This is a genomic window from Bacillus sp. L_1B0_5, from assembly GCF_000836715.1.
Classification (GTDB): Bacteria; Bacillota; Bacilli; order Bacillales; family Bacillaceae_G; genus Bacillus_A; species Bacillus_A thuringiensis_S.
The window spans coordinates 57,672-113,179 of sequence record NZ_JXIS01000026.1; the positions used below are offsets into that span (position 1 = coordinate 57,672).

Here is a 55,508-nt window from a genome sequence, read left to right on the forward strand (position 1 = left end):
AAAATATACGAAATAATCTGAAAAGGAGCGTTATGTATGCAGCGTTACGTTGCTCTACTATTAGCACTCATCCCTATTTCATTAGCTGTGTTTGGTATAAAGTTAATGAGAGATACTGTATTCGGGATTCTATTTCCACCAATCTCTATACTGTGGTTACAATTTTTAATCGGCGCTCTCTGCTTCGGGCTCGGGTTTTATATCTTTGGTGGCTTCGTCGTACACCGAGATCGCAAACGAAATAAAGTACAAGCTCGCTTCAGAAGATAGGAAGGCCCCACTATTTATAAATAAAAAAATGAGACCGTTACACGCGGTCTCATTTTTTTATCGGCAATAACGTTCTTGCCGTTTCAGGGTAATCAGTAATAATCGCCGATATATTCATATCAAAATATTTACGCATAAGCGTTTCTTCATTAATTGTATAAGGGCGAACCTCTACACCACTTTCCATCGTTAGTTCAGCAATAGCATCTTGAAGATAACGATAATTCGGATGTACTGCTGTAGCTCCCATTTTTTTCGCGTATGCCCACGGACTATGCAAACCTTCGCGATATAAAATAGCTGTTTGAATATCAGGAGCCATCATATGGCACCGTTTCATACTGTAGTGATTAAACGAAGAAAATATAACGCGATCCTCTAAACTAAATTTCCGTACAAGCGTTATTACTTCTTCCTCTAAACCTCTGTATGGAATTTTATTATTTTTAAGTTCAATATTAAGTAGCAAACTCGTTCGTTCAAGCCATTCTAATACCTCTTCTAAAAGTGGTATTTTGCAAAAACCTACTTTATCACTAAATTTATAACTTGCATCTAACTTACATAAATCCTCATATACATAATTCCGAACCGCACCTTTTCCATTTGTTGTCCGGTCCACTGTTTCATCATGAATGACGACAACTTTTCCATCTTTCGTTAATTGAACATCAAGTTCAATTCCATCCGCTCTAGAAGACTCAGCCGCTTCAAACGAAATCATTGTATTTTCTGGGTACATTCCAGCCGCACCACGATGTGCAAATATAAGAGTCATCCTCACTCCCCCAATCTTATGCTATACTATACGAAAAAGGAGGTACTTCTATGAGACCATTACAAATTTCTCCAGATACTGCAGTCCGCTTATCAAAAGCACTAGGTGTTCCACTTGAACAACTCATGCATATGCCGCAGCACATTTTAATTCAAAAGCTAGTTGAATTAGAAAAACAAAATAAAGACGAAGAATAATACAGTCCTGTTTTGCAGGGCTTTTTATTTCCCTCCATTATACCATGGATACTTTCCCTACTAAAATTCTTCAATAGATGTACTTCGGTGCAATTTAGCCGTTCCTTCATCATTTAATAATGAATCATATCTTTTCTTTTTTGTTACAAGTCATAAAGAAAGTAGACTATTTATTTATAAGTCCCCATTGCATCCTTAAAACACGATAATACAAAACTAGAAAGCCTTTATATTATTTTTTATTGAACGTGCGGAGCATCCCCTGATTCGTATAGTTCTTTCGCCTTTTCCTCCCCGAATGTAGTTAAAATATAATGTTGCTCTTCTAACGCCTCCATTGCTCTAGTTGCTTTACAAACGCTATCTTCTTGAGCATCCGAGAAATAATTGTGATCTTCTACAATTTTACTAAAATCTTTTTTCACCCATCTATCAGCAATTGCTAAAAGCTCATTTTTCTTCGCAAAGCTACTCTTATTTATGATTTCTTTTAACTTTTTAGCATTATTTTGAACCATTGGGATAGAGCCCGATTTTCGTTCTGCCACCACTTTTTGATGAGTCATGTGATGCATCGCTGTAATGACTTCGCTTTCAGTAGAATTTTCAGTAACATACACATCAACAAAGACTCCATCTACCTCTCTACCTACTATCGTTTGGTCTTCTTTTTTGTCTATTTGAGCACTCACCTCTTTATCTGCTGGATTATCGGCAAGTTCTAACATTCCAAATGTAACTGCTACAGCAAGAACTCCCATAGCTGCTACTATTCCTAACCAAGTTAAAATTTTATTTTTCATTCCCCTTCTCCCTATCTATACCTATTTAATTACCTTATAAAAAACTCACTTATATGTAATATTACTAAAAATAGGTTTTATTTTCCATGGTATGAAATAATCTCTTTTTCTCAACAAAATAAAAAGACCAACGAATCATAAAATTCATTGGTCATTGAGTGAAAAGTTTATTGGTTTTAAAATTGATATTAAGTATAGATTTCAAGAATTTGTCGGCTTAGCTAAAGAGTAAACCCTTACTATCTTTACTCTCAGCTAGCTTTATGTTCAAGTCTCAGTTTATCCGCAACCATTGCGATAAACTCAGAGTTCGTAGGTTTTGCTTTTGACATGGATACTGTATAGCCAAATAAGGATGAAATAGAATCAATATTACCACGGCTCCACGCTACTTCAATCGCGTGACGAATTGCGCGCTCCACACGGCTTGCTGTGGTATTATATTTCTTTGCGATATCTGGATACAATACTTTCGTAATCGATCCTAATAATTCGATATCGTTGTATACCATGGAGATTGCTTCTCGTAAATACATATATCCTTTAATATGAGCGGGTACACCAATTTCATGAATGATACTCGTAATACTCGCATCTAAGTTTTTCGGTTTTCCATCTACTGTTGTTGCTGATCGGAATGATGGTAGTGGACGTTTAATCATAGCGTTTGCTTTACCACTCACTTGACGAATATGACTCGTTAAATTCTCCATATCAAATGGTTTTAATATGAAATATGAGGCACCTAAGTCAACTGCTTTTTTCGTCACATCTTCTTGCCCAAATGCTGTCAACATAATTACGCTAGGCTGTCTTAACCTTTCAATATGTCGCATTTTTTCCAATACAGCTAACCCATCTAAATGTGGCATAATAATGTCTAAAACGAGTACATCAGGTTGCTTATCTGTTAATAAGTTTAAACACTCTTGACCATTATAAGCAATACCGATTACTTCCATATCATCTTGAGCGGCTACATAGCTCTCTAACATTGATACTAGTTCTTTATTATCATCCACAAGACATACTTTAATTTTCTCCACAGCTTTTCCTCCCTTACCGAATCGATTCTCCGACATGTGTATCCTTCTAGGCTACATGAATTGTTCGACAATTGTGTGAAAATTCCCTTTTAAAGTTTCTTACTTTCCGATAAAATCACAAAAAAATATGTTTATCGTTCATTTATTCCCTTTCGCAACACATTCCATCATAGAAATACAACGAAACGTTCAACCCTTTTCTTTTATTTTACAACAAAAAACACCTCTTGCGGAGCTTTTACAAAATTTCAACGAATTTTTCAACAGAAAAAACGAGCTAATATGTATTAGCTCGCTTTTTTCTCTTGATCATAAATATTAATTCCAGCTTGATGTAACATCCATTCAATATGAACACCATATCCTGATGTTGGATCATTTACAAATACATGTGTAACAGCACCAATCACTTTTCCATTTTGTACAATTGGACTTCCACTCATTCCTTGTACGATACCGCCCGTTTTCGCTAATAGGCGCTTATCTGTTACTTTTATGACCATACCCTTTGTGGCTGGAAATTTTTGCTGCACTGTACTAACAACTTCAATATCAAACGCTTCTACTTTATCTTGATCAATAACTGTTAATATTTTTGCCGGCCCTTCTTTTACTTGATGAGATAATGCGATAGGCATTGCTTTATCCATTATACCGTTTTTCATATTTGTATTTAATTTTCCAAAAATACCATATGGACTATTAATTGTAATATTGCCAATCACTTCACGATCTGGTGAGAATCTTGCTAATTTCTCCCCTGGATTCCCATGACTACCTCTTTCAATTGATGTAACTGTCGAGCGCATAATTTGTCCATCTTCGACTTGAATCGGCTTTTTTGTATCATTATCAGAAATAACATGACCAAGCGCCCCGTATTTCATAGAATCCGGATGAACAAATGTCATTGTTCCAATTCCAGCTGCCGAATCACGAATATACAAGCCAATTCGATAAGACGACTCACCGTTGTCTTTTTGTGGCGTTAGTTTCGTGCGAATATATTTTCCATCTCTTAACAATACAAGATTAAGCGGTTCACCTGTTTCTCCACTATTATGAATAAACGGTGCTACATCACTCATTCTTTCAATTGTTTTACCATTAATTTCAGTAATCATATCTCCAATTTGTACACCTGCTGTTTCACCAGGAGATATTTTACCTTTTTCAGTTTGAATTAAATGATGGCCTACAACAAGTACACCTTTTGTATTTAATTTCACACCAATTGATTGTCCACCTGGAATCACCTTAAAATCTTTTAACACTTTCACATTTACTTTTTTCACTGGAAAACCAGCAAGCTGAAATACCATATCAGCTTCACCATTTTGATGAGAATTTACCATAAGTCCTTGTTTTTGTTCATTCGAACTCACTGTAAACACATGACGATTTGTGGATGAAGCTTTGAAAACTGGTAATGATGATATTTCTGATTGTTGTCCCTCAAAAACAACAAGTTGTTTCGGTGATGAAATAAACGTTCGAAGCGGTTTAAAACATCCAATTAAAACTAAAGAAACAAGGAGACAAAGACCTATTATTTTTCGAAATTTTTCTAATTTCAACTTGTTCACTCTCCTCGCTCCTACCCCACATTCAGCCTTTTGGCTTCACTTTTTAATCTCTCCTTGCAGTGCTTTATTTATAACCGGAAGAATTAAGAAATCGTCATTTGAGAAAAAAAGCTATCCATTACTGGATAGCCTCTGCTGTCTGTTTAAAATGATGCGCTTGCGTAAGTAATTCTTTCGCATGCTCTGTCGTTAAATCTGTAATTTCCACACCAGAAATCATTCGAGCTATTTCTGTTACTTTATCCTCCATAGTTAAAACAGTAACTGATGTAATTGTCCGATCATTCGCTACTTGTTTTCGAATAAATAAATGCGAATCCGCCATTGAAGCTACTTGAGGTAAGTGCGTAATACAAAGTACTTGCGAGTTTACTGATACTCGATAAATTTTTTCCGCAATAGCCTGTGCGACCCGGCCACTTACACCCGTATCCACTTCATCAAAAATAACAGATGCAACCCCTTGATGCTTAGAAAAAATGCTTTTTAAAGCTAAAATGATACGAGATAACTCTCCGCCAGAAGCAACCTTTGAAAGTGGTTTTAGCGGCTCTCCTGGGTTCGTTGAAATATAAAACTCCACATGATCGTAACCATCCGCCGTAAGTCTTACCGGTGCACCTTCCACAAAGGGCTCTTCTACATTTCCTTCTCTCTTCATAATTCTCACTTCAAATTTCGTTTTTTCCATATATAATTCTTTTAATTCCTGATGAATTGCATTTGTAAGATGTTCTGCAAGCTCATGACGCATATTACTTAACAACGTTGCTTCTTTCAGAATAACACTTTCTAATTCCTTCAACTGTTTCTTCGTCGTTTCAATATGAACGTCTTTATTTTCAATCGTAAAAATTTCCTGTTCAATTTTATCAGCATACGCTAAAATCTCTTCTACAGTATTTCCATATTTTCTCTTCAGCATACGAATTTCATTCAAACGTGTTTCGATTTCATCTAAACGATTTGGATCATATTCCATCATATCGAGCTTTTCTCTCAGTTGATATGCAACCTCTTCTAACAAGTAATAGCTATTTGCAATTGAATCATGATTCTCTTGATACATTTCATCTAAATGTGTAATACTTTCCATTTGTCCCATTGCGCTTCTTACATTATCTAATCCTTGTCCGTCAGCACTTAACGAACGATATGCATCACCTAATGCTTTATAAATCTTTTCAAAATTAGAAATTTGCAATCGTTCCTCAGTTAATTCATTTTCTTCATCCATCTTTAAATCAGCTTTGCGAATTTCTTCATGCTGAAATTGAATTAAATCTAAGCGATGTGCCATTTGTTGTTCATTTTCACTTAACGATTTTAATTGTTTTTTTAATTTTTCATAGTCAGCGTATACATTTTGATATATGTCTAGTTGTTTAACGATTCGATCCCCATCAAAGTGATCAAGCATAAACAGATGTCGTTCTTCATTCATTAAATCTTGCGTTTCATGCTGTCCATGAATATCAACAAGTGTTTTCCCAATTTCTTTTAATATGCTAAGTGTAACAAGCTTCCCATTTACACGACATACACTCTTCCCGTTCGCAGCAATATCACGCTTCAAAATAATCATGCCATCTTCTATTTCTATATCTAACTCTTCTGCCTTTTCAATACATGGATGCTTCTCATCTTCAACATAAAACAGCCCTTCAATCTCAGCCTTTTCTGTTCCATATCGAACAAACTCTGCTGACCCACGGCCACCTACAAGTAAACTAATTGCATCAATAATAATCGATTTTCCGGCCCCTGTTTCACCGCTTAAAACCGTTAAACCTTTTTGAAAAGAAATATTTAATGCTTCAATAATAGCAAAGTTTCTAATCGATAATTCCGATAACAATGCCCCATTCACCTCGTTATAAAATAATCCCTTACTAAAGGATTTTCTCAGTTCTTCATTCAAATAATCATACTATATATTTGTATGTATATACTCTTCTAATCCGCTTCATTGTACCAAACATTTGTTTTACGGGTCAATCCATCTATTTTCTAACTTTATGCATACAAAATATTATATTACAATTAGAAAAATCATATTTTTAACCAATAAAAATATCTTGTTCACTTCCCACTTTACGATGGAAAGCAAACAAGATTTTTTGTTACAACATATTTAAGAAACGATCAGAGACAACACCTGTATCGTCAGGTGTACGGCAAATAATTAAGCAAGTATCATCACCACAGATGGTTCCGATGATCTCATCCCACTCTAAATGATCAATAAGTGCTCCAAGTGAATGAGCGTTACCAGGCAATGTTTTTAGCACAAGCATATGTCCTGCCGTGTCTAATTTTACAAATGAATCCACTAGATTTCGTTTTAATTTTTGTAACGGGTTAAATCGTTGATCGGCTGGCAAGCTATATTTATAGCGCCCATCATGTAATGGCACCTTCACTAAGTGCAGTTCTTTAATATCGCGCGATACTGTTGCTTGCGTTACATTAAATCCCTCATTACGTAAAATATCAACTAATTCATCTTGTGTTTCAATTTCTTTGTTTGCAATAATTTCCCTGATTTTAATATGGCGCTGACCTTTATTCATACATTTGCACCTCACACTATCTCTTACCATAGTTTAAACATTGGTATACTTCACTTATTTATGTTAACTTATAATTCGTTTCTTGTACACAATTGTTTTTACAATCATTATACAATTACAACAAAAAGAGGAACAACATATGTTATTCCCCTTTCCCTTTTTGTTTTAGAACGTCATGCGCTTCTGTAACAACTTGCTCTATAGAAATCGGAGAATGATTTTCGCCATTCTCACGTTCACCATGCCATTTCAGATGAATTAAAAATTCAATATTACCATCCCCACCCGTAATTGGTGAGAATGTTAAACCTTCCACATCATAGCCCTCTTTTAAAGCAAAATCGACAATCATTTCCACAACAGCTTCATGTACTTTTCTATCACGAACGATACCTTTTTTCCCAACTTGCTCTCTTCCAGCTTCAAACTGCGGTTTAATTAATGCTGCTACATCTCCGTTAGGCATAAGCATTGTTTTTAAAACCGGCAGTATAAGCTTTAATGATATAAATGAAACATCAATACTTGCAAATTGAGGTAAACCACGTTCTAAGTCTGCTGGTGTCACGTAACGGAAGTTTGTTCGTTCCATTACAACAACACGCTCATCTTGACGTAATTTCCACGCTAGTTGATTGTATCCTACATCTAATGCATAAGATAATTTCGCTCCATTTTGAAGTGCGCAATCTGTAAAGCCACCAGTTGATGAACCAATATCTATCATAACTTTATCTTGTAAATCAAGATGAAATGTCTCTAATGCCTTTTCAAGTTTATAACCACCACGACTTACATACGGCATAACTTGCCCCTTCACCGTAATCTCAGTATCTTGCGAGATTTTCTCTCCTGGCTTATCAAGTCTCATTTCATTTGCATATACGAGTCCGGCCATAACGGCGCGCTTTGCTTTCTCACGCGTTTCTATAAGTCCTCGCTCTACTAATAGTACATCTACTCTTTCTTTTTTTACGCTCATTTGTTACGCCCTTTTTTGTTTTGATGGAATCATTGTATGAATACGGTCTACAACAGCATCTGTCGTTAAACCAATTTCTTCTAATAATTTTGTTACACTTCCGTGCTCTATGAAGCGGTCTGGAATACCCATTCGTTCAACTAATGCACTATGGTAACCATTTTCAGATGCAAATTCAACTACTCCTGTTCCAAAACCACCGATTAAACAAGCTTCTTCAATCGTTAAAATCGGTATATTCTTTCCTAGAAGATCATGTAAATATGCTTCATCCATTGGTTTAATAAAGCGAGCATTCACTACTTTCACTGAAACTCCAGCTTTTTCAAGACGCTCAGCGGCTTCCATTGCCATTGGTATTGTCGTACCAAACGTTAAAATAGCTGCTTGTGTACCCTCTTTTAACGTCTCCCACGTACCGATTGGAATCGCCTTTAATTCTTCATCCATAGGAACGCCAAGTCCATTACCGCGCGCATAACGCAGTGCGATTGGTCCATCTTCATATTGCATTGCCGTATAAACTAAATGTTGCCCTTCATTTTCATCTTTCGGCATCATAAGCACCATATTTGGCAAGTGACGTAAGAATGAGATGTCAAATACACCTTGATGCGTTTCACCATCTGCTCCTACTAATCCTGAGCGATCTATTCCGATGAAAACATTTAAGTTTTGGCGGCATATATCATGAACAACTTGGTCATATGCTCTTTGTAAAAATGTCGAATAAATTGCTAAGAATGGCTTCATTCCTTGCGTTGCCATACCTGCTGCCATTGTTGTAGCATGCTGCTCTGCAATACCTACATCAATCATACGATCTGGGAATTCTTTTTGGAATTTCTCAAGTTTTGATCCAACAGGCATTGCAGGTGTAATTGCTACGATACGCTCATCCGCTCTCGCTAGCTTAAGTACTGTTTCACTAACAACAGCACTCCATGCTGGTGCAACTTCTTTCGGCTTAACGAAGTCACCTGATTCAATTTTATAAGGTCCTGTTCCATGCCAAGTTCCAATAACGTCACTCTCAGCCGGTTTATAACCTTTTCCTTTTTTCGTAATAACGTGAACAAGTACTGGACCTTTTGTTTTCTTTGCATATTGCAACGTTTCGAATAACTTTTCATAATCATGCCCATCGACTGGACCTAAATATGTAAAGCCTAACTCTTCGAAAAAGACACCAGATACTAGTAAATATTTAAGACTATCTTTTATTTTCTCTGCTGTCGCAGCCACTTTCCCACCAACTGCTGGGATTTTCTTTAATATATACTCTAATTCATCTTTTACCCAGTGATATTTTCCTGCTGTACGTAAACGACCGAGTACATTATGAAGCGCACCAACGTTTGGTGCAATCGACATTTCATTATCATTCAAAATAACAATCATGTCTGTTTTTTCATGTCCAATATGGTTCAATGCCTCTAAAGCCATTCCGCCTGTTAAAGCACCATCCCCAATAATTGGTATAACATATTCTTTCGTTTTCTTTAAATCACGTGCCAGAGCCATTCCCATTGCAGCCGATAACGACGTTGAGCTATGACCAGTTTCCCATACATCGTGCTCACTTTCGCAACGTTTCGGAAAACCACATAGACCTTGATATTGCCTTAATGTACCAAACTCTTTCGCGCGTCCAGTTAAAATTTTATGTACATAGGATTGATGTCCTACATCCCATAAAAATTTATCTTGCGGGCTATCAAATAATTTATGCAGAGCAATTGTGAGTTCTACTACACCTAAATTAGGTGCAATATGTCCACCTGTTTGAGAGAGCTCTTCAATTAAAAACTTACGAATATCCTCACTCAATCCCTCTAGTTCACTGATAGACATATCTTTCAAAAAACTAGGGTTTTGAATTTGCGTTAGATCCACATGGATCACTCACTTTCATTTCATAATCTGTCAACATGTCAAATATTATAAAAAACATTTACACAAAACAAGAAATTCTCTTTTCTATTTTTCGTCTTGTCCCGCTATTAACCAGTCTATTGCGCCTTAATCCTATTATAAACCATATTTCTTTAGGCGATGAAAAAAATAGCCGCTAACACGAAGTGATAACGGCAATGTAATCTACATATATTTTTGCCAATAACAAGAAAAGAAAAACCTTTTCCTACATTTATATCATAAAATGATGAATGACTCAACAAATGAAAACGCTGTTATATTAGTTATTACGTTTTGCAATCAAATCGCAAATAGATAGTAAATATTCATCTTGTAATTGCAAGGAGCTAATCGCACCTTTTGCTTCTGCAATTGTTTCTTCTAAAATATCCTTTGCTCTATCTACAGTAAACAACGTCGTATATGTGCTCTTTTCATTAGAAAGATCGCTACCAATCGGTTTTCCAATCTCTTCTTCGGTTCCTTCGACATCTAAAATATCATCTCGAATTTGGAAAGCTAGACCGATATATTTGGCAAACGTAAGCAACCTTTCTTCTTGCTCTTCTGTCGCATCAGAAAGTATCGCACCCGCAAGTACAGCAAATTCAAGCAGTTTTCCGGTCTTATGTTTATGGATGTACTCCAATTCATCAATCGTAAGGCGTTTCCCTTCAGCTTCCATATCTGCCACTTGTCCGCCAACCATTCCTTCTGGTCCTGCTGCTTTTGCAAGTTCAAGTACAAGTCTTACTTTTTTTTCGGCAGAAATTTCTTTTTGTTCATATGCCATAATAACTTGAAAAGCATACGTCAATAAGCCATCTCCTGCTAAAACTGCCATCGCTTCACCAAATACTTTGTGATTTGTGGGCTTTCCTCTTCTTAAATCATCATCATCCATACAAGGTAAATCGTCATGAACTAACGAATATGTATGAATCATTTCAAGAGCACAAGCTGCACCTACTCCAAGATTTCTTTCTTTCCCGAACGCTTGTAATGTTGCAAACAAAAGTAACGGGCGGAGACGTTTTCCACCCGCTTCCAAAGAATATGCCATCGCTTCACGAAGTACATTTGGACATTGTAATTCATTTGCATAGCTTACAAGTTTCTCTTCTACGAAAGTTTTACTTTCCTTCAAAAAAGTATCAAAAGCAATCGTCACTATGCTTCATCTCCTAAAGCAGTAAACGGTTCAAGCTCTCCATCTTCCCCAAGAATAACTGCCATTTGTTCTTGTACATTCTTCAACTTCTCATCACAAAGCTTAGATAATTCCATACCCTCTTTAAAATAAGAAATTGCTTCTTCTAAAGGTACGTCACCTTGTTCTAGCTTAGAAACAAGATGCTCAAGTTGCGAAATTGCCTCTTCAAAGCTTAATTTATTTTCCATTATTCAATTCACGCTCCTCTATGCCTGATACGCTACAATCTAGTATTCCATCTTGTAATTGAACTGAAACAGCATCTCCAAGGCTTACATCTTTCACACTTTTTAACACTTGCTTCTCTTCATCATATACAAGCCCGTACCCTCTCATCATTACTTTAAGCGGACTTAACGCTTCAAGTTTTTGAGCAGCTCTTACAAAGGCAAATTCTTTCGTTTGGAGTAACGTTTGCATTTCACGTTGTAATTGCTTTTGCAACGTTTCAACAGCTACCTTCGTTTGCATAATTTTTTGAGATGGGTGGTGCTTCTCTAAATAAAATGAAAGTTGCTTTAACTGATTCACCTTTTTATCAATATAGCGCTCTTTCGCTAAAACAAGCTGTTCTAGCGCTCTATCTAATTGCTCTTCCTTTTGCTCATATACTTGTCTTGGATAACGGAACGCATACGATTTTTGCAACACTTGTAGTTTTTCTTCTTTTTTATGTACTAACTCTTTCATTGCTCTTTGCAATCTCAGAGTTCTTTGTAATACCTTTTCTTGTAACTCTATAATGTTAGGTGCTGCTAGCTCAGCTGCTGCAGTCGGTGTTGGCGCGCGTAAATCTGCAACAAAATCTGCGATTGTAAAATCCGTTTCATGGCCTACTGCCGAAATAATAGGAATTTCACTCTTAAAGATTGCTCTTGCAACCATTTCCTCATTGAAAGCCCATAATTCCTCAATAGAACCTCCACCACGACCAACGATTAGTACATCTATCTCTCCCATTTCATTCGCTGTACGAATCGCTTGTACAATCGAGGGAGCCGCTGACTCCCCTTGTACAAGTACCGGAAATACAATAACATTCCCAATTGGATAACGACGTTTAATCGTTGTTATAATATCACGAATCGCTGCTCCTGTTGGCGACGTAATTACACCTATTGTTTTAGCGTAAGGAGGAATTGTTTTTTTATAAACTTGAGAAAAAAGTCCTTCTTCTTCTAAACGAACTTTTAACTGTTCGTACGCTAAATGTAAATTTCCGACTCCGTCAGGCTGCATGTCTTGAATATAAATTTGATAAGAACCACTCGCCTCGTAAACAGAGATTTTCCCTTTCACGAGTACCTTCATCCCATTTTCAGGTTTGAATTTAATATTACGATTATGACCCGCAAACATAACCGCTGCGATTCTTGCATTTTCATCTTTCAATGTAAAATACATGTGGCCACGGCTATGATTTTTAAAGTTGGAAATTTCACCTTTTAACCAAACAGACTGCAAATGCGGATCATATTCTATTTTTGTTTTTATATAGCGTGTTAACGCTGTAACGGTTAAATATTGCTTCTCCATTTCTCTCTCCTCATAGCCGACTCAAATTATTTACAAACGACACCTGTACGTTTGGCAGATTCAACAGTATTATGAAGAAGCATTGTGATTGTCATTGGACCAACACCCTTTGGCACAGGTGTAATGTAACCCGCAACATCTAACACGTTGTCAAAGTCAACATCACCACAAAGTTTTCCTGTTTCTAAACGGTTAACACCAACGTCAATTACAACCGCTCCTTCTTTAATATAATCCGCTGTTATCATTTTAGGTCGTCCAACAGCTACGATTAAAATATCAGCTAACTTCGATAACTCTTTCATATTTTGCGTCTTAGAATGACAATATGTGACAGTTGCATTTTCATTTAAAAACAATTGCCCCACTGGTTTACCGACAATATTACTTCTTCCAATTACTACTACATGTTTTCCAGAAATATCAAGATTTGTTTCTTTTACTAATTCTACAATACCATGCGGTGTACATGGAAGGAATGTATCTTGTCCCGTCATCATACGTCCCACGCTGATTGGGTGAAATCCGTCTACATCCTTTTCTGGTGAAATTCTTTCAATGATAGCTTTTTCTTCAATATGTTTTGGTAAAGGTAATTGCACTAATATGCCATTAATACGGTCATCGCCATTTAAGCGATCGATTTCAGCAAGCAAACGTTCCTCAGTAATTGTTTCAGGAAGTTCAATTAGCTCTGAGTAAATCCCTACTTGTTCACAGCCTTTTTCTTTTCCTTTCACATAAGAACGAGATGCTGGATCTTCTCCAACTAAAATAACTGCTAATCCTGGTACAATACCTTGCTCTTTCAACTTCACAACTTCTTCTGTTAATTGTGCTCGTTTTTTCTCCGCAACTTCATTTCCTTTGATGATTACTGCTACCATTTTAAGATTCCCCCTTAAAGAATTTACAGTGTATCTTTTATATTAGATAAAACGCCGTTAATAAAACGACGAGATTCCTCATCCCCAAATGTTTTAGCAATTTCAATTGCTTCGTTAATTGTTACGTTGTGTGGAATTTCTTCCATGTATTTCATTTCATACACAGCTACACGTAAAATACTGCGATCAACAATGCTAATACGCTCAAGCTTCCACTTTTTTAAGTTTTGACGAATCGCTTCATCGATTGCTTCTTTATTTTCTACAAAACCTACTACAAGTGACTCTAGAAACTCATTTGTTTCTTCGCCTTCATCTAGCGTGTTTTCCACTGCTACTTTCGGTTCTAATTCACCTGTAATATCCATTTGGTATAATGCTTGCATTGCTCTTTCTCTAGCCGTCCTACGTTTCATTGTAACTCTCCTTTATGCTTCAAGTCTTTCCTTATACTTTGTTATATTATTATAATTTATAAGCCGTCAATTCACTTACTCTTACAGTTTTCATTGATTTTCCAACCTTATAATACAATGATAATAACACAATTTATCGTTTCACACACGGGTTACAAGGCTGAAAAATAATAAAAAGATTAACTTCAAGTTCCATATCTTATCACAATGTACGTTTTTTGGAAAAACGACACATTTTCTTGTTTATTTCTTATTTTTTGAAATAGTATAATAATTAGAGGGTTGTAATTTGTGAAGAAATGAAACGATAAAAAAGATGCCTATGTTACTAGGCACCTTTTCATTCTTACACTGGTTCGATTTCTGTTTTTTGTGTTTCGAATGTTACGCCAACGATGTGAACATTCACTTCTTTTGGCTCAAGTCCTGTCATTGTAAAGAGTGCTTGGCGAATATTGTCTTGAATCTTTTGTGCAACAACTGGAATTGCTACACCAAAATACATTACAACATAAAGGTCAACGATAATATCTTCGTTTGCTAATTCAACCTTTACACCTTTACCGTGATTTTTCTTACCTAACTTCTCAACAACATCTGTAGCAAAATTACCGCGCATTGCCGCTACACCTTCTACTTCAGCAGCTGCAATACCTGCAATTACTTCAATTACTTCTGGTGCAATTTCTACTTTACCAAGAGTTGTATCTTGACCCATATCTAACATATGTTCAGCCATGAAAAAAACCTCCTTTAATGTATCACTGCGTCACAAGTTCATGCTCTTCCAAAAATTTCGTATTAAACTCACCTTTTACAAAATCAGGATGATCTAGCAATTGCAAATGGAACGGGATTGTTGTATGTACGCCTTCAATGACAAATTCACTAAGTGCGCGCTTCATTTTTGCAATTGCCTCTTCACGTGTTTTTCCGTGAACAATTAATTTAGCAACCATCGAATCATAGAAAGGTGGGATTGAATATCCCGGATATACAGCTGAATCGACGCGAATACCAAATCCTCCTGGTGGTAAGTACATTTCTACTTTACCTGGAGATGGCATAAATTTTTTGGCAGGGTTTTCCGCATTAATTCGACATTCAATTGCCCAACCATTAAATTGTACTTCTTCTTGCTGTAACGATAACTTTTCTCCTGAAGCAACAAGAATTTGTTCTTTAATTAAGTCCATTCCCGTTACCATTTCAGTAACCGGATGCTCAACCTGAATTCTCGTATTCATCTCCATGAAATAAAAGGTTTTCGTTTTATATTCATAAATAAACTCAACCGTACCAGCACCTGTATAATCAACCGCTACCGCCGCTTTAACTGCCGCTTCACCCATCTGCTTGCGAATATCTTCATCAAGTGCAGGTGATGGACTTTCTTCTAATAGTTTTTGCAAACGGCGCTGAATTGTACAATCACGCTCTCCTAAATGAATGGCATTTCCGTGTGTATCTGCCATTATTTGAATCTCAACATGGCGGAAATCTTCAACGTACTTTTCTAAGTATACACCAGGGTTCCCAAAAGCGGTACTAGCTTCTTGCTGTGTAATTTGAATTCCTTTTATAAGCTCTTCTTCATGGCGTGCAACACGAATACCTTTTCCGCCGCCACCTGCAGTCGCTTTAATAATAACTGGATATCCAATTTGATTAGCAAGCTCGATCGCTTCTTCGGTATTTTTAATAATCCCTTGTGAACCTGGTACAATCGGAACCCCTGCTTCTTTCATTGTATCACGAGCAACGTCTTTTGTGCCCATCTTTGAAATAGCTTCTGGACTTGGACCGATAAAAATCAAGTTACATTCACGGCATAACTCTGCGAAATCTGCATTCTCTGCTAAAAATCCGTATCCCGGATGAATAGCATCGCAGCCTGTTAACTTCGCAACGCTAATAATGTTCGTCAAATTTAAATAGCTTTCTTTCGAAATCGTTGGTCCTACACAATACGCCTCGTCTGCAATCTGTACGTGAAGTGACTCTTTATCTGCTTCTGAATAAATTGCAACTGTTTCAATATCCATTTCTTTACAAGCACGAATAATTCGTACAGCAATTTCCCCACGATTGGCTATTAATACTTTTTTTATCATCACAAAGACTCCCTTATTACGCTTTTACAAGAAATAGCGGTTGTCCATATTCAACAAGCTGTCCGTTATTAACAAGAATTTCAACAATTTCGCCCTCTACATCAGCATCAATTTCGTTAAATAACTTCATAGCCTCGACAATACATACGATAGAATCTTTCGATACTCTATCCCCAACACTTACATATGGAGGTGTATCAGGCGAAGAAGAAGAATAGAATGTACCTACCATCGGTGATGTGATCTTATGTAGATTTTCATCTTGCACAGTTTTCTTCTCTTCTTGTTTTGGTGCTTCTGCTTGCGCTGCTGCTACTGTCGTTTCAACTTCAACAGGCGCTACTGGTTGCATAGCTTGTTTTGCTGCAGGTGCTTGCACAGCAACAACTTCATTACCACGCTTTTTCATTTTGATTGTTGTACCGTCTTTTTTGTATTCAAATTCATCAATATTAGAGCTATCAATTAATTTAATTAATTCACGAACTTCTTGAATTTTAAACATGTAAAATCCACTCCCATACTCTTGTTTGTCCCGTTTTTACAGATTCTCGTCACGAAAACTAGATTGACTGTAAAAATACGATGTATTCTATTAGAAAATATATTTCATTAACTAATAGAAATATTTACTATTTCCATCTTACGATAAATTTTTTAAACATTCCAATTTATATTTCTTTATAATAAATCGAAACTCCTGTAAAAATATTATTCCAATAAAAATTTAATACCTAGTAATAATACCAAGTTTCACATGAAATTGGCAAGACCACTTCTTAAAAAACATTCACTACTTTAGCAAAACGTTACACAGCAAACATGCCATTCCCTCTCTACTCTTCACCACACCTATAGTCAATAACATATTTTTACCAAATATTATTTTTTTGTTTACACGCCGTTCATCATTCCTTCATATAAGAATAGTATGTTCAAAGTGTAGAAAATATATTGTGTCGAGGTGTGGAAATATGATATGGCTCATTCTCTTTTTACCTGCCGTAATCGTTTGGGCATGTGTTCTTTGCATCCACGTCAAATACGGAAAAAGTAATCATCAGTACCATGAACCATTAATCTTTTACTCACAACGTGTTTCTCCATTCCGAGTTGAACATAGTAAAAATAATTACAAAGACGAAATAGAAAAAAGCTATCGAAAATGATAGCTTTTTTCTATCCACACGTTTACTTACATACTCTATTTTACTATTTGCATACCCTTTGCTTAGTAAAAAGTAATAATCCGCAAGGAACCCCCTACGGATTAAAGTTTCACTTATTTCGCCGGTGGATCAAATTTCACACCTACATCTTTTGATCCGCCTTCACTTCTTACAAGTTGAATAATTTTATTTGCTTCTTTCTGTGAATGTTTTGCCGCTTTAACCGTTACTCTAATATCAGTACCATCAGCTCTTACAAGAGCATCTGGATATCCTCCTTGAGATTTAATTACTGTCTCAAGTAATTCTTGCTTCGTTTCCATTGTAGTGATTGCATCAAAGTTATCTTTCGCTTTACTCTTTTCTGTTGCTGAAGATTTCGAAGAATTCATCACTTCTTGTAATTTTGCTTTCGCTTCACTACGTTGATCTTCCATTTGCATACGTAAAGCTGTGAAATTCTCATCACTTGATTGAACTGATACATTGCCCTCTTTTTTACTTGTTTCTTTTTTAGTATTTTCTTTTTTGTCTGTTTCTTTATTCGTTGTTTCCTTGCTTGTATTTTCTTTTTTCGGAGTTTCTTTAGGTGCTTCGTTTGTTACTGCTTTATCAGTACCTTGTTTTTCTTGTCCAATCTTTTCACCTGTTGCTGGCGATGCTGTATTCATTTTGTCAGGAGTTGTCACGTAATACACCGATAGTACAACAACTAAACTTAACATCGTTAATAGCCAAACTGTTTGTTTTTTTAACACTTTATTTCCTCCCTATCAATTTTTCGGTGAAACTGAAACGCGATGGGCCGGTACATCTAGCAGCCTTATCACAGCTTCTTTTACCATTGCTTTAACTTGTATATTATCCACTCCCTTTGCTACGACAAGAACACCACGTACTTTCGGCTTCTCTGTTCGTAAAACAACAGGAGTTTCTTTATCCCCTTCACGTATAATGACTGTCTTTTCATCAAGAGACTCGTCCTCTACTTCTCTTTTACCGCCTGTTTTATCTGTTTCACCTGTTGTTTGTGAGCGTTTCACTGTATTTTTTTCTAAAATTTTTTCTTCAGATGAATCTAAATTCACTTTAATCGTTACGTCTTTTACTCCTGCTATTTCTTCTAAAGCAGCTTTTAATTCTTGTTCATACGCTTTTTCATATTTTTCTACATTTGACATACTATCATTACTTTTTTGTCCGAAAGTTGGTACGTCTTTTTCTTGATTTTGAGTTTTTTGTTCTTTAAATACAGGTACTTCTTCTTTTTTACTTGAAAAGAGACTACTAGAAAACATAAGCAAAATTCCAAGTATGAGTAGGACAAGTAAAAACTTAGGTGTTACCTTTTTACCCTTCTCGTTGCTTTCTTTTTGATCCCCATTCAATAAGTTTCGAAAAAATGAGAACTTCGAATTTTTATCTTTATTGTCCATTTACTCTACCTGTCCTCCCTTCCATTTGAACTTGGATTTGTTTACCCTCTAGCTGCCACCTGCTTGAAAAGAAATCTTTCATTTCTACATTCGTTTCTTCCACTTTTTTTGGAGGCTCTTTCGTGTTAATTTCAATTGGCTTTACTGTTTCGATTGCATCATTTTTACTACGTTCTTTTTCTTTCAACGTCACAACAACAGATTGAATATCTTTCGCTGACTTTACTTCTTCTATATTTTCTGCTGCGACTATTTGTATTTCAGAGACAGTCATACCATACTTTTTCTCAAACTCTTTCCCTACTTCTTTTTTCATTTTGGTAGCCATCTCTTCTAAACTATATGCACGTGTTAGAGCTTGTATTTCTTTTTTCTTCGAATCTATTGAATTTTTTACAGATCCTTCTGCTACGTACTTTTCTTCATTAAAATTTGCAATTACTTCATTTACATCTGTCTGCAATAGTTTAAAAAGAGGCGTTAAAATTAATACAACTAACAAAAGACTTACAACGAATTTAACGTACTTTTGCAAATTCGAATTTGGAAGAATAAGATGAAGCATTGTCGCTAAGAGCAAAAAAACGATAATATTTCTGATCCACTCTGTAACAAATTGCATACTCTTCACCTCCTACCGCATCATAAGTGTAATATTCCCCGCAGCAATAATAATTGTAATACTTAAAAAGAACATAAATGATACGATAGCTAAGCAAGCAAATACGTAAATGATACTTCGTCCAATAATGTCTAAGCATTGAATAATTGCTCCGCCGCCAACCGGTTGCAATACTGCTGCTGCGAATTTATAAATAAATGCGATACAGAAAATTTGAATCGCTGGAAAAGCAACAATTAAACATAAAATGACGAGCCCAATAATTCCGACTGTGTTTTTCAATAATCCTGATGCGCTAATAACAGTATCTGCCGCTTCCGTAAACATCCTTCCAACTACTGGAATGAAGTTTCCTGTTACAAATTTAGCAGTTTTCACAGCTATTCCATCAGCAACGGCTGTTGCTGTTCCTTGTACAGATAATACTCCTAAAAAAATTGTTAAAAAGACACCGATAATCCCTACGCTAACGTTTTGCAGAAGCTTGGATAATTTCGTCACTTTATATTGATCACTCATTGTACTTACAATACTTAATATCGTTGCCAGTAATAAAAGTGGTAGAACGATATAATTCATAAGAAGCCCACTCGTATTCATTAAGAAAATGATAACCGGATGAAAAAATGATACAGATACAACCCCGCCCCCAGTTGCTATAAGCGCCAGCAAAATTGGCAATAACGCTAATATGAAATCTACCATTGTTTGTATCGTTTCTCTTGCATATGTCATAACGACATAAAAACTATTTAAAGCAAAAATAATAAGTACCATATATACAACAGCATCAGCAATTTTACTTACGCTACTTTTTGAAAAAGCGGATTGCAGTGATTGCAACAATGCACTAAAGATTGTGAGCATAATAAGTGTGCCAAGCAGTTTTCCATTAGCAGCAAGCTCATGAAATAAATATTTTAATAACCCTATCATCCACTCTTTTAGAGAGAATTCTTTTTCTCCCTTTACAAACTCCATAAAGCTCCCTTTTTGACTCTCTGGCAAATAGCCTCCATATTTTGTAACAAGACCGTCCCAAAATTGCTTCACATCTTCAATTCCGAGCTTATCCAATTGTTGATCAACGACGTTTGTTTCTACAGGAGAAGCTTGTACAACAACCGGTAAAGAAAAGAAAAGGAAGCAAGCAAATAGCAGCTTAGCTCCAAACCTCCTCAACATTCACTCCCCCTTATCCCGTCGGTAAAAATCCGAGAATAGTTTCAATTACAACCGTCAAAATAGGAATCGCCATAACGAGAATTAAGATTTTCCCAGCAAGTTCAATTTTCGAAGCGATGGCACCTTGACCAGCATCTTTTGTAATTTGGGCTCCAAACTCAGCAATATAAGCAATTCCAATAATCTTTAGTAACGTTTCCACGTAGACGTTACTAACTTTCGCTTCACTTGCTACTCTCTCAATCATTTGTAAAATAGAATGAATTTGATCGATTAAAATAAGAAACATCACGCTACCTACGAACACAATAAATAAAGATGTAATACTAGATTTATGCTGATTCAAAACAGCAGCTAAAAACGTAGCAACGAGGCCTAATCCGACAATTTGTATAATTTCGATTCGAACCGCCTCCTTTACTGGAAGAGAAAGACACTTTTAATCTTGTCAAATAGCGTATTAATTAAAAATGCAACATGAAATAAAATGACGACAAAACCGACAAGGATAACCCAATTTGCAATATCCTCCCGCTTTAATTCTTTTAGTACAGTATGAATGAAAGCTAAAACAATGCCGATTCCGGCGATTTGAAATATTAATCCAACATCAATGGACATCGCCTTTCTCCCCCCTATAGCAGTAAAATTACAATAAGTAGCCCTGCTAGTACCCCTAAGCTCTTGATCATTTTTTCGTATTGCAGTTGTAATGCTTTCGCTTCTCCTTCTTCTCTCTCCAAATGTGTAATACATAAGCGAATATGTTTTTGTTGTGATTCACGATCATGTTGCCCGAGCGTTTCACCAAATTGCTGCAGTATTTCATACTCAGTTTGTTGAAATGCGGTTAACTTCCAGTTCTCTTTCAAACTATCTATCCACGCTTCTCTTACTGTTTGTTCTCCACTTTCTAGTTTTTTAGCGAAACTTTGAAATATCCAATTTAATGGCTTCGGCATTTGTTTCACTAATCGCTCGGCAGCTTCAGATAAAGGTGTGTGTCCATACATAATTTCTGCTTCTAATGATTGTAATGCCGCCTTTAATAACCTAAGTTGCCGCGGTCTCTCACTGTACCTTTTAGCGTATGAAAATCCGAAAAAGGTGCTGACAGCAACTATTAATACCGCACCAAATATTTTCACCATACGCCTTGCGCCTTTTTATGAGGTAGTACTGGTTTTCCAGCTCTATCTTTCACTTGCATTACCGTTCCTGGACCTCTCGCTTTTGACAATTCCACAAACCTGTCAAACACCCCAAGTTCCAGCACCGCTTTTAGTGATGGCCGCTTTACAACATCTTCATAGGAAAATCCGTGTGCACTTATAAAAAGCTGAACACCTGCATGCACCGCTTCCATAATTGCTTCACTATCTTCTTTACGGCCAATTTCATCTACGATCAAAATATCAGGACTCATAGAACGAATCATCATCATCATTCCTTCAGCCTTTGGACATGCGTCTAACACATCGACTCGTGTGCCAAAATCATATTGCGGGATTCCTTTCACACAGCCAGCAATTTCTGATCGTTCATCAACAATCCCCACTTTACAGGAAGGAATTTCCGAAGCACTTACCCCTTGACTCATGCAGCGTGCCACATCTCTTAAAAGTGTCGTTTTTCCCGTTTGTGGAGGGCCAATTACCATCGTGTTTAACCATCTTGTTTCATACAAATATGGCAAAAGCGGTTCAGCAATTCCTATTTTTTGACGAGCGATACGAATATTAAAGGAAGAGACATCACGAATCATTTTCACTGCGCTTTTTTCTGTAATGACTTTTCCCGCTAACCCGATTCTATGCCCCCCGCGAAGCGTCACATACCCACGTTTTAATTCCTCTTCCATCGTATAAATTGAGAATTGACTTAACTTATTCAATAAGTAAATAGCATCCTCTGCAGTAGTGATATAGTCATAAAAAAATACCTTTCCATGCGCAATACACTCTAGCGGTCTTCCAATTCGAACACGAATTTCCTCTAAAGCATCGTATTGCTTACATTCTTCAATTAAGTACTTCATCGTTTTTGGTAAAACTTCTAATACCTCTTTCATCGGCTTCTCCCCACTATACTCGACTTACTATTTCAGTAATGCGATAAAAATACAGCAAATTCCAAGCGCTAGAAAAAAGAGCTTCAAGAAAGAAATTTCACTTGCTACACTCGCTATCCCAATTGTCATTGTTAAAATTAATACGGTAGGTCCAACAAACGCTAACATACCATTTATAAACAACGCTTTCTTCGCATCATTCACATAAAGCATAAGCAAAGCAGCAAATATCTCCGCACTACCTGAAAATAATCGAAGTGCTCCCATAACAAGCACGGATGTTTCCATTGCCGCTAGCCACTGTTTCATTCTTCCACCTTCTCCCGTAACAGTTACTAACTTCGTATTCTTAAAAAGAATATATTTGTACAACCATATGCAGAGGTTGTCTATTTCAGAAGTAAAAACATAATTTTTCTCTAAAGCCCGAATTAGAATCTGAATATTCATATTATTTTGTGGTATATTATGGTATATTTAGTTTGAAAGGGGTATAAACCATGCAGCACGTTACTTTATTACCACTCGATTTACGCTATACAAATGTGATTTTCGAGCTATCAAGTGATCCACATATAAAAAATGCATTAGGGATAACGGTAGAAAACATCGAAGACACAAAAGCATTTCTTCTTTTCGCAATAGAAGAAGAACGCCAAAAGAAATCCTTATCGAGAATGATTGTGAATGAAGAGAATGAAATAATTGGCCTCACCACACTTAAACATATTAATGATGAGAAGAAGCAATCTCACATTGGTAGTTGGCTCGGCTATCCGTACTGGGGAAAAGGCTATAACGAGGCTGCTAAAAAAGAAATCTTTAAAATCGCCTTTTTAGACTTACAACTTTCCTACGTATTTGCTGGTGCTAAAACGAATAATATCCGCTCGTTAAAAGCACAAGAAAAACTACCTTATATTTCATTGCATGTGGAAAACAAGTTTCCAGACGAACACGCTGCACTAGAGAAAGAAGTAAAGTCGACTTGCTCTCTGCATGTCGTGTCACGTGAAAATTTTTTAAACTGGTTGGAATTACAGAGTGAGGAGGAAAAATATGAAGGCATTGAAAATTAGTTTAACCGTTGTAGTAGAATTAGCTCTTATTTATCTTTTTTCATTGTTGGTCGGTTGGTCATTTATAGAGACCTTTTTCCTTGGTAGTTTAGGGATATTTGCAATTATGTGGTTAATTATTATGAGTAACCATAGAAATAACATTACAGATCACGCAATAAGTAAAACATTAACTGGCGTTGAGACTGGCGAAATAAAACCATTTCAAATTGTTTTGACTCCATCTATTATGGCTACTCTTTCACTTGTTTTAGTAAGTTTTATTATAACCACTATTTACTATCTACCCTATTTCCTATAAAAAAAGCACTCGTGATTATCACGAGTGCTTTTCTACTATGCACGAGAAACGTATTTACCTTCACCAGTGTTGATGATAAGCATTTCGCCTTCGTTAATGAAGATTGGTACTTGTACAACAAGACCAGTTTCTAATGTAGCTGGTTTTGTTACGTTAGAAGCAGTATCACCTTTAATACCAGGCTCTGTTTCTGACACTTTTAATTCAACTGTATTCGGAAGTTCAACACCAAGTACTTCGCCTTGGTAAGTCATGATTGCTACTTCCATGTTTTCTTTTAGGAATTTAAGCTCGCGCTCGATTTGGTTTTCACCAAGCTCGATTTGCTCATAAGTTCCGTTATCCATAAATACGTGAGCCTCACCGCTTGCGTATAAGTATTGCATACGACGGTTTTCGATGTGTGCTTTTTCTACTTTCTCACCTGCACGGAATGTTTTCTCTTGAACAGAACCTGTGCGAATGTTACGTAGTTTAGAACGAACGAATGCAGCACCCTTACCTGGCTTTACGTGTTGGAAATCAAGTACTTGCCAAAGCGCATTGTCCACTGAAATTGTTAAACCTGTACGAAAATCGTTTACTGAAATCATGTAAAAAAATCCTCCTGTGTATTACAAAATAATAAGTTCTTTTGGTGATTTCGTAATTACTTCATTACCTTCACTTGTCACAATGATATCATCTTCAATACGTACGCCGCCAATACCTGGAATATAAATACCTGGTTCTACTGTTACAGCCATACCTGGTTCAAGTACTGTATCAGAACGGAACGCTAAACCTGGTGCTTCATGGATTTCAAGACCTATTCCATGACCAGTAGAGTGCCCAAAGTATTCACCATATCCTTTTTCCGTTATGTAGTCACGCGTTAGCGCATCAGCCTCGCGACCTGTTAAACCAGCTTTAATACCGTTCACACCACGTAGTTGTGCTTCTAAAACGATATTATAAATTTCTTTTAATTTATCAGATGGTTCACCGACTGCAATCGTACGAGTAATATCAGAGCAATATCCTTTATAATAAGCGCCGAAGTCTAATGTAACGAAATCTCCTGTTTCTATCACTTTTTCAGATGCCACGCCGTGCGGTAATGCCGAACGAAGACCTGAAGCAACGATAATATCAAACGAAGAAGATGTTGCTCCTTGTTTTCTCATGAAAAATTCAAGTTCATTTGACACTTCAATTTCAGATACTCCCGGGCGAATGAATGATAGAATATGCTCAAAGGCAGCATCTGCAATCTGTGCAGCTTCCTTTAATATCTTAATCTCTGAATCAGTCTTTATCAAGCGTAACTTTTCTACAAGTCCAGAAGTCGGGATAAATTCAGCATCAATCGCTTCCTTATGCGCTGAATAAGAACTATATGTAAGAGTATCTTGCTCAAAACCAAGCTTTTGAATTCCAAGCTCTTTCACTTGCTTTGCCACTTCATCAATGATCAATCCTGCGTGCTGTACAATCTCATATCCAACCGCTTGTTTACTTGCCTGCTCGACGTAACGGAAATCTGTAATAAATTGAGCACGCTCTTTTGAAATAAGAACTACACCTGCTGTTCCTGTGAAGTTAGCCATATATCTACGACTATGTTCATTTGTTAACAAAATACCGTCAATGCCAGCCTCATCAAACGCACTTCGTAATCTTTCAATTTTCTCCATTACTTTATGCCTCCCTCAATTTCTCCATTAATGCAAATAACGCTAACTTATAGCCATAAAAACCAAATCCAACAATTTGTCCTGCACAAACAGCTGCCGTCACAGATTCGTGACGGAACGATTCACGCTGATGAATGTTAGAAATATGTACTTCAATAACAGGAATCGAAATGCTCGCAATGGCATCACGAATCGCATAGCTATAATGCGTAAATGCTCCTGGATTTAAAATGATCCCTTCATATATATCTTCCGCTTCATGAATAATGTCGATAATGGCACCTTCATGATTCGATTGGAAACATTCTAACTCCACTCCCATTGTTTCTGCTTCTTGCTTCATATCTGCTTCAAGTGTCGCTAGCGTGCCCTTCCCATATACATTTACCTCACGAACACCGAGGCGATTTAGGTTAGGACCGTTTACGAGAAGTAACTTTTTCATATTCTTAAAACTCCTTAATATTAAATATCTATACAATATTTTAACATAGGAGTTACTTATTTGAATAGTTCGTCTTCTCTTGCCCTTCTTGTTCTACTTTATTGCTATTTACTGCGTAAGAAACAGAATATGCTATAAACACACCATACAATATAAAAATACATATTGTCGTCACAATTGTCTCTTTTGGTAAATGGAGCGCACTTTTAATAACAGGGGCCATTAAACCCATCCCCAAAAACAGCAATGCCCACCAAAATAGCCCATAAATAATTCCCGGAATAATCCCTTCAAACTTCGCAAAAAATGCTTTATACAAAAAGGCAATCAAAATTGAAAGAAGTCCCATACACACTATTCCTGACACATTGCCCCATACACCTTCTTTCCAACTTCCAAACGCAAATGGTAAAAGGAAATAATTCGGTCCCGCCTCCGTAAATGAAAATATATGAAGGAAATACCATATCCCGCCCCAAAAGATTCCACCAAACAAACCAATCTGCACAAAATTCCTTGTTCCTAATTGTTCTTGACTCACATCGACACCTCCACTCAATAGTATGCCCGAAACTATTTTGAAGCATGTTTAAATCCTGCGAAATTTGTCTATAAAAAGAATAAGAAATGTCCGACTCTCATAACATTTTCCCTTGTCATCTACTTGTATTTGCCGATAAAATAAAGGAAACTCGGTGATTGTCTTATTTCAAAACGACAGAACCCAGTATGACAATTGCCTCTTTTTCTACATAAGAGAGAAACAAATACAGGTTGGTGTTAACATGGCAGAAGAGTCAAAACAAATATATGGCGGGCAAGCGGTCATAGAAGGAGTTATGTTTGGCGGTAGAGAATATACTGTTACAGCGGTTCGTCGTAAAGATAAATCGATTGAATTTTATCGATTACCACGCGTTCGTAATAAAGTATTATCTACGCTGAAAAAAATTCCATTTTTACGAGGGATTGCCGCTATTGTGGATGCAAGTGCGAATGGAGCAAAGCATTTAAACTTCGCTTCAGAACGATTTGACGTCCACCCAGAAGATGATGAACAAATTGCAAATAAAAAAGAAGAACAATCAAAATTAACGATGGTATTAGGAGTTGCAGCGGTTGGCGTTTTATCTTTCATATTCGGTAAAGTCATCTTCACAGCAGTTCCTGCACTATTAGCTGAATTAACGAGACCGATTTTCCCATCTCATACCGGGCAAATCATTGTCGAAAGTGTCATTAAGCTCATGCTATTATTGAGCTATATATACTTTATTTCTTTAACCCCACTTATTAAGCGGGTATTTCAGTATCACGGTGCGGAGCATAAGGTAATCAATGCTTACGAGAATAACCTTCCTCTGACTGTAGAAAACGTTCAAAAGCAAACTCGTCTCCATTATAGATGCGGCAGTAGCTTTATTATATTTACAGTCATTATTGGAATGTTCGTTTATTTCCTCGTCCCTACAGATCCTCTTTGGGCACGAGTTATAAACAGAATTTTATTAATTCCAGTTGTACTTGGTATTTCTTTCGAAGTATTGCAATTTACAAATCGATTACGAGATATTCCCGTATTACGCGTACTTGGATATCCTGGATTATGGCTACAACTATTAACAACGAAAGAACCAACAGATGATCAAGTGGAAGTAGCAATTGCATCGTTTGAAGAATTATTACGTTTAGAGAACAAACAATAATTATTTAAAAATGGTGTTCAACTCCTTTCCTCATCGTTAATATACTAATTTCAATATATGTTTTTAGGAGGTGTTCCTTATGAATGGTCGTTCGTTTACTTTCGCTATATTTGTGCTTATTATCGGATTGGCAATATTCGGCCTTGTTTCATCTGTTATTACAAATCCCATGGGTGTATTAAGAAATATCGGGTACATGTTACTTGTTGTCGGTATCTTTTATTTGCTATACAAGATGTTTACAAATTCCAGTGGTTCTGCAAATTCGCAAAGCTCATATAAGCGTGCGGCAAAACAATCGAACCGCAAACATGGGAAACAAAATGTAGCACCCCTAGGCAATTCTTTCTTTAAGTCAAATACTTCTAATGACAAAAGTAAAAAAGGGGATTCTTCCACTTTGAAACGAAAAAGAAAACAGTCTCATTTAACTGTCATTGAAGGCAAAAAAAGCAAAAAGAAAGACCGTGCTTCCTTTTAGGAAATACGGTCTTTTTTTATACTTTGAAGCACTTCTTTTAAACTTTTCTCTCTCATACTTTCAATTCGAAGATGATGATTTTCAAATGGTAAATTCCGTGTCACATCATTAGGTACAACAACGCACATTAATCCCGCTGCAACTGCTGCTCTCAATCCATTTAATGAATCTTCAAATACAACAGCTTCAGACGGCTTAATTCCTAACTCTTCTATTGCAACTCGATAAAGAGCTGGATCTGGTTTTACCTTCTCAACATCTTCCCTCGTTTTAATTACTTCAAAATATTCTCGAATCTGTAGCTCTTCTAAAAAATGAATAACCCATTCTCTAGATGAACTAGAAGCTAGTGCGATTTTCAATCCCATTTCTTTCGCTTCTTCTAAATATTCTTTTACCCCGTCACGCGCTTCTGGTATTTTCATTTTCTCTTTATGTAAAGTTGCCACTTTTTCTTTTAATACACTTTTGTTAAACTTCTCTTTTAATTGATCATTTAAATATGCAAAAAGCACCTCATCTGTTGTTCCAATGCATTTCGCAAATTCCTCTAAAGGTAGCTCTCCGCCGTATTCACGAACAGCATCTCTGAAAGAGTGAAACCATATCGTTTCTGTGTCCACAATTAATCCATCAAAATCAAAAATAATTGCTTTCATAATTCTCCCATCCTTTTCGAATTGAAATAAAAAAGGAAACGCCATCCGTTCCCCTTAATTACTTTTCTCTTCATTTGCTTTTTGAACACCACGAAGTGTTTCCACTCGAACCTCATCTTGTTCAAAGTATTGTACTAAATCACCGATACGGTCAATTGATTCCCAACTTAAATGATGTTCAATTCCTTCTACATCATTATAAATTTTGCTTTCATCCACACCGATAATGCGCATAAACTGTTCTAACAATTCATGTCGATATACGAGACGTTCCCCGATTTTTTTACCTTTTGATGTTAATACAAGCCCTCTATATTTTTCATAAATTAGATATTCGTCTTTGTCTAATTTTTGTACCATTTTTGTTACAGAGGATGGATGTACACTAAGCGCTTCAGCAATATCAGATACACGGGCATAACCCTTTTCATCAATCAACAAATAAATTTGTTCAATATAATCTTCCATACTAGGGGTAGGCATCGGTTTCCTCCATCCAATTTCATTTTGCTTATTCCGTACGAAGCAATCAATAAAATGATACACCAGAAAGAATAACGTGACAAGGTGGAAACGAGCCTAAATCTGCAAAAGTGAAAAGAACCTGCATTCAAATACAAGTTCCTTTCATGTAAAATATTGAATTTCTGCTTCAGGAAAAAAGTGATGAATATATCCTCGAATCGTTTCTTCCAATACTTCTGCATCATCTTTTTTATATACATATTTCCCAATTCCATATCGTCCCCATTTATACTTTCGCTTCTCTTCATCCATTTCAAGCTTCGTATTTGGATAACGCTCTTGAATAACCTTTTTTGCTGGTTTCGTAAAACGATGCTGAATTAATTCAAACGTTAAATTTGGTATCGTCATATCTTTCAGCGCATTGTACAGTCGTTCAAATAATTCGCGGTATCCTTCTTCCCATCCCTCATGCATATAAAGTGGTGCAACTATAAAACCAAGTGGATAACCTGCACCTGCTACTTTACGAGCCGCCTCAATTCGCTCTTCAAACGGCGATGTCCCTGGTTCAAAATTTTTAATTACATATCGTGAATTTATACTAAACCTGAAACGAGTTTTCCCATTATGCTTTGCATCTAATAAATGATCAACATGCGAATATTTCGTAACGAAACGTAAACGCCCATATTCACTTTCTCCAATGAATTCAATCGTCCGCTTTAATGCATGTGTTAAATGATCAATCCCAACAATGTCTGATGTACACGCCGCTTCAAATCTTGTTATTTCAGGTTCTCTTTCATCCATATATTGCTTTGCCTTCTCAAATATTTCATCGAGATTCACATACACGCGAACGTAAGGCTTACTCCCAAGTGTCGTTTGCAAATAACAATAATGACAATGCCCCATACACCCTGTTGCGAGCGGGATTGCATATTCAGCTGACGGTTTTGACGTATCAAACTTTAATGTCTTCCTCACCCCAACGACAAGCGTTGCCTTTGCATTACGATACTTTTGCAAATCATTTTCTCCTGGTAAATTTCTAATTTGATTATGTGATGTCGTTTCACGAATTTCTAATCCCATCTTCGTAAACTTCTCATAAAGCTCTTTTCCAAGCGGATATTCAAGTGCCTTTGGTTCAAAGTAAATGAGTTTTGGCATAAATGGTTTCATGTGCTTCCCTCCCTCTCGTTAGTATGGGAAACGTTGAAAAATTAACACTCATTAAAGTTTTCCACTTCAGTAACTTGCGTTGCAAGTTACTGAATGTTATAATTTGGATAACAACTACCTTGCAACGCAAGTTACCTGAGTAAAAGGTGGTGAAATCATGCACAGCCAAATGTTAAAAGGTGTACTAGAAGGTTGCATCCTATACATCATTTCACAAGAAGAAGTGTACGGATATGAACTGAGCACAAAATTAAATACACACGGCTTTACATTCGTAAGCGAAGGAAGCATATATCCGTTATTGTTACGTATGCAAAAAGAAAAATTGATTGAAGGAACATTAAAAGCCTCCTCACTTGGTCCAAAGAGAAAATATTATCACGTAACGGATAAAGGATTAGAACAGCTTGAAGAATTTAAACAAAGCTGGGGAATGGTTTCTACTACGGTAAATAACTTATTACAGGGGGAGTGATGAGGATGAATGCCCAAGACATGGTTGAATTGAATAATAAAAAACGTGAGCTTCTAACTTCCGAAAACGAAGCTGCTTATGGCGATATGTTAGTATATCTTCGAATATCAAACGTACCTCAGCAACAAATGGAGGAACTTTTACTAGAAATATTAGATCATCTTATCGAAGCACAAGCAGAAAATAAAAGTACTTACGACATTTTCGGTAATGATTTACAATCTTATTGCGATGAACTTATATCAGCTTTACCAACCCAAACAAAGTTAGAAAAAACTTCTTTAATTGGATTTTCTATTAGCTTACTTCTTGTTATACAGTTTGGAATCGATGCAATTGTTTCTTTTTTTATTTTAACTTTTGGAAATACTGCGGAACAATTAACCCCAGTTTTTAGTATCCCTGGAACTACTTTGTCTGTTTCAATAATTATACTAGGTATACTATTTATTTTATATTTGTTAAAGCGTTACTCCTTTGATCAGAAAATGAATTGGAAAAGAAGAATTCTATTTGGATTCGCATTTGCTACTCCATTTTGTTCCGCTGTATTCTTAAATATTTATTTCCAAAAGCAACCTTATCTCATTTATCATCTAACCTTTTGGCAAAATGCTTTAATTGCTATCTTATTTTTTATTTTATATAAATTACTATATAAAAAATCAAATTTTTAACAGCCCTTCAAAAGGCTGTTTTTTCTTCTGTCTAATTTTACAAATTGAAAAATTTCATAAAGAAAATAAGAAAAATGCAAAATAATTAAAGTTAATTGTTGACGTGATGCTTTTATTATCGGTATCATAAATCTTCGTGAGCAATTATTTTTCGTTATACGATTTTTTTATTATTACTGAATTTTTGAGAGGAGAAATTAGATGTCAGTTAAGAAGAAAACGCAAGTACGCACCGGCAAAATGGTACGTGAACTAATGTTAGCAGACGAAGATGTAAATGCTTCGCTAATTATGGTATATAGTGAAAACGGTGTAAACGCAGAAATTAAAATCGAGGGCTTAACGCCGAAATGTAACGAAGAATTATTTTTGAGCGGAAACGTGGATTGGAACAAGAGTGTTATTTATAAAATTGTTGATTTCACTGGAAACGCTGAAGTTGGTAAAGTTACATTAACAGCGATGAACAAAAACAATGTTTCTCTAGAAATTGAACGCGTTATGTGGAGTAAAGAAAATAAAGAAGCTGCCGAGCAAGAAGAAACACAGGTAGAAGCAGCACCGAAAAAAGAAGTAGTTGTAGAAGCTCCAAAAGCAATTACACCTGCTCCTAAGCCTGTTACGCGTGTGGAAACACCTGCTATGGCACCTAAACCTACTCCGGTACCGACACCGAAGCCAGTAAGCGTAGAAGCGGCTGTAGAACTAACTACTCCAGCACCTGTGAAAAAAGTAGTCCCTACTCCAGTTACAAAGCAAGAGACAGCACCGGTTGCTCCTGCAAAACCGAAGCAGCCTGCTTTGACTGAAACAAATTCAAAACTACAAGAAAATTATGTTAAACTCGTGAAAAAGACAATTGAAGTTTGTCAAGATTACGAGCTTGGCATCGACATAGATGATTCTATTGAAAGCTTAAAAGAAGAACTACAAAGCCAAGGTATTAGCGTTACATTTGATAAAGAAATTATGGACGTTGTAAGTCGTCTTCGTTCTTTACAAGATAAAGGAATCAAAGTAGAAAAAGTACTTAATTTACTATAAAAAAATAAGAGGTGGCAATTGCCATCTCTTATTTTTTATAATTCCACTCATTACTTTCATACTTTTCTTTCGCTAACGTTTGAACTTCATGTAACTGTTCTTCTGTTAATTCATATGGAACAAGTTCTACATCCAATCCTTTTTCAAACCCAATTTCAAACGCTTTAATTAACTGTTCTATCGTAAATGTACGGTCTGTTAATTCATTAATTGCTACTGCTTTAGAAGAGAACATACTCTTCATACGTTCCTTCACACGTTCATTTGGGAATAAAAATAGATCATATAGTTCATCTAAATCAATTTCTAATGGAATCGATCCATGCTGTAAAATAACACCTTTTTGACGTGTTTGAGCACTACCAGCAATTTTTCTTCCTTCCACTACAATTTCATACCAAGATGGTGCATCAAAACATACACCTGAACGTGGATTTTTCAAATTTTCACGATCTGCTTCTGTTTTTGGAACTGCATAATATGCTTCTAACCCTAATGCCTTAAAACCATCTAATAAGCCTTGCGAAATAACACGATACGCTTCTGTAACTGTTTTTGGCATATTCGGATGATCTTCAGACACAATAACACTATACGTTAACTCTTTGTCATGTAGTACACCCCTGCCGCCTGTTTGACGACGAACGAATCCATATTTCTTTTCGTTAACTACATCCATATTAATATCTTTCTCAACACGTTGAAAATATCCAACTGTTAATGTTGGTACTTCCCATTCATAAAAACGAATTGTTGGCGGCATTTTCTTTTCACTTTGCCAACTTAACAAACATTCATCTAACGCCATATTAAATGCCGGTGAACATTGACCAGAGTTAATATAACACCATTTTTCTTTTCCCATCCTGCACCTCATATAACCAATTATTTTTCACATTCTCTAGTCTACCAAATTCGACAAAATTTGTGAAAGAATACGAAATTTCTTCTTATATGCAAATGAATCTGTTGCATAAATACATATGGGCATTATAATATTGAAAGTAGGATAAGAAAAAAGGGAGCGATAGAATCGTGTCAACAACTTGGATTATTTTATTAGCCGTAATCGTAGCATTTATCGGCTACACTGTATGGATGTACTTCTATCAGAAAAAATTAATTAAAACTCTTACAGAAGAAGAATTTCGCGCTGGCTACCGTAAAGCACAGCTTATCGATATTCGTGAAACAGACGAATATAACGCAGGGCACATTTTAGGTGCACGTAACATTCCGTTATCACAAATTCGCCTTCGCCATAAAGAACTTCGTCAAGATCAACCTGTTTACTTATATTGCCAAAGCGGATTCCGTACAGGTCGTGCAGCGCAATACTTAAAAAAACAAGGCTACAAAGATTTCTACCAATTACAAGGTGGATTTAAATCTTGGACAGGCAAAATTAAAAAGAAATAATAACATACAAAAAACTAGCTGAATAAATCGGCTAGTTTTTTCATTTCATCTTGTTCGCAATGTATAATAAATTCTGCTTAATCGTTTCTTTATCGTTCTCTTCTACATTCCGATACAATAGCTGATATTCAATTCCTTTCTCTTTCCATATAAGCGTAGCAAATTCGTCACCACGTTCATAATCATCTTTATTTTTAAAATAAGCAGACGTTCCATTATTCAGTTTCATTTGTTCTTGAAATCGCTTCTCTTCCACGAGATCCGGAAAACTATAAGGAAAGTTCGCGACATTTAACTCAATATACTCATTTCGACCTGGCTCCTGCTGTTTATATTTAATCGTTAAGACAGCGTTCTTTTTCCCAAGCGTTCTTACTTCACCCTTCACATCACTTGTAATGTCGTACGGTAAAAACGTTGGAACTTTAAACTTCACCGGAAAATATTTTGGAAGTTCCTTTAGCGGAATAGGATCCGTAACACGATCCATAGCTCCTCCTGTTGTTCCCACAAAGTGTTTTTCTTCTTGCATCGTTTGCTGAAACGAACACGAACTAAGTACAAAACTAGAAAACACGAAACAAATGATTCTTTTTTTCAATTTGTTTCCGCCCTTTCATACCGCTCTCTTAACGAACGAAGCGTTGATATGCTCTTCATATTCGCTTTGTCATTAAACTCCACCTTTGAAAACTTTCCACGTTATTCTCACACATTTTGACAACACTTTTTGCAAACAAAAAAGACCCCTATCATTCTTACGCCCAAGTGAAAAGGTTACGCGAATAAAAAGAAGTCTTATTAATACCATAGTTTGTGAAAAGCTTTTCAGGTCAAGATTTTTTCTTTATTATTATTTTCCCTTTATAATAAGGGAAAGAGGTGATACATATGGCCAATATAAAACAAATTGCTAAAACTGCTGGTGTATCGATATCAACTGTTTCTCGTGTCCTGAATAATCACCCTTACGTAAAAGAAGAAAAGCGTAAGCGTGTTCTAGATGCTGTTGAAGAATTAAACTACGCAAAAAATATAAATGCTGTCCATTTAATAAGAGGGAAAACATATACAATTGGAGTTATGCTTCCTTTCATTAACCTCCCCTACTTCAGTACCATTATTGAAGGAATCGGTAACGAAGCATTATTAGCTGGATATCACATTAATTTATGCCAAACAAATTACGATAGCCTTGAAGAAATTCGTGTTCTTGAAATGATGAAAATGAAACAATTTGATGGGATGATTATTTGCTCCCGAACGAGCTCTTGGGAACAAATCGAACCTTTCGCAAAATTTGCCCCTATTATTTCATGTGAAAAAATGAAGCACCCCCTCATTTCATCCATCTACGTAGATCATTATGAAGGTTTCCGTCTCGGTACTGCCTATTTACTAAGTAAAGGCCATGAAAAAATCGGAATTTGTTTAGCAAGAAAAACAAGTGTAAATTCCATGGAGCGCGAAAAAGCGTTCGCCGATACCCTTCGTAACGAAGGGGCAACGTTGCATCCTGAATGGATTTTCCACCAATGCTATACAATGCAGGACGGAGCACAAATACTCCATCGTATTTTAAATATGAAAAATCGTCCAACTGCTATTTTTACAGCGAACGATCAAGTTGCAGCTGGTTTATTAACAGAGGCTCGAAAACATGGTATTCGAGTACCTGAAGACCTTGCTATCCTTGGATTTGATAATCATGAAATTTCAAAGGCATTAGAAATTTCCACAATTGAACATCCCGGTCTCGCAATGGGCTCACATGCTTTTTCTTTATTCCATAAGCAGATCCAAAGCGAGCAAATTGTCGGCAGTGCAAAAGAACTTTCATTCCATTTAATTGAGCGAGAGACTGTCTAAAAAGAGCGTTACCTATAACGCTCTTTTTCAGCTCTTCACCTATTGACATTATATTTTCCATCTCATATAATTAACCTAACGAACGGTAGGTAGGGGATGAAGATGACAGCAAACCGCATTAAAGCTGTAGCACTTTCTCATTTCGCACGCTACGGCTATGAAGGAACTTCATTGGCAAATATTGCTCAAGAAGTTGGGATTAAAAAACCATCGATTTACGCACACTTTAAAGGAAAAGAAGAGCTATATTTCATATGCTTAGAATCTGCTCTTCAAAAAGATTTGCAGAGCTTCACAGGCGATATCGAAAGCTTTTCCAATTCGTCCACTGAAGAATTGCTTTTAAAATTATTAAAAGGCTATGCAAAACGATTTGGTGAAAGTGAAGAATCAATGTTTTGGTTACGAACTTCTTATTTTCCGCCTGATGCATTTCGCGAGCAAATTATTAATAAAGCAAATGTACACATTGAAAACGTCGGAAAACTTTTATTCCCTGTATTTAAAAGAGCAAGCGAACAAGATGAGCTGCATAACATTGAAGTAAAAGACGCCTTAGAAGCTTTTCTATGCTTACTCGACGGTCTTATGGTTGAACTACTATACGCAGGTTTAAATCGTTTTGAGACACGTTTAGACGCTTCTTGGAAAGTATTTTGGCGCGGACTTTCAAACTGACGGATTGCTCCTTTGCAATGCGTCGTTTTTAAGCCCTTTACCTAACGACTGGTAGGAAGGAGAAATGACATATGGCATGGATTTATGTAATCATCGCTGGTATTATTGAAATCTTTTGGGTGATTGGACTAAAAAAAGCGGAGGCACCACTTGAATGGGCTGGTGTTGCGCTATTAATTACAATTAGTTTCGTCTTATTATTTAGAGCTTATAAAGATTTACCTGTCGGCACTGTATACGCAGTCTTCACAGGAATTGGGGCTGGCGGAATCGTTCTGACAGAGATTTTCGTCTTCGGAGAACCTTTCTCTATTGTAAAAGTATTATTAATTGGTTTAATCTTCTTCGGAGTAATTGGTTTAAAACGAGTAACAGAAGAAAAAGAAGCGAAGGAGGCCGCATAAAATGGCTTGGGTATTTTTAATTCTAGCTGGTATTTGTGAAATTATTGGTGTACTCTTTATGAAAGTAGCCACTGAAAAGAAAGGCTGGGCACCAAAAGTTATTTTAATCGCTAACTTCGCAGTAAGTTTCTTTTTCTTATCTCTTGCGATGGACACGTTACCGATGGGAACTGCTTACGCGATTTGGACTGGAATCGGAACTGCCGGTAGTGCACTTCTTGGTATTCTTATTTTCCGTGAATCAGCGGATTGGCGTCGTCTTGCTTTCTTAAGCTGCATTTTATGCGGCGCTGTTGGCTTAAAACTATTAAGCTAACGTGAGGTGAATGTCATGTGGAAAGAAAAAGGGAAGCAAATGTTAGCATGGATTACACTCGGGATTGTCATTCTATTGCAAATAAGTTTTCATATAATAGAATGGTTGTTTCATAAAGTAGTATCCATTCTCACATTCCTTCCTAACATGACACTTGAAATTATATCAATCGTTTGGTCCATTATTGCCTCCATTGCAATCGTCATTATATGGAGTATCGCCAAGCTATGGAATAAGTTATTTAAAAAGGACAGTACTTCTGAAAAAGAGTAACTGTCCTTTTTTATATTCATTCAGACTTTCTGTAGAAGTTTGATGTGATAAGACAAAGAAGACCAACTATGACAATACTTATACCAATCCCTTTATGCAAATTAGGAAATGGTGATGGTATATCTGAGTAAAAATTTGCTAATATGAGACCGATTGAAAATAAAAGTACCCCTATTCTATATAACCATTTTCGTTTGTTCATCATTCTCCCCTCCTAAAATTTTTCATACACTCCTTTCTTTTGGACATACTACCTAAAAAAGGAGTGAATAATATGCAAAATTCTATACATAAGCAAATCCTATTTTTATTTTTCCTATTTCTTATTCTCATCATCGTTTTCAGCTTTATATTACATACTCCGAAAGATGTACCAAATAGCGTTTCTTTTTATAAACTACTGCTCTCGTATTGTCGTTATTGAAGAAGGTGCCTTTTTTAAGGCACCTTTTAAAATTCTCTTTTTTCATATATTTTTACTGAAACGAAGATAGATGCTATGAACATACATATTGAACTAACGAATAACATGCTGTTATATAGTTGAATTTGTTCTAGGTTGATTCCAAAGAAAATAGAAGAAACAGCCATAGGTGCTATTAGTATAAAAATCGCAATAAAAATAGTTTTCTTATACCCTAGCCAAAAGGATAGCGGTAAAACCAAACTTAAATACACTAAAATAAAGCTAATACTAGCAACCATTTTCGTTTCAATAAATTCAAATAAGTTAACCCCACTCTTCATTCCCATCGTGAAACAACCGACCGTTACACTTATAAAAAGAATAATAATTGCTACTATATATTTTGCATACACAATTTGTTTTCTCAATATTGGGAAACTATTTACTATGACTTCACTTTCATTTTTACTATCTGCTTCAAATGTTTTTACTGTTGCCCCAATTGTAATAATTACTGACATAATTATGAACAGATTTTCCGTATCCGTTAAGGCCATATAAAAGAAAACAGGATACAGTATGTACCAAATTAAAAATTTCCATTGAATGATGAAATCTTTTAAAATTAGTTGCTTAATCATGTATTACACCTCCTAATATGAAAATGTCACTTCTATAACTCTGCCTCCTGAAACATTTTCATTGAGAGGAACATTGATATGAATATACTTACTAATACTCCGATACCAAGAACACTCATTGCTAGTGTAGCCTCTTGAGAGTGGAGTACTTTTAGCATAATTGTTTTATCACCAAAAATATTACACATAAGGCCAATCATACCTGTTAAAGGCAAAATCATAATCACATTCAAGACATTAATAGCTTTATATCCCCCAATGTAATTAGTAGGTATCGTTACTACACAATAAATCAAGGTTGCTGCTATTGCTGAAAATATTGCATATCCAGGAATAACTATATCTCTGTTCAACAAAATATTTCCTAATATTACGACTATAGAGGTTATACTCAAACCGACTATAATAAATAATGTGGTTGAAATATATTTAGCTATAACTATCTCTGTTCTCGTTATAGGCAAGCTCACTAATACTTTTTCCGCTTTACTTTTCTCTTCATAATAAAAAGAAATATATATAATCGTACTACATGTTATAAATAATCCTATTGCAATCCCCATTGGTTCGACGGAATCCTTAAAAATAGATAAAATGGGTATTAAAAAATAGAAAGGAAACATCTTCTTCTGTAAGAAAAACTCCTTCAAAATCAATTGTTGCATATAAATTCTCCTCTCTATAAATCACGCGTTTCATAAATTTTAATTGTAAGAAACATAGAAACGATATAGACACTAGCTAATATCATTCCTCCAACTATAAATACACCAATATGTACTGGATTCATAATCCACTCACTGAATGAAGATGTTGTTTCATTCAGCCCATCACTAATAAATATCCAAAGAATTACACCCACTCCTATTGATGCTGCTGATCCTATACTTCTTACTACCTTCGATTTTGTACCATAATAACTAGGGAAAAACGTGACAACAAAAAATGTGGCATAAACAGCTCCATTTATGACTTCATACCATGGAATTTCAATGTATAGATTAGGATGATATACACCGATATCACTAATAACCACAATACCCCTTATAAGAAAAACAACTAACATCGTAGAGAGAATGGCACCAACAATGAATATTGCACAGGAAATATATCTAGCAATTATGATATCCTTTCGACTTACCGGTAAACTATTTATAACAATGTCACTTTTATTTCTTTCATCCATAACGGTTAACGTCATAACCGATGAAAAGGTTATAAATAGACAACTCATTGGAAATAACAATTCACCACTTGCATCTAACATAAAGAACAAAAGGGGCATAACAAGATTCACTATCCAAATTACCCGAAAAAAGAATAAATCTTTATATACGAGCTGACGCATAAGCACCTCTCCCTTTCGCAGTGTAAACGATGATATCGTCTAATGTAGGCTTTTCTATTACAACCTCATTTCCAAACCAATCGATAATTGCTTGTTTATCCTTCGCTAAACCTTCAAAACCAAATTTATTTTTTCGTAATCCAACAAATAGTTCTTTTCCTTCTCGATCTAATAAATCATTGCTTCCCTTTACGATTACGTAGTTCTCCATTAATTCATCTTTTTCACCAGTAAATATAATTTCTCCATCGTTGATAAACGTAATATAATCTGCAATACGTTCTAAATCCGTTGTAATGTGGGTTGAGAATAATACAGATACTTCATCTTCCATTACAATTTCTTGCAGCATATCAAGTAATTCACTTCGAACAACTGGATCTAATCCTGCTGTCGGTTCGTCCATAATAATAAACTCCGCGTGGTGCGAAAGTGCGATGGCAATTGCAAATTTCATTTTCATCCCTTTTGATAGCTCTTTAATTTTTTTATACTTTGGAACTTGCAATCTTTGCATATACGATTGGTATTGATTTTCGTCCCACTTTTTATATAACGGTGCAATAATACGTTTCATTTGTTCACACGTTAAATCTTCGTAATAATGATTTTCATCATATACAAAACCAATATTTTGTTTTATGTCCTTTTCGGCTTTCTTATTGTCTTTGCCAAAAATTTTTATATCGCCGCTATCTTTTCTAATTAAATTCATAATCATTTTGATCGTTGTACTTTTCCCAGCACCATTTGGTCCGACAAACCCCATAATATATCCTCGTGGTAATGCAAAACTTATATTGTTCACTGCAAAATCTTGATAACTTTTACAAACATTTTTTAGCTCTAACATCTCTTATTCCCCCTTATATAAACACGCAATCATCTGCTGCAATTCTTCAAGTGAAAGCTGCAACACTTTACTTTCATTCACAATCTCTTCCGCTTTACTTTCCAATAGGCGAAGCCTTTGTTCTTTTAATAGTTCATTATTTTTACGTGAAACATAAGTCCCCTTCCCAGCAACAGTTTCTATATATCCTTCTTTTTCAAGCTCCTCGTATGCACGCTTCGTTGTAATGACACTAATTTGTAATTCCTTCGCTAAGCTACGAATAGACGGTAATTGATCTCCACCCTTTAAACCGCCATTTAAAATAAGCTGGCTTAATTGTTTTCTTATTTGCACATAAATAGGGTCTTGGGAAGAATTCGAAATAATAATATTCATGTTTTCCTCCAGTGTGTGTATATACTGTGTATACCTTATATATACAGTATATACACAGCATCCTATTTTTGGCAAGAAAAAAAGACCAACATTTTCCTGTTGGTCTTTCGTATATGTATCACTTTTCAAAGCGATCTAACATCTCGTCTCTCATTCCGAAACTAACAACCGCAATTCCTATATACATAAACAGAAGGAATGCCGGATGAACTGTGTTGTACCAGCTGCTGTCAACAATTAAGTAAATCGTTAATGCCACAACAAGAACAAACGCTAAGATAAACATATAAAAGTGTCTTGTACTACCCATGATAAACTCCTCTCTTCTCACTTCACCATTCAACAGTTTATTTTATCGAATAATTCGATATGACTCAAGGTTAACTTTCTGTTATGTAATCAAGTTCTACCTTTACAATGTCCTCACATGCTATTGAAATGATTGTTCCTTGTTTATCAATCGCCGTCACTTCTCTATTATCCATTACACGATTTGCTACTCTTTCTAACACTTTCCCTTGGTCTCGATAGCAAAATTCTTTTACATCTTTAATTGTTTCTCCATTTTCTAAATGGTATACCATTCTATAACATCGATATCCCACACTTTCACCCCCGTCTTGTTCGTTTTTTCACATATACATAAAAATGAGTAATCTTTGCCTCATCACATCTTCTTAATTTCAATAAAATTCTAACAAAAATAAATACTTTTATCAAACCGACTTTTTCAACAAAACTACCTATAAAACTACACCTTTACACCATTAGGAAACAAAAAACATATTTTTTTAACATTTTCTTCACTATTTCTGCATAAAGTGAAACTTTAATCAGTGGGGATTTTTGTTCATCCCCACTGATTATTAGTTGAACCAATCGGGCATTTACGGACAGTTTATCTCCCACCTGGCTTCTTTGCACCAGCTAAGTTTTGAGTTGGGAGTTTACTGTCCGTTAATGCGGGACAAATTATCCATACAAAAAAAGAACCCGCCTCAGCGAGTTCTTCTTTTGTTATTCTAATCAAACTTGTACAGGAGCTGGCTTTGCATAACGTAAAACTGGTTTACGTGCAGCCATCGTTTCGTCTAAACGTTTAATGACTGTCGTATGCGGTGCTTCTTGTACAACTTCTGGATTTTCTTCTACTTCTTTAGCGATTTGAATCATCTTATCAATGAAACCATCTAATGTTTCTTTTGATTCTGTTTCTGTCGGCTCAATCATAATACATTCTTCCACATTTAATGGGAAGTAAATTGTTGGTGGATGGTAACCGAAATCAAGCAGACGTTTTGCAATATCTAATGTACGTACACCAAGTTTCTTTTGACGACGACCTGATAATACAAATTCATGCTTACAATGTCTATCGAATGGAAGATCGTAGAATGGCGCTAATCTTCTCATCATATAGTTCGCATTTAATACAGCATACTCTGTTACTGCACGCAAGCCATCTGGACCCATAGAGCGAATATACGTGTATGCACGAACGTTAATTCCGAAGTTACCATAGAATGGTTTCACACGACCAATTGCTTCTGGACGGTCGTAGTTGAAGTGATAACCATTTTCCGTTTTTTCTAAAATTGGTTTTGGTAAGTACGGAATTAAATCAGCTTTCACACCTACTGGACCAGAACCTGGGCCACCACCGCCGTGAGGACCTGTAAATGTTTTATGAAGGTTTAAATGCACAACGTCAAATCCCATATCTCCTGGGCGCGCTTGGCTTAATACCGCATTTAAGTTTGCACCATCATAGTATAATTTACCGCCTGCATTATGGACGATTTCTGCCATTTCTAAAATATTTTCTTCAAATAGACCTAATGTATTAGGATTTGTTAACATAAGTGCTGCTGTTTCTTCGTTTACAACACGTTTTAAGTCTTCTAAGTCAACAAGGCCATTTTCATTTGATTTTACTGTAATTGTTTCAAAACCAGCTACAGTTGCAGATGCTGGATTCGTTCCGTGAGCAGAGTCAGGCACAATTACTTTCGTACGGTTAAAGTCACCATTCGCTTCATGGTATGCACGAATTAACATTAAACCTGTCCATTCTCCGTGTGCACCAGCTGCTGGTTGTAAAGTAACAGTATCCATACCTGTAATTTCAATTAAATGCTCTTGTAAGTCGTACATTAATTCCATTGCACCTTGTACTGTCTTTTCATCTTGCAGTGGATGAATATTTGCAAAGCCTGCGAAACGAGCCACGTTTTCATTAATTTTCGGATTATATTTCATCGTACAAGATCCAAGTGGGTAGAATCCAGAATCAACGCCGTGGTTACGGTTTGAAAGCGCTGTGTAATGACGCATAATATCAAGTTCAGATACTTCTGGAAGCTCTGCATCTTCAACGCGAATATAATCGCTCTCAAATACATCTTCTAATTTTACTTCTTCTACATCTAATTTGGGTAAGCTATATCCTACGCGGCCTTCTTTAGTCACTTCAAAAATAAGTGCTTGGTCTTGGTTCTTCATTGGATAGCCCCCATTTCATTTACAAGTGTGTCAATTTCCTCTTTTGTACGAAGCTCTGTTACTGCTACAAGCATATGGTTTTCATGCTCTTTATAATCACGGCCTAGATCGTAACCACCGATAATATTCTTTTGTAATAATGCATCGTTTACTTCTTTCACTGGACGTTTGCAATCTACAACAAACTCATTGAAGAATGGTCCAGCAAATGTTACTGTGAAGCCTTTCGCCTCAAATTGACGTTTTGCATACTGTGCTTTAGAAATGTTTTGACGTGCCATTTCTTTCACACCTTGTTTGCCAAGTGCCGTCATTGCAACAGAAGCTGCTAATGCATTTAACGCTTGGTTTGAACAAATGTTAGATGTCGCTTTATCACGGCGAATATGCTGTTCACGTGCTTGTAACGTTAATACAAATCCACGTTTACCATCTGAATCTACAGTTTGTCCAACAAGACGTCCTGGAATTTTACGCATAAATGCTTTCGTTGTTGCAAAGTAACCACAGTGCGGTCCACCAAACTGCGTTGGAATACCGAATGGTTGTGCATCACCGATTACAATATCAGCACCAAATTTCCCTGGTGGTGTTAATGCGCCTAATGATAATGGATTTGAAGAAACGATAAATAATGATTTTTGTTGATGAACGATTTTTTCAATATCAGCTAATTTTTCAACTTGTCCGAAGAAGTTTGGATATTGAACGATTACACAAGCAACTGTATCATCTACTTCACTTTGTAATACGTCTAAATCTGTTACACCATCTTTATGATTAATTTCAACAACTTCAAGATTTTGACCTTTTGCATACGTTTCAAGTACTGCTCTTGATTCTGGATGAACCGCGCTAGATACAAGAATTTTCTTTTTGCGAGTATGGCCAGCTGCTAACATTGCCGCTTCAGCTAAAGCTGTACCCCCGTCATACATAGAAGAGTTTGCTACATCCATTCCTGTTAATTCACAAATCATTGTTTGGAATTCAAAGATTGCTTGTAATTCCCCTTGTGAAATCTCTGGTTGGTATGGCGTGTAAGCTGTATAAAATTCTGAGCGAGAGATAACGTGATCTACAATTACTGGAGCGTAATGATCGTATACGCCTGCTCCTAAGAAAGAAGCGTACTCTTTTAAGTTAGCATTTTTACTAGCCATTTGAGATAACTCTTTTAAAAGCTCTGGCTCTGATTTTGCTTCTTTAATTTTTAAATCCCCTTTAAAACGAACACTCTCTGGAATATCAGAGAATAACTCATCGATCGTTTGAACGCCGATCGTTTGTAACATTTCTTTTTTGTCTTCTTCTGTCATTGGAAGATAACGATGCAACATGAAATCTACCCCTCTCCCCGTTACTTTGAACGTTTATAAAATGGTGTTGGAACAACTACTGCTTTGACGCGTTTATTACGAATTTCAATTTCTACTTCTGTATCAACTGCTGCGTATTTTACATCAATTAGTGCTAAACCAATGCTTTTCTTTAACGTTGGAGATTGTGTACCACTCGTTACTTCCCCGATTTTTTCTTCTCCAATAAATACAGGGTAATGCGTACGAGGAATTCCACGTTCGATTACTTCGATGCCGACTAACTTACGAGGCGCACCGTTTTCTTTTTGCTCTTTTAACGTTTCTTTTCCAAAGAAGTCTGCTTCTTTATTTGGTTTTACCGCAAAGCCAATTCCAGCTTCAATCGGTGTAATATCTTTTGATAATTCTTGTCCATAAAGTGGTAATGTTGCTTCGAATCGAAGTGTATCACGAGCACCTAAACCACATGCTTTTAAGCCTTCTTCTGCTCCAACTTCAAGAAGTTTCTCCCAAAGTTTTGCAGCATCTTCACTCTTACAGTAAATTTCGAATCCATCTTCACCTGTATAACCTGTACGAGATACAAGTGCTGGAATTCCATCTACAAGAATATCGTTTTTAAATTTAAAGAACTTAATTTCTTTCAAATCTTCTGACACAACTTTTTGTAAAATGCCTTCTGCTTTTGGTCCTTGAATTGCAAGCTGTGCAACTTCACTAGAAACATTGACTACTGTCGCATCGCCAATTACATGACTTGCTAACCATTCGTAATCTTTCTCGATATTTGATGCATTGATTACTAATAAATAGTCTTCTTCACCACGTTTGTAGATTAATAAATCATCTACTGTACCACCATTTTCGTAGCACATAGCTGTATATTGTGCGCCTCCTACCTTTAAGGTAGATACGTCATTTGTAACAACACGTTGTAAAAATGCTAAACTATCTACACCTTTTACTTCAACTTCTCCCATATGAGACACATCGAACAAACCTGCAGCTGTACGTACAGCTTCATGTTCTTCTTTAATGCTTGAAAATTGAACTGGTAATTCCCAACCACCGAAGTCGATTGTTTTCCCACCATACTTCGCGTATACATCAAATAACGGTGTACGTTGTAATGTAATCATGCTCTCTCCCCCTTATGCTTTGACAAATCAATAAAAGTTGCTTCCCTTTTCTAAACATTTTCATTCTGAAAAGATAGGATATACGGAATCTCATTATATTTTTTTATGAAAGCGTAAATAAAAAATCACTTTCTTGGATAAAATACGAAAGATTCCACACATTTCACACCATTATCCTAACATCATTCGCTATATTTCATCAATATTCTAGCATAAAAAATAATTTAGAATTTTTTATATTAAAACTCAATAAATACAGCTTTTAAGATTTAATACTTTATTATTGTCTATTGTATAGCCTTTAATAACGATAATCATGCCTTCTTTTAAGGCAAATCATCATACATTAAAAAATAATTACTTTAGTTTATAAAAGGTGGGAGAGTCGTAATGAATGTCGATATTTCCGTAGATCGGACGTGGCAAAACAATTTTTTAAATAGAATTGACGAAGATGGTCCTTGGACAAACTGGGATTTATATCACTTAGCTTATGAAACAGAAAAATCGTTACTTGTTCCTACTTTTGATGGACTACAAGCACCGAAACATTTATCACATTTCACACCGCTTCCTCATCAATTAGAAGTCGCTCAAAATGTGATTGAACAAATGAATGGTAAAGCGATTCTAGCAGATGAAGTAGGTCTTGGAAAAACAATCGAAGCTGGACTTATTTTGAAAGAATACATGGTCCGCGGGCTTGTGAAAAAGGTACTTATACTTGTCCCAGCTTCTCTCGTATCACAATGGGCATACGAGCTGAATACAAAGTTTTTCATTCCCGCTGTAGCACAAAAGAAAAGCTACTCGTGGGAACAAGCTGACGTAATCGTATCATCAATTGATACTGCGAAACGTTCACCACATCGCGATATCGTGTTGAACTTAGAATATGACCTTATTATTATCGATGAAGCACATAAACTAAAAAATAATAAAACAAAAAACTATGAATTTGCACAACGATTAAAAAAGAAGTTTTGTTTATTACTAACCGCTACTCCTGTTCAAAATAAGATTGATGAAATTTTTAACCTTGTTTCTTTATTAAAGCCAGGACATTTAGGCAATCAATCCAACTTTGAAGAATATTACGCTTCCAAAAATCGTTCAGCCGAATCAGATGAAGACTTAAAAGCTCTCATTAACAAAGTAATGGTGCGAAATAGACGACATAATACCGGTATCGATTGGCCGAAGAGACATGTACGTACAATTTTTGTTGAGTTTAATGAACAAGAACAAGCTCTATATAATGATATCGAAAATTGGCGAGGACAAGACGCCTTCACATCTGCTTTCTCATCATTAACTTTAAAACGGGAAGCGTGTAGTAGTCGTGAGGCTGTTTACTATTCATTGAAAAAGCATGTAGAAAAAAGACAGAAAGAAAATGAACATTATATAAAAGATCCACATATCGATGTGCTAATGGACAAAATTAATCATATTCCTTTTAACTCGAAAGCAACTAAAGCTCTAGAGCTTATAAAAGAAATTGACGATAAAGTCGTCATTTTCACGGAATACCGAGCATCACAGATGTACTTACAATGGTTTTTACAACAACACGGTATTTCTTCTGTCCCATTCCGCGGCGGATTTAAACGCGGGAAGAAAGATTGGATGAAGGAACTTTTCCAAAATCGTGCCCAGGTGTTAATTGCAACGGAAGCTGGCGGAGAAGGCATTAACTTACAGTTTTGTAGCCATATGATTAATTATGATTTGCCATGGAATCCAATGCGTCTTGAACAAAGAATTGGACGTATTCACCGTCTTGGACAAAAAAATGATGTTCATATTTATAATTTAGCGACAAAGCACACTGTTGAAGAACATATTTTGAAATTGTTATATGAAAAAATCAATTTATTTGAGCGTGTTATCGGTGAACTGGATGAAATTTTAACGAGAATTAATATGAAAAACATCGACGCGCACATTCAAGAAATATTTGCGCAATCAAAAAGCGAAGGAGAAATCCGAATTAAGATGGAAAACTTAACATCTATTATCGACTTTGCGAAACGAAATGAAGCTGAGGTGCAAGGCTATGCAGCAACATGAAATTCATAATTACTTATACAATTTCTTTGAGGCGAATAACTGTGAAATTTTGGAACGTTCTCCTCATTTATTAGATGTACAGTTAACAATTGAGATGGATAAATTATTAATGAATCGTCCTTTTTATTGGCACTATCTTGAGAAAACAGGAGGCGTACCGAATCCGATGCGCCTTACTCTTATTACAAATCCAGAAAATGAAGAAAACGATGGTGAGCTTATTCACTACGGTTCACCACGTCTACATCAAATTTTCCAAACGACAAAAGAATTAGGCTCATACATACGTTTATATGAGGATGTAAGACATAATGGGGCAACACATACACCGCTCCACCCTTGGCTCGGTATTAATATAAAAGTTTCCTATCAATGTGATCGAAAAAAAGACATCCTTCACTCAATTGGTATTCATCTCATTTCTGGAACAATGATGGCAAACTTTCATGAAACATTAACTAACATTAAACTTACACCAAAAATACCTGATTTTTGTTTTACGCTCTCGCCCATCATTAAACCTCAAAGTGGTTTACAACGCATAGAAGACGCTTTAAAAAATATAATTGCAGAAGATGACCATACGTGGGCGAAAGAAGCAAGAGTGCGTTGGAATCATGATCTAGACCTTTTAAACCGTTTTTATGAAGAAAGTGACGAACTTCCTGAGAGCTATGAAATTGAAAAACAAGCTCTGCAAGAACAGTATGAACCACGTATTACAGTGCAAATTATTAACGGTGGCCTTTTTTATGTTACCGCGAATCATTTTCTATCTTGAAGAAGCTCCTTCTGCTTTAGAAGGAGCCTCTTTTGAGCTATTTTCTACCCTACTCGCTATCGCCACTACGCTCTTGCTGTTTTTTCTGTGCCATACGTTTCTGCTGTGCACGATCCTTTGCGCTCACATGATTTGCATCAGTTGGAAGATTTTCTTTCGAACGTCCAATTCCATTGCTCATCTTTCCCACTCCTTTTTGCGTTTTTCAAAATACATGTTTATTTTCAGCTAGAGTTACAATCCTTATACAAAAAAATAAGAGCAGCCATTGGCTACTCTTACTCGCTCACATATTTTTGAAACATATCATGGATGCCTTTATTTACTAGGTTCGAGATCTGCTCGTCAGATTTATTCGGATAACGATCACGCAATCTGATAGATGCCTTCACCATTAAATTTTCTAATACAGAACGGCCACCTTCTCCATAAATAATTTCAGCATATTTAACAAGCCTTCCATCCTCTACTGTTGCTGGATTATGATTGAAGAAAAATTTACTCATTGTCTCCACCTCTCTCTTTTGATAACGTTTACATTTATATAGATTATTTATGTTATTTATTTCACAATATTGTATGCATGTATATTTAATTAGTTTCATTATAAAGCAACATATCGATAGTAAATATGTGATTTTCCGTCCATTTTGTGAACAAACTAAAAATGAAAGCGTTTCCTTTATTATATACTAAAAAAACTTACTACGCTAGGGGCAATTTTTTTCAATCTACTAATCCCTCAAAAATTGATATATTTTTTCTTTTCCCATTAAACCTTATACAATTTTCAGAAATTATATTATAAAATATATGTATGACTTAAGGAGGCTTTGTATGAATCAAAATAAAAAAGCTATATTAGATCTTGTCTTTTATCTCGTAATCCCATTCCTCATTTGGAAATTTGCAAAACCTTATATCGATCCTTATTACGCGATGTTACTTTCCTCTGTTCCGGGGATTATTTATACACTGTATACCTTTAAAAAAGAAAAACAGTTTAACGTGACAGGGTTCTTTATTTTAATTACACTCATTTCTAATACAACGGTAGATCTATTATCTGGGTCAGCTGAACGAATGTTATGGAACGATGCGTATTATCACATCGTACTCGGTATTATCGTCATATGTACAATTTTTATAAAAAAACCACTTATGTTATATTTCGCAGCAGATATTGCCGCACTTCAAGGTCATGACCGTGATAAAAGTCGTGAGCTTTATCGTGATAGTCGTATATATCCAGCACTGCAATATTTAACGTTATTTTTCGGGCTACAATTTATATTAAAAAGCTTTTTAAAAATTTATTTCATCTCTGTTTTTGGTGTAGATGGCTACGGTGAAATGAGAGCGATTATGACCGCTGTCGGCTGGGGTATTTCTATTTGTATCGGAATAGGGTTCGTATGGGTGAACAATAAAATACATGCCGTTACGGAAGAACAAGAATCCGTGCAGTAAACAAAGATGCCCTAGTGTATTACGACACTAGGGCATCTTTGTTTTGCTAGACATATGACTAAAATTTAACTTGATTTTTTTCTTTTACTTTTTACATTTCGATAAAACAAAGCAGCACTCAGCGGCATAACACCAAACCACTTATTCATAAATGGCTCTTTTTCAGCACGGCGTTGTTCTTTCTTTTGTTTTCGATCTTCTTTTGGAGCATCCATATACGACACAAACTGCTGCGTCACAAAGCGAACATAATCATTAGTAGACATATTATCATCACCTCTACTTGATTAGTATGTCCACTTTTTTATACATTAATCTTTTCCTTTAATTCATTCATAATTTGCTTTACAGACTTATTTGTCGTATCGATATGAATATGAGCCTCTTCATAATAAGCTCGGCGTGATTCAAATTTCGTTACAAATGCATCTATATCTTTCTTTTGAAATAGTGGACGTGTCGTATCTTCACGAAGCCTTTCTGCAATTACGTGCGGATCACAATATAAATACACGACAGTTCCGTTCTCTTTCATCCACTTGCGATTTTCCGCTCGTTCAATAATTCCCCCACCAGTTGTAATAATGACATTATGGACTGGTAGCGAACGTAACATTTCGCTTTCATATTCCCGAAAAGCCGTTTCGCCTTCTTCGGCAAAAATATTTCGAATTGCCTTCTCTTGCTTCTCTTCGATTTTTTGATCAGTATCTACAACATCCATTTGAAGTTCTTGACTTAATGCTTTTCCAATTGTTGTTTTCCCTGCTCCCATATAGCCGGTTATGTATATAGATTTCATTTTCTGTCCTCTCAATCGTCATTTATTAATTGTTATTATAACGAAAGATGCTACTTTGTTTAATAAAAAAACGTTTTGTTCTTATACTATGAAGAACAAAACGTAACACTCGCTTTTACTTATAAGTACCTCTTCTCACCCACTGCGTTGCAATCCATTTCTCGCCTTTCGTTACAGGTGCCCCTCCGTGTAACGTAAGCTCATTTAGTGATTGATCTTGATAAAAATACTCAAAGTATACTGCCATTCCCTTTCTAGGGTGTACAGAAAGATTTAATTTCGGGAAGTACGTTTCCCCGCCTTCTTCTACATCATTTAAGTACATTACAAGCGTACTAATACGATTGTTAGCAGCTGATCTACTATGTTCCGCAAAATAATCATAGTGTGCTTTATATTGTTGATCCACTTCATAATTTAAAATGTGCAATCCTTCACCATGCGACGCAGGAACATTCATGATAGATGAAATTCGTTTTTCAATCTTTGAAGTAAGTTCATTGTCTTCCAAAAATGCACCGCTACTTGTTCGAATATCATTTACATCACGTGATGAACCAACTTTAGAACGCTTCATTTTATTTTTAGACATTTCAATCAATTCATCACACTCTTCATCACTTAGTACATTTGCTAATACGACAATAAGAGGTTCTTCGAATTTTGAAATAATGTGTATTTCTCTATCTTCTGTCATAATCGTATTTCCTTTATGATCAAAAATAGTTTGTTCCTTATTTTCACCTATTTGATTGTTGTTTGTCATTTCCCTATTCTCCCTAAAAATAATGATTGGATAGCATGAATATATCACATTCTTTCTACCTTTCTCTTTTTTGAGAAAATTTAAACTTTTAATCATTATATTTATCCATTTCTTCTAAAAAATCAATTCAATTTACAATAGAAATCCCTGGTTTTTCTTCGTATTTTTTACATATTATCCTTCTATCCAATCGACTATTTTTCCATCCTTTTTTCTATACCGAAAGCTCACCGTATAGAAAACTTCCTGTTTGAGTGTACACTGCAATGCAACGAGAATTAAATCATTTTCAAAGATATAATTTCCACTCACTTCTCCCTTTTCATACTGAAAGAAAAATGCACCTTCTTTTTCTTTTTGCTGTAAGTCTTTTTTTATATCTGTAATAGATCGGTTAAGCAGTTCATCCAGTAAAAACTTTTGTTCTATTTCTATATAAAAATTTTTATCTGTAAACAACATATTTGTTTCGTATATAAAAAAAGAAGTTAATAAAATAAGAAAGATGAGCGTTCCAGGCATTGTAAACCCATTTTGCCCTCTCATACATTCATTTCCATTTCACTATATCGCATAACTACACCTTCATATATTTTTCCGCTAGTATCTTTCACATTTATAATGAGTACATGAGGTGTTAGTTTGTAAGAAACCGTTCCAATATTTTGTAAAACAACTTCCCTCCCGCGCCTATTTACCTTTCTTATAAGACGACTATTCTCTTTTTCATACGATACTTCACTCCCATTACGCGATCGGAATCGTAAAATACTATCTCCATTTTCAAATGCTAGCTGTTCTCCAGATGATACTTCTCGAAACTCCAATTGCATTTGACCTAAAAATACATCCCACTCCCAATCATTTAATCCTTTTGACTGTTTATTTTCCATTCCAATGAAATGTAGGCGGGGAAAGAGCAAAAAAAATATTGATAATAGAAACAGACATACAATCATTTCTATTAATGAAAAACCAAATTCTAATTTATTTTTTCTCCTACATAAAAGCATTGTTCCATCATTCTGTCTTTCACATCTCTCCACATGGTACAAACTTCATTGCCTCCCCAATATGTGTAATACACAATTCCATTTATATTCTTTTCTATTATTCGCTTTTCTTCATTTCCATACATATATATAATTGCTTCCTTTTTTAATAATCCAGATGCCTTATAACGAATTTGTATATTTTTTCTTTCTTGCATAACTAATACTGTTTGCGGTAGTAGTAACGATACAGCCATCATTAAAACACTTAACGATACAATCATTTCAGCCATTATGGATCCTTTTTGACATTTCACGATACGTAAATCTCCCTCTTCCAAGCTGAAATACAATTTCATATTTATAATTTCTATACGAAATTATAATCGTACCACCTCTATTAATATTTCCACTTGGATTATATGTCATCGGATTTGGAAACGTATGCAAATCAATTTGTATATCTTCTTCATACTCTCGCTTGACGATATAATACTTTGTACCTGACTCTTTTATAGCATACATATTTCTATCTTTATGCCAACGTAATGTATAGTGCTTTTGACGATTTATCGCTAATTGCTGCATATACAAAATATCATTTGAAAACTGTCTCAAAAATTGTTCAACTTTTTGTCGCTCGTATAAAGAATGAACACTAAAATACGTAACTATACTTAATACAGAAATAGCAAATAAAACGAGTAACATTTCTAAAAAAGTAAACCCCTGTTGTTTCACAATGCCCTAATTGATACTGCGCCATCATCTGAAATATGAATAGATTCGCCATTCGGACACTTATCAGTTGTAATATACTTTTCATCCGTCAGTTCTTTTAACGATGGAATTTTATTATGTTGTAATTGATATACTTGTATTTGCGCTTCTATAGATTTCACGTAAGCTGCACACCCTTTTCCTTGGACCGATGAGCGCTGTGTAACTACATTCGGAATAATTAATAGTAATAATATAGTTATGACAACCATTACTAATAGCATCTCTAACAGAGTAAATCCTTCCTCATTCTGCATACAAATGCCCCCTAAATAGAATTCATCATTTGAAACATCGGCATAATCATCGCTAAATACATAAGGACAACGATTCCTCCAATACATGTAAATAAAATAGGCTGAATGATAACTAACATATGTTTAATTTTCCGTTCCATCCTTTCCATAATAAGATCGCTATAGTCACCTAATTCAATCGCTAAATTGCCGTTTGCTTGTCCATGCGTAATAACACAAGAAAGTTCTTTCTCGTAATACCCACTTTTAGCAATGATAGATTGTAACTGTTCTCCTCCAATTAATTGTCTTTCAATCCGGCTCGCTTCATATTGAAAGAACGGATGATATCTTTGCTCCATCATTATTGTTAAAGCTTCACATACTGATAGTCCACCATTTAATAAACCACTCAACTGAGTAGCAAAATAATGCGAATGCTTTAAAATAAGAAATGTTTTGATCAGGGGAATACGAAGCATGATTTTTACCTGTCTAATATGTGGAAGTTTCCTAAAATACAACATATATAAACTACATCCAATAATAACAGTTAAAATAGCAGTTAAAATAATGTAAGGTAGCAGTTTTATTGCACTTAAAATTCTTTCTGTAAGTAGTGGTGTATTAGAACCGAACGAACTATAAACCATTTCAACCTGAGGTAATAAGATGAGGTTAAAAATAAAAAGCATGATTAGTAGAAAAAACATCAAAAACATAGGATACTGCATGATTTTCATCATGTCTCTCCTATACTTATCTTTCTTATAAAGAAGTGCACTTCCTTGTTGCAAAGCAAAAGAAATATCACCATGTTGCTCAGCATAAAATAAATAACTTAACATGTCCTGATGAAACTTTAACTGATGAAAAGAATCGTGTAGACTTTTCCCATCTTTTAACCCCTCAATCATGTTCTGCAATTGTACTTTCTTTTCTACAGGTAATTGAAACTGTAAAAATTCTAATGCTTGTAAAAGAGAGTAGCCTTTTTCTAATAATTCTCCTAAACGTTTCAACAATACTACTTGATCACTTAAACTCCAAGTTTTCTTAAACA

Annotated in this window: 77 protein-coding genes (2 of these 77 cut by a window edge); 20 read left to right on the forward strand and 57 right to left on the reverse strand. The window is 35.7% G+C overall.

Annotation, left to right across the window (positions count from 1 at the left end; all coding sequences use genetic code 11):
* The first annotated feature begins 36 nt into the window (after positions 1–36).
* A complete protein-coding gene (locus RT27_RS09515; protein WP_001190212.1) occupies positions 37–270 on the forward strand; it encodes a DUF2627 domain-containing protein in 234 nt (77 codons plus the stop codon).
* 49 nt (positions 271–319) lie between these two features.
* Here RT27_RS09515 and RT27_RS09520 read toward each other — a convergent pair whose 3' ends face one another.
* Positions 320–1,048 (reverse strand): glycerophosphodiester phosphodiesterase, encoded by a 729-nt coding sequence (locus tag RT27_RS09520; protein WP_043935920.1) that lies wholly within the window; start codon positions 1,046–1,048, stop codon positions 320–322.
* 50 nt (positions 1,049–1,098) lie between these two features.
* Between RT27_RS09520 and RT27_RS32365 the strand changes: the two genes are divergently transcribed.
* Positions 1,099–1,245 carry a YycC family protein gene (locus tag RT27_RS32365; protein ID WP_001247671.1) on the forward strand — a complete coding sequence of 49 codons (147 nt, stop codon included), beginning with the start codon at positions 1,099–1,101 and terminating at the stop codon, positions 1,243–1,245.
* 239 nt (positions 1,246–1,484) lie between these two features.
* On the opposite strand, the gene RT27_RS09525 is transcribed toward RT27_RS32365, so the two are convergent.
* The 15 genes from RT27_RS09525 to accB form a co-directional block, all read right to left on the reverse strand.
* Positions 1,485–2,048: a PRK06770 family protein gene (locus RT27_RS09525; protein ID WP_043935921.1), complete on the reverse strand. Its 564-nt coding sequence runs from the start codon at positions 2,046–2,048 to the stop codon at positions 1,485–1,487.
* A 251-nt stretch (positions 2,049–2,299) separates the two neighbouring features.
* On the reverse strand, positions 2,300–3,094 hold the full coding sequence (spo0A, locus tag RT27_RS09530) for a sporulation transcription factor Spo0A (protein ID WP_042969082.1): 795 nt from the start codon (positions 3,092–3,094) through the stop codon (positions 2,300–2,302).
* A gap of 287 nt (positions 3,095–3,381) precedes the next feature.
* Positions 3,382–4,680, reverse strand: a complete 1,299-nt coding sequence (spoIVB, locus tag RT27_RS09535; RefSeq protein ID WP_043935922.1) for a SpoIVB peptidase — start codon at positions 4,678–4,680, stop codon at positions 3,382–3,384.
* Positions 4,681–4,798: 118 nt separating this feature from the next.
* The gene (recN, locus tag RT27_RS09540) at positions 4,799–6,538 is read right to left on the reverse strand and encodes a DNA repair protein RecN (RefSeq protein ID WP_043935924.1); all 1,740 of its coding nucleotides are present in this window, start codon (positions 6,536–6,538) and stop codon (positions 4,799–4,801) included.
* Positions 6,539–6,803: 265 nt separating this feature from the next.
* Positions 6,804–7,253, reverse strand: coding sequence for an arginine repressor ArgR (argR, locus tag RT27_RS09545; protein WP_001032580.1), 450 nt, complete (start codon positions 7,251–7,253; stop codon positions 6,804–6,806).
* A 142-nt stretch (positions 7,254–7,395) separates the two neighbouring features.
* On the reverse strand, positions 7,396–8,235 hold the full coding sequence (locus tag RT27_RS09550; protein WP_016080325.1) for a TlyA family RNA methyltransferase: 840 nt from the start codon (positions 8,233–8,235) through the stop codon (positions 7,396–7,398).
* 3 nt (positions 8,236–8,238) lie between these two features.
* Positions 8,239–10,131 (reverse strand): 1-deoxy-D-xylulose-5-phosphate synthase, encoded by a 1,893-nt coding sequence (gene dxs / locus RT27_RS09555; RefSeq protein ID WP_016080324.1) that lies wholly within the window; start codon positions 10,129–10,131, stop codon positions 8,239–8,241.
* A 301-nt stretch (positions 10,132–10,432) separates the two neighbouring features.
* A complete protein-coding gene (gene ispA / locus RT27_RS09560) occupies positions 10,433–11,323 on the reverse strand; it encodes a (2E,6E)-farnesyl diphosphate synthase (RefSeq protein WP_029443280.1) in 891 nt (296 codons plus the stop codon).
* Entirely contained in the window at positions 11,323–11,553 is a 231-nt protein-coding gene (gene xseB, locus RT27_RS09565) for an exodeoxyribonuclease VII small subunit (RefSeq protein WP_000428423.1), read from the reverse strand. The genes ispA and xseB overlap by 1 nt, the downstream gene beginning before the upstream one ends.
* A complete protein-coding gene (gene xseA / locus RT27_RS09570) occupies positions 11,543–12,901 on the reverse strand; it encodes an exodeoxyribonuclease VII large subunit (RefSeq protein WP_016080322.1) in 1,359 nt (452 codons plus the stop codon). Before xseA ends, xseB begins: the two co-directional genes overlap by 11 nt.
* Before the next feature lie 26 nt (positions 12,902–12,927).
* On the reverse strand, positions 12,928–13,788 hold the full coding sequence (gene folD, locus RT27_RS09575; RefSeq protein ID WP_043935926.1) for a bifunctional methylenetetrahydrofolate dehydrogenase/methenyltetrahydrofolate cyclohydrolase FolD: 861 nt from the start codon (positions 13,786–13,788) through the stop codon (positions 12,928–12,930).
* A 23-nt stretch (positions 13,789–13,811) separates the two neighbouring features.
* A complete protein-coding gene (nusB, locus tag RT27_RS09580) occupies positions 13,812–14,204 on the reverse strand; it encodes a N utilization substance protein NusB (protein ID WP_000830247.1) in 393 nt (130 codons plus the stop codon).
* A 346-nt stretch (positions 14,205–14,550) separates the two neighbouring features.
* The gene (locus RT27_RS09585) at positions 14,551–14,943 is read right to left on the reverse strand and encodes an Asp23/Gls24 family envelope stress response protein (protein ID WP_000807630.1); all 393 of its coding nucleotides are present in this window, start codon (positions 14,941–14,943) and stop codon (positions 14,551–14,553) included.
* A gap of 22 nt (positions 14,944–14,965) precedes the next feature.
* The gene (accC, locus tag RT27_RS09590) at positions 14,966–16,318 is read right to left on the reverse strand and encodes an acetyl-CoA carboxylase biotin carboxylase subunit (protein ID WP_000592870.1); all 1,353 of its coding nucleotides are present in this window, start codon (positions 16,316–16,318) and stop codon (positions 14,966–14,968) included.
* 16 nt (positions 16,319–16,334) lie between these two features.
* Entirely contained in the window at positions 16,335–16,823 is a 489-nt protein-coding gene (accB, locus tag RT27_RS09595; protein WP_000472863.1) for an acetyl-CoA carboxylase biotin carboxyl carrier protein, read from the reverse strand.
* 469 nt (positions 16,824–17,292) lie between these two features.
* Here accB and RT27_RS33125 point away from each other — a divergent pair, with 469 nt between their 5' ends.
* Complete coding sequence (locus tag RT27_RS33125) at positions 17,293–17,487, forward strand: DNA recombination protein RecO (protein ID WP_082044912.1); 195 nt, start codon at positions 17,293–17,295, stop codon at positions 17,485–17,487.
* Positions 17,488–17,600: 113 nt separating this feature from the next.
* Here RT27_RS33125 and RT27_RS09600 read toward each other — a convergent pair whose 3' ends face one another.
* Genes RT27_RS09600 through RT27_RS09640 form a run of 9 tightly spaced genes read right to left on the reverse strand, consistent with a single transcriptional unit; the run spans position 17,601 to position 23,110 of the window.
* Positions 17,601–18,245, reverse strand: coding sequence for a SpoIIIAH-like family protein (locus RT27_RS09600; RefSeq protein ID WP_000914711.1), 645 nt, complete (start codon positions 18,243–18,245; stop codon positions 17,601–17,603).
* Between the two features lie 15 nt (positions 18,246–18,260).
* Positions 18,261–18,923, reverse strand: coding sequence for a stage III sporulation protein AG (gene spoIIIAG, locus RT27_RS09605; RefSeq protein WP_000368888.1), 663 nt, complete (start codon positions 18,921–18,923; stop codon positions 18,261–18,263).
* Positions 18,913–19,545 carry a stage III sporulation protein AF gene (spoIIIAF, locus tag RT27_RS09610; RefSeq protein WP_029443282.1) on the reverse strand — a complete coding sequence of 211 codons (633 nt, stop codon included), beginning with the start codon at positions 19,543–19,545 and terminating at the stop codon, positions 18,913–18,915. Before spoIIIAF ends, spoIIIAG begins: the two co-directional genes overlap by 11 nt.
* Positions 19,546–19,557: 12 nt before the next feature.
* Complete coding sequence (gene spoIIIAE, locus RT27_RS09615; protein WP_000946113.1) at positions 19,558–20,730, reverse strand: stage III sporulation protein AE; 1,173 nt, start codon at positions 20,728–20,730, stop codon at positions 19,558–19,560.
* A 10-nt stretch (positions 20,731–20,740) separates the two neighbouring features.
* Entirely contained in the window at positions 20,741–21,124 is a 384-nt protein-coding gene (spoIIIAD, locus tag RT27_RS09620; protein ID WP_077393170.1) for a stage III sporulation protein AD, read from the reverse strand.
* A gap of 23 nt (positions 21,125–21,147) precedes the next feature.
* Complete coding sequence (gene spoIIIAC / locus RT27_RS09625) at positions 21,148–21,351, reverse strand: stage III sporulation protein AC (RefSeq protein ID WP_000020914.1); 204 nt, start codon at positions 21,349–21,351, stop codon at positions 21,148–21,150.
* 14 nt (positions 21,352–21,365) lie between these two features.
* Complete coding sequence (gene spoIIIAB, locus RT27_RS09630) at positions 21,366–21,881, reverse strand: stage III sporulation protein SpoIIIAB (protein ID WP_016080319.1); 516 nt, start codon at positions 21,879–21,881, stop codon at positions 21,366–21,368.
* A complete protein-coding gene (gene spoIIIAA, locus RT27_RS09635) occupies positions 21,875–22,801 on the reverse strand; it encodes a stage III sporulation protein AA (protein ID WP_016080318.1) in 927 nt (308 codons plus the stop codon). Before spoIIIAA ends, spoIIIAB begins: the two co-directional genes overlap by 7 nt.
* Before the next feature lie 27 nt (positions 22,802–22,828).
* Positions 22,829–23,110, reverse strand: a complete 282-nt coding sequence (locus RT27_RS09640) for a YqhV family protein (RefSeq protein WP_000816050.1) — start codon at positions 23,108–23,110, stop codon at positions 22,829–22,831.
* A 191-nt stretch (positions 23,111–23,301) separates the two neighbouring features.
* Between RT27_RS09640 and RT27_RS09645 the strand changes: the two genes are divergently transcribed.
* Both RT27_RS09645 and RT27_RS09650 read left to right on the forward strand, forming a co-directional pair.
* Positions 23,302–23,880, forward strand: a complete 579-nt coding sequence (locus RT27_RS09645; RefSeq protein WP_043935928.1) for a GNAT family N-acetyltransferase — start codon at positions 23,302–23,304, stop codon at positions 23,878–23,880.
* The gene (locus RT27_RS09650) at positions 23,861–24,181 is read left to right on the forward strand and encodes a hypothetical protein (RefSeq protein ID WP_043935930.1); all 321 of its coding nucleotides are present in this window, start codon (positions 23,861–23,863) and stop codon (positions 24,179–24,181) included. The genes RT27_RS09645 and RT27_RS09650 overlap by 20 nt, the downstream gene beginning before the upstream one ends.
* A gap of 35 nt (positions 24,182–24,216) precedes the next feature.
* Here RT27_RS09650 and efp read toward each other — a convergent pair whose 3' ends face one another.
* The 4 genes from efp to RT27_RS09670 are packed head-to-tail and all read right to left on the reverse strand — an operon-like array spanning position 24,217 to position 26,843.
* Positions 24,217–24,774, reverse strand: coding sequence for an elongation factor P (gene efp / locus RT27_RS09655; protein WP_016080316.1), 558 nt, complete (start codon positions 24,772–24,774; stop codon positions 24,217–24,219).
* Between the two features lie 21 nt (positions 24,775–24,795).
* Positions 24,796–25,857, reverse strand: coding sequence for a Xaa-Pro dipeptidase (gene pepQ / locus RT27_RS09660; protein ID WP_016080315.1), 1,062 nt, complete (start codon positions 25,855–25,857; stop codon positions 24,796–24,798).
* Positions 25,858–25,861: 4 nt separating this feature from the next.
* On the reverse strand, positions 25,862–26,302 hold the full coding sequence (gene aroQ / locus RT27_RS09665) for a type II 3-dehydroquinate dehydratase (protein ID WP_000735140.1): 441 nt from the start codon (positions 26,300–26,302) through the stop codon (positions 25,862–25,864).
* A gap of 52 nt (positions 26,303–26,354) precedes the next feature.
* Positions 26,355–26,843 carry a YqhR family membrane protein gene (locus tag RT27_RS09670; protein ID WP_043935931.1) on the reverse strand — a complete coding sequence of 163 codons (489 nt, stop codon included), beginning with the start codon at positions 26,841–26,843 and terminating at the stop codon, positions 26,355–26,357.
* A gap of 244 nt (positions 26,844–27,087) precedes the next feature.
* Here RT27_RS09670 and RT27_RS09675 point away from each other — a divergent pair, with 244 nt between their 5' ends.
* Positions 27,088–28,008 (forward strand): DUF1385 domain-containing protein, encoded by a 921-nt coding sequence (locus tag RT27_RS09675; protein WP_000807121.1) that lies wholly within the window; start codon positions 27,088–27,090, stop codon positions 28,006–28,008.
* A 79-nt stretch (positions 28,009–28,087) separates the two neighbouring features.
* Positions 28,088–28,489 (forward strand): SA1362 family protein, encoded by a 402-nt coding sequence (locus RT27_RS09680; RefSeq protein WP_016080312.1) that lies wholly within the window; start codon positions 28,088–28,090, stop codon positions 28,487–28,489.
* On the opposite strand, the gene RT27_RS09685 is transcribed toward RT27_RS09680, so the two are convergent.
* The 3 genes from RT27_RS09685 to splB form a co-directional block, all read right to left on the reverse strand.
* Complete coding sequence (locus RT27_RS09685) at positions 28,486–29,148, reverse strand: HAD family hydrolase (protein WP_029443288.1); 663 nt, start codon at positions 29,146–29,148, stop codon at positions 28,486–28,488. The genes RT27_RS09680 and RT27_RS09685 overlap by 4 nt on opposite strands.
* Positions 29,149–29,202: 54 nt before the next feature.
* Complete coding sequence (gene mntR / locus RT27_RS09690) at positions 29,203–29,631, reverse strand: transcriptional regulator MntR (protein WP_001143080.1); 429 nt, start codon at positions 29,629–29,631, stop codon at positions 29,203–29,205.
* Between the two features lie 144 nt (positions 29,632–29,775).
* Positions 29,776–30,801 (reverse strand): spore photoproduct lyase, encoded by a 1,026-nt coding sequence (gene splB, locus RT27_RS09695; RefSeq protein WP_043935932.1) that lies wholly within the window; start codon positions 30,799–30,801, stop codon positions 29,776–29,778.
* 157 nt (positions 30,802–30,958) lie between these two features.
* On the opposite strand from splB, the gene RT27_RS09700 reads away from it, so the two are divergent.
* The 3 genes from RT27_RS09700 (at position 30,959) to RT27_RS09710 (ending at position 32,997) form a co-directional block, all read left to right on the forward strand.
* Positions 30,959–31,276, forward strand: coding sequence for a PadR family transcriptional regulator (locus RT27_RS09700; protein ID WP_043935933.1), 318 nt, complete (start codon positions 30,959–30,961; stop codon positions 31,274–31,276).
* A 5-nt stretch (positions 31,277–31,281) separates the two neighbouring features.
* Positions 31,282–31,953, forward strand: a complete 672-nt coding sequence (locus tag RT27_RS09705) for a DUF1048 domain-containing protein (RefSeq protein WP_043935942.1) — start codon at positions 31,282–31,284, stop codon at positions 31,951–31,953.
* 201 nt (positions 31,954–32,154) lie between these two features.
* Positions 32,155–32,997 carry a hypothetical protein gene (locus tag RT27_RS09710; protein WP_043935934.1) on the forward strand — a complete coding sequence of 281 codons (843 nt, stop codon included), beginning with the start codon at positions 32,155–32,157 and terminating at the stop codon, positions 32,995–32,997.
* 28 nt (positions 32,998–33,025) lie between these two features.
* Here the strand turns inward: RT27_RS09710 and RT27_RS09715 are convergent, their stop codons facing one another.
* Positions 33,026–33,862 carry a biotin/lipoate A/B protein ligase family protein gene (locus tag RT27_RS09715; protein ID WP_000514092.1) on the reverse strand — a complete coding sequence of 279 codons (837 nt, stop codon included), beginning with the start codon at positions 33,860–33,862 and terminating at the stop codon, positions 33,026–33,028.
* Positions 33,863–34,032: 170 nt separating this feature from the next.
* Here RT27_RS09715 and RT27_RS09720 point away from each other — a divergent pair, with 170 nt between their 5' ends.
* The gene (locus RT27_RS09720) at positions 34,033–34,416 is read left to right on the forward strand and encodes a rhodanese-like domain-containing protein (protein WP_000108654.1); all 384 of its coding nucleotides are present in this window, start codon (positions 34,033–34,035) and stop codon (positions 34,414–34,416) included.
* A gap of 40 nt (positions 34,417–34,456) precedes the next feature.
* Here RT27_RS09720 and RT27_RS09725 read toward each other — a convergent pair whose 3' ends face one another.
* Entirely contained in the window at positions 34,457–34,993 is a 537-nt protein-coding gene (locus RT27_RS09725) for a hypothetical protein (RefSeq protein WP_033657529.1), read from the reverse strand.
* 314 nt (positions 34,994–35,307) lie between these two features.
* Between RT27_RS09725 and RT27_RS09730 the strand changes: the two genes are divergently transcribed.
* The 5 genes from RT27_RS09730 (at position 35,308) to RT27_RS09750 (ending at position 37,956) form a co-directional block, all read left to right on the forward strand.
* A complete protein-coding gene (locus RT27_RS09730; RefSeq protein WP_043935935.1) occupies positions 35,308–36,285 on the forward strand; it encodes a LacI family DNA-binding transcriptional regulator in 978 nt (325 codons plus the stop codon).
* Between the two features lie 96 nt (positions 36,286–36,381).
* The gene (locus RT27_RS09735; RefSeq protein ID WP_002005730.1) at positions 36,382–36,963 is read left to right on the forward strand and encodes a TetR/AcrR family transcriptional regulator; all 582 of its coding nucleotides are present in this window, start codon (positions 36,382–36,384) and stop codon (positions 36,961–36,963) included.
* A 71-nt stretch (positions 36,964–37,034) separates the two neighbouring features.
* Positions 37,035–37,367: a multidrug efflux SMR transporter gene (locus RT27_RS09740; RefSeq protein WP_000312344.1), complete on the forward strand. Its 333-nt coding sequence runs from the start codon at positions 37,035–37,037 to the stop codon at positions 37,365–37,367.
* Position 37,368: 1 nt separating this feature from the next.
* Positions 37,369–37,683 carry a multidrug efflux SMR transporter gene (locus RT27_RS09745; protein WP_016080306.1) on the forward strand — a complete coding sequence of 105 codons (315 nt, stop codon included), beginning with the start codon at positions 37,369–37,371 and terminating at the stop codon, positions 37,681–37,683.
* A gap of 15 nt (positions 37,684–37,698) precedes the next feature.
* Positions 37,699–37,956, forward strand: a complete 258-nt coding sequence (locus RT27_RS09750) for a DUF3975 family protein (protein ID WP_016080305.1) — start codon at positions 37,699–37,701, stop codon at positions 37,954–37,956.
* Between the two features lie 16 nt (positions 37,957–37,972).
* Here the strand turns inward: RT27_RS09750 and RT27_RS09755 are convergent, their stop codons facing one another.
* The 11 genes from RT27_RS09755 to gcvT form a co-directional block, all read right to left on the reverse strand.
* Positions 37,973–38,158, reverse strand: coding sequence for a hypothetical protein (locus RT27_RS09755; RefSeq protein WP_043935936.1), 186 nt, complete (start codon positions 38,156–38,158; stop codon positions 37,973–37,975).
* Positions 38,159–38,406: 248 nt separating this feature from the next.
* Positions 38,407–39,003: an ABC-2 transporter permease gene (locus RT27_RS09760; protein WP_043935937.1), complete on the reverse strand. Its 597-nt coding sequence runs from the start codon at positions 39,001–39,003 to the stop codon at positions 38,407–38,409.
* Positions 39,004–39,035: 32 nt separating this feature from the next.
* Positions 39,036–39,668: an ABC-2 transporter permease gene (locus tag RT27_RS09765; RefSeq protein ID WP_029443292.1), complete on the reverse strand. Its 633-nt coding sequence runs from the start codon at positions 39,666–39,668 to the stop codon at positions 39,036–39,038.
* A 14-nt stretch (positions 39,669–39,682) separates the two neighbouring features.
* Positions 39,683–40,351, reverse strand: coding sequence for an ABC-2 transporter permease (locus RT27_RS09770; protein ID WP_029443293.1), 669 nt, complete (start codon positions 40,349–40,351; stop codon positions 39,683–39,685).
* Positions 40,332–41,204, reverse strand: a complete 873-nt coding sequence (locus RT27_RS09775) for an ABC transporter ATP-binding protein (RefSeq protein ID WP_000891322.1) — start codon at positions 41,202–41,204, stop codon at positions 40,332–40,334. Before RT27_RS09775 ends, RT27_RS09770 begins: the two co-directional genes overlap by 20 nt.
* Before the next feature lie 3 nt (positions 41,205–41,207).
* Positions 41,208–41,582 (reverse strand): GntR family transcriptional regulator, encoded by a 375-nt coding sequence (locus RT27_RS09780; protein ID WP_002111795.1) that lies wholly within the window; start codon positions 41,580–41,582, stop codon positions 41,208–41,210.
* 118 nt (positions 41,583–41,700) lie between these two features.
* Positions 41,701–41,892, reverse strand: a complete 192-nt coding sequence (locus RT27_RS09785; RefSeq protein WP_000535933.1) for a hypothetical protein — start codon at positions 41,890–41,892, stop codon at positions 41,701–41,703.
* A gap of 70 nt (positions 41,893–41,962) precedes the next feature.
* On the reverse strand, positions 41,963–42,166 hold the full coding sequence (locus RT27_RS09790) for a DUF3929 family protein (protein WP_000262496.1): 204 nt from the start codon (positions 42,164–42,166) through the stop codon (positions 41,963–41,965).
* A gap of 442 nt (positions 42,167–42,608) precedes the next feature.
* On the reverse strand, positions 42,609–44,084 hold the full coding sequence (gene gcvPB / locus RT27_RS09795; protein WP_016080297.1) for an aminomethyl-transferring glycine dehydrogenase subunit 2: 1,476 nt from the start codon (positions 44,082–44,084) through the stop codon (positions 42,609–42,611).
* Positions 44,081–45,424: an aminomethyl-transferring glycine dehydrogenase subunit 1 gene (gene gcvPA / locus RT27_RS09800; protein ID WP_000903240.1), complete on the reverse strand. Its 1,344-nt coding sequence runs from the start codon at positions 45,422–45,424 to the stop codon at positions 44,081–44,083. Before gcvPA ends, gcvPB begins: the two co-directional genes overlap by 4 nt.
* A 20-nt stretch (positions 45,425–45,444) precedes the next feature.
* Positions 45,445–46,545: a glycine cleavage system aminomethyltransferase GcvT gene (gene gcvT, locus RT27_RS09805; RefSeq protein WP_000631766.1), complete on the reverse strand. Its 1,101-nt coding sequence runs from the start codon at positions 46,543–46,545 to the stop codon at positions 45,445–45,447.
* A 390-nt stretch (positions 46,546–46,935) separates the two neighbouring features.
* On the opposite strand from gcvT, the gene RT27_RS09810 reads away from it, so the two are divergent.
* Both RT27_RS09810 and RT27_RS09815 read left to right on the forward strand, forming a co-directional pair.
* Complete coding sequence (locus RT27_RS09810; RefSeq protein ID WP_001100040.1) at positions 46,936–48,618, forward strand: SNF2-related protein; 1,683 nt, start codon at positions 46,936–46,938, stop codon at positions 48,616–48,618.
* Positions 48,605–49,399 carry a YqhG family protein gene (locus RT27_RS09815; RefSeq protein ID WP_001183963.1) on the forward strand — a complete coding sequence of 265 codons (795 nt, stop codon included), beginning with the start codon at positions 48,605–48,607 and terminating at the stop codon, positions 49,397–49,399. Before RT27_RS09810 ends, RT27_RS09815 begins: the two co-directional genes overlap by 14 nt.
* Before the next feature lie 49 nt (positions 49,400–49,448).
* On the opposite strand, the gene RT27_RS36090 is transcribed toward RT27_RS09815, so the two are convergent.
* Both RT27_RS36090 and RT27_RS09820 read right to left on the reverse strand, forming a co-directional pair.
* Positions 49,449–49,580 carry a hypothetical protein gene (locus tag RT27_RS36090; RefSeq protein WP_000064665.1) on the reverse strand — a complete coding sequence of 44 codons (132 nt, stop codon included), beginning with the start codon at positions 49,578–49,580 and terminating at the stop codon, positions 49,449–49,451.
* A 97-nt stretch (positions 49,581–49,677) separates the two neighbouring features.
* A complete protein-coding gene (locus RT27_RS09820; protein ID WP_000032702.1) occupies positions 49,678–49,905 on the reverse strand; it encodes a hypothetical protein in 228 nt (75 codons plus the stop codon).
* Positions 49,906–49,978: 73 nt separating this feature from the next.
* Between RT27_RS09820 and RT27_RS33140 the strand changes: the two genes are divergently transcribed.
* Positions 49,979–50,095, forward strand: coding sequence for a hypothetical protein (locus RT27_RS33140; protein WP_003279814.1), 117 nt, complete (start codon positions 49,979–49,981; stop codon positions 50,093–50,095).
* Positions 50,096–50,236: 141 nt separating this feature from the next.
* Positions 50,237–50,869, forward strand: a complete 633-nt coding sequence (locus tag RT27_RS09825; protein ID WP_001073111.1) for a VC0807 family protein — start codon at positions 50,237–50,239, stop codon at positions 50,867–50,869.
* Between the two features lie 65 nt (positions 50,870–50,934).
* Here the strand turns inward: RT27_RS09825 and RT27_RS09830 are convergent, their stop codons facing one another.
* Entirely contained in the window at positions 50,935–51,135 is a 201-nt protein-coding gene (locus RT27_RS09830; RefSeq protein WP_000106083.1) for a YqzE family protein, read from the reverse strand.
* Positions 51,136–51,173: 38 nt separating this feature from the next.
* A complete protein-coding gene (locus RT27_RS09835; protein WP_016080294.1) occupies positions 51,174–51,671 on the reverse strand; it encodes a shikimate kinase in 498 nt (165 codons plus the stop codon).
* 115 nt (positions 51,672–51,786) lie between these two features.
* Complete coding sequence (locus RT27_RS09840) at positions 51,787–52,437, reverse strand: 2OG-Fe(II) oxygenase (RefSeq protein WP_000183863.1); 651 nt, start codon at positions 52,435–52,437, stop codon at positions 51,787–51,789.
* A 174-nt stretch (positions 52,438–52,611) separates the two neighbouring features.
* Positions 52,612–52,983, reverse strand: coding sequence for a competence type IV pilus minor pilin ComGG (gene comGG / locus RT27_RS09845; protein ID WP_016080292.1), 372 nt, complete (start codon positions 52,981–52,983; stop codon positions 52,612–52,614).
* Positions 52,980–53,450 carry a competence type IV pilus minor pilin ComGF gene (gene comGF, locus RT27_RS09850; protein WP_029443294.1) on the reverse strand — a complete coding sequence of 157 codons (471 nt, stop codon included), beginning with the start codon at positions 53,448–53,450 and terminating at the stop codon, positions 52,980–52,982. The genes comGG and comGF overlap by 4 nt, the downstream gene beginning before the upstream one ends.
* Positions 53,420–53,722 carry a hypothetical protein gene (locus RT27_RS09855; protein ID WP_016080290.1) on the reverse strand — a complete coding sequence of 101 codons (303 nt, stop codon included), beginning with the start codon at positions 53,720–53,722 and terminating at the stop codon, positions 53,420–53,422. The genes comGF and RT27_RS09855 overlap by 31 nt, the downstream gene beginning before the upstream one ends.
* Positions 53,715–54,170, reverse strand: coding sequence for a competence type IV pilus minor pilin ComGD (gene comGD, locus RT27_RS09860; protein WP_000813141.1), 456 nt, complete (start codon positions 54,168–54,170; stop codon positions 53,715–53,717). The genes RT27_RS09855 and comGD overlap by 8 nt, the downstream gene beginning before the upstream one ends.
* Positions 54,167–54,466 (reverse strand): competence type IV pilus major pilin ComGC, encoded by a 300-nt coding sequence (gene comGC, locus RT27_RS09865; protein ID WP_001178687.1) that lies wholly within the window; start codon positions 54,464–54,466, stop codon positions 54,167–54,169. Before comGC ends, comGD begins: the two co-directional genes overlap by 4 nt.
* Positions 54,467–54,477: 11 nt before the next feature.
* Positions 54,478–55,508, reverse strand: partial view of a competence type IV pilus assembly protein ComGB gene (comGB, locus tag RT27_RS09870; protein ID WP_052497709.1) — the 3' portion only. The gene runs 7 nt beyond the window's last position; the window shows 1,031 of its 1,038 coding nt (coding positions 8–1,038); the start codon falls outside the window, past its right edge — the gene reads right to left on this strand; it ends in the stop codon at positions 54,478–54,480.
* Positions 55,502–55,508, reverse strand: partial view of a competence type IV pilus ATPase ComGA gene (gene comGA, locus RT27_RS09875; RefSeq protein WP_043935941.1) — the final stretch only. Its footprint extends 1,037 nt past the window's final position; only the last 7 of its 1,044 coding nucleotides appear in the window; the start codon falls outside the window, past its right edge; it ends in the stop codon at positions 55,502–55,504. The genes comGB and comGA overlap by 14 nt, the downstream gene beginning before the upstream one ends.

Coding starts and splice junctions, on each gene's coding strand:
- splB (WP_043935932.1), bottom strand. CDS start 30,801: ATGAAACCATTTATGCCAAAACTCATTTACTTTGAACCAAAGGCACTT.
- argR (WP_001032580.1), bottom strand. CDS start 7,253: ATGAATAAAGGTCAGCGCCATATTAAAATCAGGGAAATTATTGCAAAC.
- RT27_RS09830 (WP_000106083.1), bottom strand. CDS start 51,135: ATGTCTACTAATGATTATGTTCGCTTTGTGACGCAGCAGTTTGTGTCG.
- xseA (WP_016080322.1), bottom strand. CDS start 12,901: ATGGAGAAGCAATATTTAACCGTTACAGCGTTAACACGCTATATAAAA.
- RT27_RS09680 (WP_016080312.1), top strand. CDS start 28,088: ATGAATGGTCGTTCGTTTACTTTCGCTATATTTGTGCTTATTATCGGA.
- spoIIIAC (WP_000020914.1), bottom strand. CDS start 21,351: ATGTCCATTGATGTTGGATTAATATTTCAAATCGCCGGAATCGGCATT.
- spoIIIAB (WP_016080319.1), bottom strand. CDS start 21,881: ATGGTGAAAATATTTGGTGCGGTATTAATAGTTGCTGTCAGCACCTTT.
- RT27_RS09735 (WP_002005730.1), top strand. CDS start 36,382: ATGAAGATGACAGCAAACCGCATTAAAGCTGTAGCACTTTCTCATTTC.
- RT27_RS09715 (WP_000514092.1), bottom strand. CDS start 33,862: ATGGGAAAAGAAAAATGGTGTTATATTAACTCTGGTCAATGTTCACCG.
- RT27_RS09840 (WP_000183863.1), bottom strand. CDS start 52,437: ATGACAAACAACAATCAAATAGGTGAAAATAAGGAACAAACTATTTTT.
- RT27_RS09780 (WP_002111795.1), bottom strand. CDS start 41,582: ATGAATATTATTATTTCGAATTCTTCCCAAGACCCTATTTATGTGCAA.
- RT27_RS09760 (WP_043935937.1), bottom strand. CDS start 39,003: ATGATTAAGCAACTAATTTTAAAAGATTTCATCATTCAATGGAAATTT.
- RT27_RS33140 (WP_003279814.1), top strand. CDS start 49,979: ATGCATGTATATTTAATTAGTTTCATTATAAAGCAACATATCGATAGT.
- efp (WP_016080316.1), bottom strand. CDS start 24,774: ATGATTTCAGTAAACGATTTTCGTACAGGTTTAACAATTTCAGTGGAC.
- RT27_RS09765 (WP_029443292.1), bottom strand. CDS start 39,668: ATGCAACAATTGATTTTGAAGGAGTTTTTCTTACAGAAGAAGATGTTT.
- RT27_RS09740 (WP_000312344.1), top strand. CDS start 37,035: ATGGCATGGATTTATGTAATCATCGCTGGTATTATTGAAATCTTTTGG.
- spoIIIAA (WP_016080318.1), bottom strand. CDS start 22,801: ATGAAAGAGGTATTAGAAGTTTTACCAAAAACGATGAAGTACTTAATT.
- gcvT (WP_000631766.1), bottom strand. CDS start 46,545: ATGATTACATTACAACGTACACCGTTATTTGATGTATACGCGAAGTAT.
- spoIIIAE (WP_000946113.1), bottom strand. CDS start 20,730: ATGTTGAGGAGGTTTGGAGCTAAGCTGCTATTTGCTTGCTTCCTTTTC.
- RT27_RS09550 (WP_016080325.1), bottom strand. CDS start 8,235: ATGAGCGTAAAAAAAGAAAGAGTAGATGTACTATTAGTAGAGCGAGGA.
- RT27_RS09730 (WP_043935935.1), top strand. CDS start 35,308: ATGGCCAATATAAAACAAATTGCTAAAACTGCTGGTGTATCGATATCA.
- RT27_RS09835 (WP_016080294.1), bottom strand. CDS start 51,671: ATGAAATCTATATACATAACCGGCTATATGGGAGCAGGGAAAACAACA.
- RT27_RS09645 (WP_043935928.1), top strand. CDS start 23,302: ATGCAGCACGTTACTTTATTACCACTCGATTTACGCTATACAAATGTG.
- accB (WP_000472863.1), bottom strand. CDS start 16,823: ATGTTTAAAATTCAAGAAGTTCGTGAATTAATTAAATTAATTGATAGC.
- nusB (WP_000830247.1), bottom strand. CDS start 14,204: ATGAAACGTAGGACGGCTAGAGAAAGAGCAATGCAAGCATTATACCAA.
- gcvPA (WP_000903240.1), bottom strand. CDS start 45,424: ATGTTGCATCGTTATCTTCCAATGACAGAAGAAGACAAAAAAGAAATG.
- RT27_RS09810 (WP_001100040.1), top strand. CDS start 46,936: ATGAATGTCGATATTTCCGTAGATCGGACGTGGCAAAACAATTTTTTA.
- comGG (WP_016080292.1), bottom strand. CDS start 52,983: ATGAGAGGGCAAAATGGGTTTACAATGCCTGGAACGCTCATCTTTCTT.
- RT27_RS09745 (WP_016080306.1), top strand. CDS start 37,369: ATGGCTTGGGTATTTTTAATTCTAGCTGGTATTTGTGAAATTATTGGT.
- RT27_RS09705 (WP_043935942.1), top strand. CDS start 31,282: ATGAATGCCCAAGACATGGTTGAATTGAATAATAAAAAACGTGAGCTT.
- RT27_RS09750 (WP_016080305.1), top strand. CDS start 37,699: ATGTGGAAAGAAAAAGGGAAGCAAATGTTAGCATGGATTACACTCGGG.
- RT27_RS09640 (WP_000816050.1), bottom strand. CDS start 23,110: ATGAAACAGTGGCTAGCGGCAATGGAAACATCCGTGCTTGTTATGGGA.
- gcvPB (WP_016080297.1), bottom strand. CDS start 44,084: ATGAAGAACCAAGACCAAGCACTTATTTTTGAAGTGACTAAAGAAGGC.
- RT27_RS09815 (WP_001183963.1), top strand. CDS start 48,605: ATGCAGCAACATGAAATTCATAATTACTTATACAATTTCTTTGAGGCG.
- RT27_RS09710 (WP_043935934.1), top strand. CDS start 32,155: ATGTCAGTTAAGAAGAAAACGCAAGTACGCACCGGCAAAATGGTACGT.
- RT27_RS09770 (WP_029443293.1), bottom strand. CDS start 40,351: ATGCGTCAGCTCGTATATAAAGATTTATTCTTTTTTCGGGTAATTTGG.
- accC (WP_000592870.1), bottom strand. CDS start 16,318: ATGATAAAAAAAGTATTAATAGCCAATCGTGGGGAAATTGCTGTACGA.
- RT27_RS36090 (WP_000064665.1), bottom strand. CDS start 49,580: ATGAGCAATGGAATTGGACGTTCGAAAGAAAATCTTCCAACTGATGCA.
- RT27_RS09685 (WP_029443288.1), bottom strand. CDS start 29,148: ATGAAAGCAATTATTTTTGATTTTGATGGATTAATTGTGGACACAGAA.
- RT27_RS09790 (WP_000262496.1), bottom strand. CDS start 42,166: ATGGTATACCATTTAGAAAATGGAGAAACAATTAAAGATGTAAAAGAA.
- RT27_RS09755 (WP_043935936.1), bottom strand. CDS start 38,158: ATGAACAAACGAAAATGGTTATATAGAATAGGGGTACTTTTATTTTCA.
- RT27_RS32365 (WP_001247671.1), top strand. CDS start 1,099: ATGAGACCATTACAAATTTCTCCAGATACTGCAGTCCGCTTATCAAAA.
- folD (WP_043935926.1), bottom strand. CDS start 13,788: ATGGTAGCAGTAATCATCAAAGGAAATGAAGTTGCGGAGAAAAAACGA.
- RT27_RS09820 (WP_000032702.1), bottom strand. CDS start 49,905: ATGAGTAAATTTTTCTTCAATCATAATCCAGCAACAGTAGAGGATGGA.
- RT27_RS09675 (WP_000807121.1), top strand. CDS start 27,088: ATGGCAGAAGAGTCAAAACAAATATATGGCGGGCAAGCGGTCATAGAA.
- RT27_RS33125 (WP_082044912.1), top strand. CDS start 17,293: ATGATATGGCTCATTCTCTTTTTACCTGCCGTAATCGTTTGGGCATGT.
- RT27_RS09525 (WP_043935921.1), bottom strand. CDS start 2,048: ATGAAAAATAAAATTTTAACTTGGTTAGGAATAGTAGCAGCTATGGGA.
- mntR (WP_001143080.1), bottom strand. CDS start 29,631: ATGCCTACCCCTAGTATGGAAGATTATATTGAACAAATTTATTTGTTG.
- xseB (WP_000428423.1), bottom strand. CDS start 11,553: ATGGAAAATAAATTAAGCTTTGAAGAGGCAATTTCGCAACTTGAGCAT.
- RT27_RS09585 (WP_000807630.1), bottom strand. CDS start 14,943: ATGGCTGAACATATGTTAGATATGGGTCAAGATACAACTCTTGGTAAA.
- RT27_RS09775 (WP_000891322.1), bottom strand. CDS start 41,204: ATGTTAGAGCTAAAAAATGTTTGTAAAAGTTATCAAGATTTTGCAGTG.
- RT27_RS09520 (WP_043935920.1), bottom strand. CDS start 1,048: ATGACTCTTATATTTGCACATCGTGGTGCGGCTGGAATGTACCCAGAA.
- RT27_RS09515 (WP_001190212.1), top strand. CDS start 37: ATGCAGCGTTACGTTGCTCTACTATTAGCACTCATCCCTATTTCATTA.
- spoIIIAF (WP_029443282.1), bottom strand. CDS start 19,545: ATGCAATTTGTTACAGAGTGGATCAGAAATATTATCGTTTTTTTGCTC.
- aroQ (WP_000735140.1), bottom strand. CDS start 26,302: ATGAAAAAGTTACTTCTCGTAAACGGTCCTAACCTAAATCGCCTCGGT.
- RT27_RS09650 (WP_043935930.1), top strand. CDS start 23,861: ATGAAGGCATTGAAAATTAGTTTAACCGTTGTAGTAGAATTAGCTCTT.
- RT27_RS09855 (WP_016080290.1), bottom strand. CDS start 53,722: ATGGCTGAAATGATTGTATCGTTAAGTGTTTTAATGATGGCTGTATCG.
- RT27_RS09785 (WP_000535933.1), bottom strand. CDS start 41,892: ATGGGTAGTACAAGACACTTTTATATGTTTATCTTAGCGTTTGTTCTT.
- spoIIIAG (WP_000368888.1), bottom strand. CDS start 18,923: ATGGACAATAAAGATAAAAATTCGAAGTTCTCATTTTTTCGAAACTTA.
- RT27_RS09700 (WP_043935933.1), top strand. CDS start 30,959: ATGCACAGCCAAATGTTAAAAGGTGTACTAGAAGGTTGCATCCTATAC.
- comGF (WP_029443294.1), bottom strand. CDS start 53,450: ATGCTTTTATGTAGGAGAAAAAATAAATTAGAATTTGGTTTTTCATTA.
- comGC (WP_001178687.1), bottom strand. CDS start 54,466: ATGCAGAATGAGGAAGGATTTACTCTGTTAGAGATGCTATTAGTAATG.
- RT27_RS09825 (WP_001073111.1), top strand. CDS start 50,237: ATGAATCAAAATAAAAAAGCTATATTAGATCTTGTCTTTTATCTCGTA.
- pepQ (WP_016080315.1), bottom strand. CDS start 25,857: ATGGAGAAAATTGAAAGATTACGAAGTGCGTTTGATGAGGCTGGCATT.